Annotated in this window: 52 protein-coding genes (1 of these 52 running past the window's edge); 32 read left to right on the forward strand and 20 right to left on the reverse strand. The window is 42.2% G+C overall.

Annotated features, from left to right (window positions below; all coding sequences use genetic code 11):
- A protein-coding gene (locus GZH31_RS17620; protein WP_180311874.1) for a hypothetical protein crosses the window boundary here: on the forward strand, positions 1–1,088 show its 3' portion. The gene continues 649 nt to the left of window position 1, outside the view; 1,088 of the gene's 1,737 nt are visible here — the last part of the coding sequence; its start codon lies beyond the left edge, outside the window; its stop codon occupies positions 1,086–1,088.
- Between the two features lie 30 nt (positions 1,089–1,118).
- Here GZH31_RS17620 and GZH31_RS17625 read toward each other — a convergent pair whose 3' ends face one another.
- From GZH31_RS17625 to GZH31_RS17635, 3 genes are all read right to left on the reverse strand, one after another.
- Positions 1,119–1,640: an RNA methyltransferase gene (locus GZH31_RS17625; RefSeq protein WP_036971908.1), complete on the reverse strand. Its 522-nt coding sequence runs from the start codon at positions 1,638–1,640 to the stop codon at positions 1,119–1,121.
- Positions 1,640–2,137 (reverse strand): YcgN family cysteine cluster protein, encoded by a 498-nt coding sequence (locus GZH31_RS17630; RefSeq protein WP_065979069.1) that lies wholly within the window; start codon positions 2,135–2,137, stop codon positions 1,640–1,642. The genes GZH31_RS17625 and GZH31_RS17630 overlap by 1 nt, the downstream gene beginning before the upstream one ends.
- 78 nt (positions 2,138–2,215) lie before the next feature.
- The gene (locus GZH31_RS17635; RefSeq protein WP_180311875.1) at positions 2,216–4,039 is read right to left on the reverse strand and encodes a DUF885 family protein; all 1,824 of its coding nucleotides are present in this window, start codon (positions 4,037–4,039) and stop codon (positions 2,216–2,218) included.
- 147 nt (positions 4,040–4,186) lie between these two features.
- Between GZH31_RS17635 and GZH31_RS17640 the strand changes: the two genes are divergently transcribed.
- On the forward strand, positions 4,187–5,455 hold the full coding sequence (locus GZH31_RS17640; protein ID WP_065979067.1) for an amidohydrolase family protein: 1,269 nt from the start codon (positions 4,187–4,189) through the stop codon (positions 5,453–5,455).
- A gap of 191 nt (positions 5,456–5,646) precedes the next feature.
- Positions 5,647–8,058, forward strand: a complete 2,412-nt coding sequence (locus GZH31_RS17645; RefSeq protein WP_118844900.1) for a TonB-dependent siderophore receptor — start codon at positions 5,647–5,649, stop codon at positions 8,056–8,058.
- A 71-nt stretch (positions 8,059–8,129) separates the two neighbouring features.
- On the opposite strand, the gene adhP is transcribed toward GZH31_RS17645, so the two are convergent.
- A complete protein-coding gene (gene adhP / locus GZH31_RS17650) occupies positions 8,130–9,140 on the reverse strand; it encodes an alcohol dehydrogenase AdhP (RefSeq protein ID WP_036971919.1) in 1,011 nt (336 codons plus the stop codon).
- 250 nt (positions 9,141–9,390) lie between these two features.
- Between adhP and GZH31_RS17655 the strand changes: the two genes are divergently transcribed.
- Positions 9,391–9,945, forward strand: a complete 555-nt coding sequence (locus GZH31_RS17655; RefSeq protein ID WP_118845272.1) for a GbsR/MarR family transcriptional regulator — start codon at positions 9,391–9,393, stop codon at positions 9,943–9,945.
- Positions 9,946–10,220: 275 nt separating this feature from the next.
- Positions 10,221–10,640 carry a hypothetical protein gene (locus GZH31_RS17660; protein ID WP_257473726.1) on the forward strand — a complete coding sequence of 140 codons (420 nt, stop codon included), beginning with the start codon at positions 10,221–10,223 and terminating at the stop codon, positions 10,638–10,640.
- 64 nt (positions 10,641–10,704) lie between these two features.
- On the opposite strand, the gene GZH31_RS17665 is transcribed toward GZH31_RS17660, so the two are convergent.
- Positions 10,705–11,730 (reverse strand): lytic transglycosylase domain-containing protein, encoded by a 1,026-nt coding sequence (locus tag GZH31_RS17665; protein WP_118844898.1) that lies wholly within the window; start codon positions 11,728–11,730, stop codon positions 10,705–10,707.
- Entirely contained in the window at positions 11,723–12,004 is a 282-nt protein-coding gene (locus GZH31_RS17670) for a YcgL domain-containing protein (RefSeq protein ID WP_036971922.1), read from the reverse strand. The genes GZH31_RS17665 and GZH31_RS17670 overlap by 8 nt, the downstream gene beginning before the upstream one ends.
- 156 nt (positions 12,005–12,160) lie before the next feature.
- Between GZH31_RS17670 and minC the strand changes: the two genes are divergently transcribed.
- The 3 genes from minC to minE are packed head-to-tail and all read left to right on the forward strand — an operon-like array spanning position 12,161 to position 13,945.
- Positions 12,161–12,865, forward strand: a complete 705-nt coding sequence (minC, locus tag GZH31_RS17675) for a septum site-determining protein MinC (RefSeq protein ID WP_036971924.1) — start codon at positions 12,161–12,163, stop codon at positions 12,863–12,865.
- Between the two features lie 5 nt (positions 12,866–12,870).
- Positions 12,871–13,680 carry a septum site-determining protein MinD gene (minD, locus tag GZH31_RS17680; protein WP_036971926.1) on the forward strand — a complete coding sequence of 270 codons (810 nt, stop codon included), beginning with the start codon at positions 12,871–12,873 and terminating at the stop codon, positions 13,678–13,680.
- Position 13,681: 1 nt separating this feature from the next.
- A complete protein-coding gene (minE, locus tag GZH31_RS17685; protein ID WP_036971927.1) occupies positions 13,682–13,945 on the forward strand; it encodes a cell division topological specificity factor MinE in 264 nt (87 codons plus the stop codon).
- A 40-nt stretch (positions 13,946–13,985) separates the two neighbouring features.
- Here the strand turns inward: minE and GZH31_RS17690 are convergent, their stop codons facing one another.
- Together GZH31_RS17690 and GZH31_RS17695 are read right to left on the reverse strand one after the other, a co-directional pair.
- Positions 13,986–14,402, reverse strand: a complete 417-nt coding sequence (locus GZH31_RS17690) for a GNAT family N-acetyltransferase (protein ID WP_036971928.1) — start codon at positions 14,400–14,402, stop codon at positions 13,986–13,988.
- A 70-nt stretch (positions 14,403–14,472) separates the two neighbouring features.
- Complete coding sequence (locus GZH31_RS17695; protein WP_051501852.1) at positions 14,473–17,262, reverse strand: TonB-dependent receptor; 2,790 nt, start codon at positions 17,260–17,262, stop codon at positions 14,473–14,475.
- Positions 17,263–17,651: 389 nt separating this feature from the next.
- Between GZH31_RS17695 and GZH31_RS17700 the strand changes: the two genes are divergently transcribed.
- Together GZH31_RS17700 and GZH31_RS17705 are read left to right on the forward strand one after the other, a co-directional pair.
- A complete protein-coding gene (locus tag GZH31_RS17700; protein ID WP_074989079.1) occupies positions 17,652–18,374 on the forward strand; it encodes a copper homeostasis protein CutC in 723 nt (240 codons plus the stop codon).
- 2 nt (positions 18,375–18,376) lie between these two features.
- Positions 18,377–19,246: a BadF/BadG/BcrA/BcrD ATPase family protein gene (locus tag GZH31_RS17705; protein WP_036971929.1), complete on the forward strand. Its 870-nt coding sequence runs from the start codon at positions 18,377–18,379 to the stop codon at positions 19,244–19,246.
- Here GZH31_RS17705 and GZH31_RS17710 read toward each other — a convergent pair.
- Positions 19,243–19,968 (reverse strand): AraC family transcriptional regulator, encoded by a 726-nt coding sequence (locus GZH31_RS17710; RefSeq protein ID WP_036971930.1) that lies wholly within the window; start codon positions 19,966–19,968, stop codon positions 19,243–19,245. The two genes, GZH31_RS17705 and GZH31_RS17710, sit on opposite strands and share 4 nt — an antisense overlap.
- A 162-nt stretch (positions 19,969–20,130) precedes the next feature.
- On the opposite strand from GZH31_RS17710, the gene GZH31_RS17715 reads away from it, so the two are divergent.
- The 7 genes from GZH31_RS17715 to GZH31_RS17745 all read left to right on the forward strand — a co-directional run bounded on the left by GZH31_RS17715 (position 20,131) and on the right by GZH31_RS17745 (position 27,666).
- Positions 20,131–21,291: a Gfo/Idh/MocA family protein gene (locus GZH31_RS17715; RefSeq protein WP_036971931.1), complete on the forward strand. Its 1,161-nt coding sequence runs from the start codon at positions 20,131–20,133 to the stop codon at positions 21,289–21,291.
- Positions 21,292–21,297: 6 nt separating this feature from the next.
- Positions 21,298–22,350, forward strand: coding sequence for a sugar phosphate isomerase/epimerase (locus GZH31_RS17720; RefSeq protein ID WP_065979061.1), 1,053 nt, complete (start codon positions 21,298–21,300; stop codon positions 22,348–22,350).
- Positions 22,351–22,384: 34 nt separating this feature from the next.
- Positions 22,385–23,605: a sugar MFS transporter gene (locus GZH31_RS17725; protein ID WP_118844893.1), complete on the forward strand. Its 1,221-nt coding sequence runs from the start codon at positions 22,385–22,387 to the stop codon at positions 23,603–23,605.
- Between the two features lie 24 nt (positions 23,606–23,629).
- Positions 23,630–24,322 (forward strand): DUF1080 domain-containing protein, encoded by a 693-nt coding sequence (locus GZH31_RS17730; RefSeq protein WP_065979059.1) that lies wholly within the window; start codon positions 23,630–23,632, stop codon positions 24,320–24,322.
- Position 24,323: 1 nt separating this feature from the next.
- Positions 24,324–26,003, forward strand: a complete 1,680-nt coding sequence (locus tag GZH31_RS17735) for a GMC family oxidoreductase (RefSeq protein ID WP_036971935.1) — start codon at positions 24,324–24,326, stop codon at positions 26,001–26,003.
- 2 nt (positions 26,004–26,005) lie between these two features.
- Positions 26,006–26,761 carry a gluconate 2-dehydrogenase subunit 3 family protein gene (locus tag GZH31_RS17740; RefSeq protein WP_065979057.1) on the forward strand — a complete coding sequence of 252 codons (756 nt, stop codon included), beginning with the start codon at positions 26,006–26,008 and terminating at the stop codon, positions 26,759–26,761.
- A 74-nt stretch (positions 26,762–26,835) separates the two neighbouring features.
- Positions 26,836–27,666 carry a sugar phosphate isomerase/epimerase gene (locus GZH31_RS17745; protein ID WP_180311876.1) on the forward strand — a complete coding sequence of 277 codons (831 nt, stop codon included), beginning with the start codon at positions 26,836–26,838 and terminating at the stop codon, positions 27,664–27,666.
- An 887-nt stretch (positions 27,667–28,553) separates the two neighbouring features.
- On the opposite strand, the gene rnd is transcribed toward GZH31_RS17745, so the two are convergent.
- From rnd to GZH31_RS17760, 3 genes are all read right to left on the reverse strand, one after another.
- Positions 28,554–29,684: a ribonuclease D gene (gene rnd, locus GZH31_RS17750; RefSeq protein ID WP_065979054.1), complete on the reverse strand. Its 1,131-nt coding sequence runs from the start codon at positions 29,682–29,684 to the stop codon at positions 28,554–28,556.
- 56 nt (positions 29,685–29,740) lie between these two features.
- Positions 29,741–31,399 carry a long-chain-fatty-acid--CoA ligase FadD gene (fadD, locus tag GZH31_RS17755; protein ID WP_036971940.1) on the reverse strand — a complete coding sequence of 553 codons (1,659 nt, stop codon included), beginning with the start codon at positions 31,397–31,399 and terminating at the stop codon, positions 29,741–29,743.
- Between the two features lie 117 nt (positions 31,400–31,516).
- Complete coding sequence (locus GZH31_RS17760; protein ID WP_036971941.1) at positions 31,517–32,368, reverse strand: alpha/beta fold hydrolase; 852 nt, start codon at positions 32,366–32,368, stop codon at positions 31,517–31,519.
- Between the two features lie 110 nt (positions 32,369–32,478).
- On the opposite strand from GZH31_RS17760, the gene GZH31_RS17765 reads away from it, so the two are divergent.
- Positions 32,479–33,768: an alkaline phosphatase gene (locus GZH31_RS17765; protein ID WP_180311877.1), complete on the forward strand. Its 1,290-nt coding sequence runs from the start codon at positions 32,479–32,481 to the stop codon at positions 33,766–33,768.
- Between the two features lie 62 nt (positions 33,769–33,830).
- Here GZH31_RS17765 and GZH31_RS17770 read toward each other — a convergent pair whose 3' ends face one another.
- The 5 genes from GZH31_RS17770 to GZH31_RS17790 form a co-directional block, all read right to left on the reverse strand.
- Positions 33,831–34,154, reverse strand: coding sequence for a hypothetical protein (locus GZH31_RS17770; RefSeq protein ID WP_180311878.1), 324 nt, complete (start codon positions 34,152–34,154; stop codon positions 33,831–33,833).
- A gap of 338 nt (positions 34,155–34,492) precedes the next feature.
- The gene (tsaB, locus tag GZH31_RS17775) at positions 34,493–35,185 is read right to left on the reverse strand and encodes a tRNA (adenosine(37)-N6)-threonylcarbamoyltransferase complex dimerization subunit type 1 TsaB (protein WP_180311879.1); all 693 of its coding nucleotides are present in this window, start codon (positions 35,183–35,185) and stop codon (positions 34,493–34,495) included.
- Positions 35,186–35,195: 10 nt separating this feature from the next.
- Positions 35,196–37,112: an ATP-dependent DNA helicase gene (locus GZH31_RS17780; RefSeq protein ID WP_036971947.1), complete on the reverse strand. Its 1,917-nt coding sequence runs from the start codon at positions 37,110–37,112 to the stop codon at positions 35,196–35,198.
- 94 nt (positions 37,113–37,206) lie between these two features.
- Entirely contained in the window at positions 37,207–39,069 is a 1,863-nt protein-coding gene (locus GZH31_RS17785; protein ID WP_180311880.1) for a M28 family metallopeptidase, read from the reverse strand.
- 55 nt (positions 39,070–39,124) lie between these two features.
- On the reverse strand, positions 39,125–41,320 hold the full coding sequence (locus tag GZH31_RS17790) for a M4 family metallopeptidase (protein WP_180311881.1): 2,196 nt from the start codon (positions 41,318–41,320) through the stop codon (positions 39,125–39,127).
- Positions 41,321–41,712: 392 nt separating this feature from the next.
- On the opposite strand from GZH31_RS17790, the gene GZH31_RS17795 reads away from it, so the two are divergent.
- Both GZH31_RS17795 and GZH31_RS17800 read left to right on the forward strand, forming a co-directional pair.
- Positions 41,713–42,792 (forward strand): mechanosensitive ion channel family protein, encoded by a 1,080-nt coding sequence (locus GZH31_RS17795; RefSeq protein WP_083422899.1) that lies wholly within the window; start codon positions 41,713–41,715, stop codon positions 42,790–42,792.
- 226 nt (positions 42,793–43,018) lie between these two features.
- Positions 43,019–44,308, forward strand: coding sequence for a sodium:proton antiporter (locus GZH31_RS17800; protein WP_065979048.1), 1,290 nt, complete (start codon positions 43,019–43,021; stop codon positions 44,306–44,308).
- Positions 44,309–44,361: 53 nt separating this feature from the next.
- Here the strand turns inward: GZH31_RS17800 and GZH31_RS17805 are convergent, their stop codons facing one another.
- Together GZH31_RS17805 and GZH31_RS17810 are read right to left on the reverse strand one after the other, a co-directional pair.
- Positions 44,362–45,351: a sensor domain-containing diguanylate cyclase gene (locus GZH31_RS17805; protein ID WP_036971958.1), complete on the reverse strand. Its 990-nt coding sequence runs from the start codon at positions 45,349–45,351 to the stop codon at positions 44,362–44,364.
- A gap of 93 nt (positions 45,352–45,444) precedes the next feature.
- Positions 45,445–45,690 (reverse strand): hypothetical protein, encoded by a 246-nt coding sequence (locus tag GZH31_RS17810; RefSeq protein WP_180311882.1) that lies wholly within the window; start codon positions 45,688–45,690, stop codon positions 45,445–45,447.
- 344 nt (positions 45,691–46,034) lie between these two features.
- Between GZH31_RS17810 and hisG the strand changes: the two genes are divergently transcribed.
- The 12 genes from hisG (at position 46,035) to GZH31_RS17870 (ending at position 55,745) form a co-directional block, all read left to right on the forward strand.
- Entirely contained in the window at positions 46,035–46,934 is a 900-nt protein-coding gene (gene hisG / locus GZH31_RS17815) for an ATP phosphoribosyltransferase (RefSeq protein WP_036971963.1), read from the forward strand.
- A gap of 6 nt (positions 46,935–46,940) precedes the next feature.
- A complete protein-coding gene (gene hisD, locus GZH31_RS17820; protein WP_065979047.1) occupies positions 46,941–48,242 on the forward strand; it encodes a histidinol dehydrogenase in 1,302 nt (433 codons plus the stop codon).
- Positions 48,232–49,326, forward strand: coding sequence for a histidinol-phosphate transaminase (hisC, locus tag GZH31_RS17825; RefSeq protein ID WP_180311883.1), 1,095 nt, complete (start codon positions 48,232–48,234; stop codon positions 49,324–49,326). The genes hisD and hisC overlap by 11 nt, the downstream gene beginning before the upstream one ends.
- Positions 49,326–50,387 (forward strand): bifunctional histidinol-phosphatase/imidazoleglycerol-phosphate dehydratase HisB, encoded by a 1,062-nt coding sequence (gene hisB / locus GZH31_RS17830; RefSeq protein WP_036971969.1) that lies wholly within the window; start codon positions 49,326–49,328, stop codon positions 50,385–50,387. Before hisC ends, hisB begins: the two co-directional genes overlap by 1 nt.
- Entirely contained in the window at positions 50,384–50,974 is a 591-nt protein-coding gene (hisH, locus tag GZH31_RS17835) for an imidazole glycerol phosphate synthase subunit HisH (protein ID WP_036971972.1), read from the forward strand. Before hisB ends, hisH begins: the two co-directional genes overlap by 4 nt.
- 28 nt (positions 50,975–51,002) lie before the next feature.
- A complete protein-coding gene (locus tag GZH31_RS17840; RefSeq protein WP_036971973.1) occupies positions 51,003–51,737 on the forward strand; it encodes a 1-(5-phosphoribosyl)-5-[(5-phosphoribosylamino)methylideneamino] imidazole-4-carboxamide isomerase in 735 nt (244 codons plus the stop codon).
- Positions 51,719–52,498, forward strand: a complete 780-nt coding sequence (hisF, locus tag GZH31_RS17845) for an imidazole glycerol phosphate synthase subunit HisF (RefSeq protein WP_036971975.1) — start codon at positions 51,719–51,721, stop codon at positions 52,496–52,498. The genes GZH31_RS17840 and hisF overlap by 19 nt, the downstream gene beginning before the upstream one ends.
- Positions 52,489–53,103 carry a bifunctional phosphoribosyl-AMP cyclohydrolase/phosphoribosyl-ATP diphosphatase HisIE gene (gene hisIE / locus GZH31_RS17850; RefSeq protein WP_036971977.1) on the forward strand — a complete coding sequence of 205 codons (615 nt, stop codon included), beginning with the start codon at positions 52,489–52,491 and terminating at the stop codon, positions 53,101–53,103. Before hisF ends, hisIE begins: the two co-directional genes overlap by 10 nt.
- A gap of 133 nt (positions 53,104–53,236) precedes the next feature.
- Positions 53,237–53,974 carry a hypothetical protein gene (locus GZH31_RS17855; protein ID WP_180311884.1) on the forward strand — a complete coding sequence of 246 codons (738 nt, stop codon included), beginning with the start codon at positions 53,237–53,239 and terminating at the stop codon, positions 53,972–53,974.
- Positions 53,975–54,136: 162 nt separating this feature from the next.
- Positions 54,137–54,649, forward strand: a complete 513-nt coding sequence (locus GZH31_RS17860; RefSeq protein ID WP_036971979.1) for a hypothetical protein — start codon at positions 54,137–54,139, stop codon at positions 54,647–54,649.
- A 51-nt stretch (positions 54,650–54,700) separates the two neighbouring features.
- Entirely contained in the window at positions 54,701–54,886 is a 186-nt protein-coding gene (locus GZH31_RS17865) for a DUF1289 domain-containing protein (RefSeq protein ID WP_065979042.1), read from the forward strand.
- A gap of 64 nt (positions 54,887–54,950) precedes the next feature.
- On the forward strand, positions 54,951–55,745 hold the full coding sequence (locus GZH31_RS17870) for a glycosyltransferase family 25 protein (RefSeq protein ID WP_180311885.1): 795 nt from the start codon (positions 54,951–54,953) through the stop codon (positions 55,743–55,745).
- 4 nt (positions 55,746–55,749) lie between these two features.
- Here GZH31_RS17870 and GZH31_RS17875 read toward each other — a convergent pair whose 3' ends face one another.
- On the reverse strand, positions 55,750–57,531 hold the full coding sequence (locus tag GZH31_RS17875) for a M61 family metallopeptidase (RefSeq protein WP_065979040.1): 1,782 nt from the start codon (positions 57,529–57,531) through the stop codon (positions 55,750–55,752).
- Positions 57,532–57,671: the final 140 nt, after the last annotated feature.

The following is a 57,671-nucleotide window of genomic DNA, read 5'->3' on the forward strand; positions in this document are numbered from 1 at the left end:
CTAAAAAGCTGCCTGAGTTAATTAGCACTTTTTCACTTGATGGCAACTCAGTTGGCTATGTTGATCACCAACATATTGCCAATGCAATTACGGGTAAAGAAGACTCGCGTTTGCACCAAATGCTCACAGAACTACTCAACAAAGCCCAACAAGCCAATGCATTAGACGCAATTTCAACACCAGAATGTCAAGCTGATATCGCTTACATTGCTCAAAAATGGCCCGCAACCGTATCGGGTACCACAAAATCACGTATTACAGCTGATTATGCCGATTTCGATGTTAAAGCCGTATTACAAAGTACCGACCAAGACTTACTAAATACTCTGCAGGCCGTGCGTGGCTTTGTGCCAAAACACACCACACAGCTTGATGGTCAAATGCTCAGTGTTGCTTACGGGATTGATGTTGCAAAAGTACTGCCACTCGCCAATACATTGACTGGCGCATTGAAGTCAGCCGAATTTAACTGTGGCCCGATTGTCGCTCTACAAAATGAAATGCGTGATGTCAGCACTGCAGGGCTTGCTATGGTCTCGGGTTTTGCAAATGGCGTTCAAGGAATGAGTTTAAGCGTACAAGATGCCAAATTTACGCTTGATGACACTCAAGGCCCACAAGTTGAAAGCTTCGATGCTCTAGTGACTTTATCAGCCACTGATGCACACGGTTTATATTCAATTGCGCAGGGGTTTGTTCCACCACTTGCAAATATAAAACTGCCGGCCAATGGTGATGCGGTAGTCATTAATGAATATATCCCTTCGCCTGTCCCGCTTAATTTTGACATTAAAATGGCGATGAAAGGTAATCACATCGTGATTTTTACGGGTGATCAATCTGCACGTATTGCAAACGAATTAGACGCGCAAAGTGTCACAAAAAATGGGTTTGTGAATATGGCGTTTGATATCCAAAAAATCCTTTTACCGTTACTTGATACGATTGCTGCAACAGGTCAGTTCACCAATGAAGAAATGGCTGAACTTGAAGCCCTGCGTGACCAACCCGTAGGTGTCTATTTTGCCACAGACATTACTGACAACGGCATAGGACTTGAAAGTAACGTACAAATTACTAAAAAGTAATCGCTTAAACTGATAAATGAGAAGAGCGCATTAGCGCTCTTTTTGTTGCTGCCATTTTAAAGAGTTATTAGTATCGCGGCTGCTAAAAATAGTCGTGTCTGAGCTTTCAATGCCACCCAGTTTGGCTAACCTGTCATACAGCACAACATTACACGTAGCAGCTAAATTCATGCAGCCAATGGTAGGCACATAAACCACTTCATCACACCATGTCAGCACGTCTTTACTGACCGAACCATCTTCGGGGCCAAACACATAAAACGCATTTTCTGGGTGCTTAAATTCGGGTAATGGCGTGGCGCCTTCTACAAGCTCTATCACTACCGTTGTTGCGCCTTCTGGCTTCGCTTGCTCAAGGCTTTCAACTTGCGTCAGTGGGATATGCTCAAGCACATTTTTGGTATCAGTGTGGTACTTATTCGCACGCAGATAACGGCTGCCGGTAAAAAAAACCTGCTGGGCGTCGTAACATCCTGCGGCGCGTAATACACCGCCAACGTTGGTTGGGCTTTTGGGGTTTATAAGGCCAATCGATGCTTTTAGCGTAGTCATTAATCGATGTCCATGGTTGGCCATTCAGCAACATATAAATCAAAGTCGTCGAGGTCAACATGACAGTCTTTTATCGTTTTATCACGCACCGAAATACCTAATTGGTGCATCATTTCTTTGCTGCCACCATGGAGCAGTGGGTGCCAAGACGCAAGACCACGGCCTTCATGCAAACGACGGTAGCTGCAACTTTGAGGCATAAAGAAGATATCTTTTAGGTTTTCTTTGGTGAGCTTTACACATGAAGGCACGAGAGTTTGACGATTAGCATACTCACTACAGCCACAGCTATCGTTATCAAGGTATTGGCATACGATATTCGTGAAAATAAGCTCTTCACCTTCGCGAAGTTGATCTGTTGCGGCGAATTCATCTTCGTCTTCGCTGTCAATAAATGTGTTTAAACAACATTTACCACAGCCGTCACAAATGGCTTCCCATTCTTCTCGTGACATTTGCTCAAGCGAGCGCTTAAGCCAAAATTTATCTTCTAACATGGTATTACTCAAAGCCCCTAACAGCGCGCATTCTAGCTTAAAGCCAGCATGCGCGCAAAGTTTAGAGTGCTAGAGCTATTACTTTTGCTCGCTAACCCAACGCTTAATTTTCTCTTCAAGAATCGGCATCGGTAATGCACCATCGATCAGAATTTGCGTGTGGAACGCTTTAATATCGAACTTATCACCCAGTTCTTTCTTACAATAATCGCGTAGTTCTTGAATTTTAAACTGACCTAACTTGTAAGACAGTGCTTGGCCTGGCCATGCGATATAGCGCTCAACCTCAGCAATAATATCACTTTCAGCCATCGACGAATTCGCAAGCATGTAATCAATACCTTGCTGACGAGTCCAGCCTTTTGCGTGGAAACCCGTGTCGAGTACTAAGCGCATTGCTCGCAGTTGTTCGTCAGATAAACGGCCATACCACATGTAAGGGTCGGTAAATAAACCTAACTCTTTACCTAGGCTTTCTGCATAAAGTGCCCAGCCCTCAGCAAATACGGTGTACCCACCAAATTTACGAAACAGCGGTAAGCCTTCAATTTCTTGTTGCAGCGCAATTTGGAAATGATGTCCTGGTGCCGCTTCATGAATTGATAAGGTTTCAAGTAAAAACTTAGGCTGTGCTTTTAAGTTAAACGTATTGATGTAAAAAATACCCGGACGTGAGCCATCTGGTGCAGGTGATTGATACGATGCTCCCGCAGCAGATTCTGCGCGGAAATCTTCAACAGCTTTTACAACGTAAGGCGCTTTCGGCGCAATATCAAACATTTGCGGCAGTTTTGCGTCAATTTTTTCTTTCACTTCTTCATAAGCCGCAATCAGCGCTTCTGGGGTGTCGTAGTAAAATTCATCAGAGGTTCGAAGGTGTTCAAAAAACGCTTTTAAATCGCCTTCGAAACCCACAGTCTCTTTGACTTTTTTCATTTCAGATAAAATACGCGATACTTCGCTTAAGCCAATGTCATGAATTTCATCGGCGTTTAGGCTCAGCGTTGTATGCTGTTTAATTTGATACTCATACCATGCTTTACCATTTGGCAGCTCACTGTAACCAATGCTTTCGCGGGCATTTGGTATGTATTCGTTGGCTAAAAAGTCAGCCATTTTTTGATACGCAGGCACTAAACGCTCACTGATCATCGCGGTGTATGCACTTGTCAGCTCTGCTTTTTGTTCGTCGCTGAATGACTCAGGTAACTGAGCAATCGGCCCCCAGAATAATGACTCTTCTGGTTTTTCTACGATATGTGTTTGAAATTGAGGTAATAGTTTTTCAGCAAGCGGTTTAGGAAGTACCACCTTGTCTTTCATGCCTTGGCGCATTGATTGCTCAACGCTCTCTAACCAAGCGATAAAGCCATCTGCACGTTTTTCAAATGCTTTATAGTCTTCAACGGTATTAAAAGGCTGTGCGCTTTGCCCAGACCCTAACGCGGCAAAAGTGTTATGCGCGCCGCCCATTTGATTTATGGGCATTAAGTGACTTGGGAATTGTGACCCTTCAATAGCCAAATCCAAGTCTCGAGCGAGTATTTCATAGCTTAGTAAAGACTGGCCTGTTAATTGTGCCTTATCAATATTTGCCAGTTTGTTTTTATATTCTTTAATGAAGTTAAGCTGCTCATTGCGATTGGCTTCATTGATCGGAGCAATAAAATCGTCGTTAAACTCGTTTCGGCCAATATAAGTGCCACCAATCGGGTTAAATTGTAAACCGTCTTCAAAATAATTGGTCAGTAATGTATCCAGCTGTGCGCTGGCTGATTCTGTTTTTACAGATGGTTGTGCTGCTGTTGTAGGTGTTGTTTCGCTTTTTGGCGTTGATTCATTACAACCCATTAATGCGAGCATCACTGCTGAACTAAGTAGTGCTAATTTTATGTTTTTCATTCTTTCCCTGCCCTTAAATTAAGTACCCGTAAATTATGCGGGTTTAGCGCCCTGTTTAGCAAGTATCGCTGCAACTTATCGCACTTTATTTACACACACTAACGTGATTGGTAAAGTGAAACTTCGACTTACCAATATTGAATAAAAATGAAAAAAACAGTTCTCGCGATTAGCTTAGGTCTTGCCTGCTTAGCCTCTGTAGATACCTACGCCACAACCTACGTATCGGCAAAAGCCATGGTCGATGTAAATTCAGGAAAATTGATTAAATCACCACTAATCAGTATAGAAAATGGTCAGATAACGGCTGTACAGACGAATACACAGCCTAGCTTAAAAGATGGCGATAAGCATATTCAATTATTAGAACTCACACTTGTGCCTGGTTTAATGGACATGCATGTACATTTGACCAGCGACCCTACAGTGCCTCGTAGTGCACGAATTGGTCAATCAGTGCCGCGCAAAGCGATTAAAGCCGCCCATTTTGCCGAAAAAACACTGTATGCTGGTTTTACTTCATTACGTAACTTAGGCGCAGAAGGGTATAGCGTTATTGCGGTGCGCGACGGTATTAACGAAGGTGATATTGTCGGTCCACGTATTTGGGCTGCGGGCCCATCACTCGGGGTTACTGGCGGCCATTGTGATAACAACCGTTTACCACCTGAAATGAAATACACCGCAGAAGGTGTTGCAGATGGTCCTTGGTCTGCCCGAGCTAAGGTACGTGAAAACATTAAATACGGTGCGAATGCCATTAAATTTTGTGCCACAGGTGGTGTTTTCTCTAAAGGTACTAAAGTGGGTATTCAGCAATATACGCAAGATGAAATGAATGCAATTGTTGATGAAGCTCATTTGCGCGGTTTAACCGTAGCTGCCCATGCTCACGGCACCAGTGGTATTAAAGCTGCCATTGTAGCGGGTGTTGATAGTGTAGAACACGTAAGCTTTGTGGATGACGAAGCAATTAAGCTTGCAAAAAAACACGGTACGTGGTTCTCAATGGATATTTATAATACCGAATACACACTGACCTTTGGCGAGCAAAACGGTGTTGATGAAGAAAACCTAAATAAAGAGCGTCAAGTATCTAAAAAACAACGTGAGAGCTTTAGTCGCGCCGTTAAAGCGGGTGTGAACATGGTGTTCGGCACCGACGCTGCAATTTACCCACATGGCGATAACGCGAAGCAGTTTTCACGTATGGTTGAATTTGGTATGACACCATTACAAGCACTGCAATCAGCAACCATTAATAGTGCTAAGCTACTGAAAGTTGATGATAAACTTGGCCAAATTAAAAACGGCTTTTTAGCCGATATTATTGCCGTAAAAGGAAATCCTCTTGAAAACATTGCCGTACTTGAAAACGTGCAATTTGTTATGAAAGACGGCATTGTTTATAAGTAATCACCAATTTGCTGGTTTCATTTTATTGAAACCAGCACCTCTCCTTGTTACCAGTAAAAAGTTAACCAACCATTTATAAGATGTTATTTGATTGTACCTAAACTGATTATTTACCCATTTTAGATAAATAACACTTGAAATGAAAACCACTCGCATTATCATTACCGAAAATTTTTAACTTCTTTTCTATAATGACAACTTACAAATACTCTGTTTTAACCCTTGCTTGTATCAGCGCTTTTTCAGTTAACGCTAATGATTTAAACGATGTTGAACGGATTACCGTCTACGACAAACAAAATCGCGTGGTACTTGAGTCTGGTCTTGCGACAAAATCAAACATGACCTTAATGGAAACACCAGCCCCCGTGGTGGTGGTTGATCAAGCGCTTATAAATTCACAAGGCGCCACAAATTTACAAGATTTGGTACGTAACATCAGCGGTGTAACGCAGGCGGGTAATAATTATGGCATTGGTGATAACTTAGTGATCCGTGGTTTAGGCGCAAACTACACCTACGATGGCATGTACGGTGGTGCTGGCCTTGGTAACACCTTTAACCCTACCCGCTCAATGACTAACGTAGAATCGGTTGAAGTACTTAAAGGCCCTGCCACAGGCTTGTATGGAATGGGCAGTGCCGGTGGTGTTATCAACCTTATTGAAAAGAAACCACAATTCACTGAAAAACACACCGTTAGTGCAGAACTTGGCCAATGGGACAGCTATGCGTTGGGCTTTGATAGCACAGCTGCTTTAACGGATAATTTAGCGTACCGAGTGAATGCAAAAACAGCGCGCAGTGACGGCTATCGCGATTTAAAAGATGACCGGGACGAAATTTACGCGGCGTTGAAATATGTGCTTAGCGACAAACAAGACATAATGCTTTCAGGTGCTTATATCAAAGACGCCATTGCTGTTGACTCGATTGGCCACCCTATTCGTATTTTTAACAGTGACTCTGTGAATGGTAAAACGGCTGGCGAAGTCACCGCTGCTGATTTAGTTAACGATGCAACGGCAAAAGGACTGCAACTAACAGATCAGCAACGCCAGCAATTAGCAGATTCACTCGCAGCAAATGATGGCCTAACACCGTATACCTTCGGTCATAATGGCATTATTTCGCCGATGGCCAATGATAACGAAGGCGAAGAACTGCGTTTTAAGTTAACGCATAACTACTTTATTACTGATAATTTATTTTTAAATCAGCAATTACAATACCGAAATTATGAATCAAGTTTTGCGCGTCAAACTGGAGCGTATAACTATGTGTATTGGAATCGTAATGGTGTGATCAATGCCGACCCTCGCGCCCCGTTAGTTGTTGATGACGTGCTTTATCCCTTTGCTGCGCGTCGCCAAGAGTATCGCCAAGTGCAAGCAGACGAAAAATCATGGCAATACTTTGCAGATCTTCGTTATGACTTTAGTTTTGCGGGTATCGATAACGAATTACTCGTTAACGCCAACTACGAAGACCGTGATATTCGTTTTAAACAATACTCTATTTATGATGCCGATCAGGTCATTAAAAATAAACAAGGCGAGGTTATTTACCAAGGCCAACTCCCGTATATTTTTGATATTCGAACGCCAAATTGGGGCGCGGGAAGTTTTGCTGATTACGATCCTCTAAAGACCAGCGACTACAACAAAGAAGTGCAAGCGTGGGGAGTCGGTATTCAGCATGTTGCCTATATTCATGACACCTTTACAACGCGTGTGGGTGTCGCGTTTAATCGCATTAAACAAAGTTATCAGCATTTTGGCGTTGACCCTCGTTACCGTGCAAGCGCCGCAGAGCCAACACCAGAAGCAGATACTTCAGACAGCGGTATGACCTACAACCTAGGTGCGACATATAAACTAAACGACGATATTTCGTTCTTTGTAAATCACTCGAAAGGCCGCACAGCGTATAGCGTGTTAGGTAGTGTAACGGGTAACGAAGCTGACCGTGATGATGCCGAGTCTATCAGTAACGATATTGGCATGCGTGTAAAGGCCTTTGATGATCAACTATTGGCATCATTGGTCATTTTTGACAGTGCCCGTACCAACCTAGAGTATGCAAACCCAGATTATGAAGCCGGCGTGTCTGATGCTTCTATACCAAAGAGCTTTTATGATGGTGAAGAGCAAACAAAAGGTGTTGAGCTTGATTTAAATGCGGATTTAAATGAGCAATGGCAACTTAACATCAATGGTGTCTATCAGGATGCCCGTGATAAGCAAAACCCAAATTCATCAAGCTTTGATTCGCGTCAAAAAGGGGTACCTTATGTCACGGCAAGTAGTTGGTTAAGCTACGATGCTCAGTGGTTTAATTTAGCTCAGCCACTAACGATAAGTGCAGGAATTCAATATGTTGATGACCGCAGTACACATTCAACCTCGTTTGGTATTCCAGATGGTTACGTACCTAGCTACACAGTTTACGACGCCGCAATTCAATACCAAACAGATGAGTGGAAACTACAGTTAAACTTAAACAATTTGTTTAACAAAACGTATTACTCAAAAGCAATGTTCTTAGGCGGTATGCCAGGTGAAGAGCGCAATGCTAAATTAACGTTTAGCTATACGTTATAAGTAGTTACCGGTAAAATTAAACAAGCGCGACCCAACGTAGTCGCGCTTGTTTAATAACCGCTCACTCATTATTAAAACGTCATCACGATACGACCCGTAATATCGCCTTTTAGCATGTCGTCAAAAATCTCATTGATATCTTCAAGGCGTTTTTCTTCAATAATGGCTTTAACTTTGCCTTTTGCGGCAAAGTCGAGACACTCTTGTAAATCTTTACGCGTGCCCACTATTGAGCCAACTACCGATACACCGTTCAGTACCGTATCAAAAATAGGCAATGGCATGTCTTCTGGGGGTAAGCCTACAAGCACGCATTTACCGCCACGGCGCACGCTTTTATAAGCTTGCTCAAAACCTGGTTTTGATACCGCAGTACACACTACTCCATGCGCACCACCGACTTGCTCAAAGATAGTCTCGCTTGGTACTTGCTTCATAAAATCAATGGTAATGTCTGCACCGAGTTCTTTGGCAAGATTCAGTTTGCTTTCACCCGTATCAACTGCAATCACATTAAAGCCCATTGCTTTTGCATATTGCACGGCTAAATGACCTAAACCGCCCACACCAACAATGGCCACCCAGTCACCGGCTTTAGCACCTGTTACTTTCAGTGCTTTATAGGTTGTGACCCCTGCACAAAACAAAGGTGCTGCTTCTGAAAAACCTAATCCTTCAGGAATTTTAACCACATAATCGCCATGAGCTACACAGTACTCGGCGTAACCACCATCTACCGAATAACCTGTGTTGTGCTGCTCAAGGCATAAGGTTTCTTTGCCTTCTAAGCAAAACTCACAGTGGCCACAGGCACTGTAAAGCCAAGGCACCCCAACACGGTCACCCACGGCTAAATGTTTAATATTGTCACCCACTTTTTCGATAGTCCCGACCCCTTCGTGACCAGGCACCAATGGCATTTTAGGTTTTACAGGCCAATCCCCATGACATGCATGTAAATCAGTGTGGCACACACCACACGCGGCAATTTTGACAAGTACATCGTTGACACCAATGTCTGGACATGGGATATCTTCGATGCTTAATTTACCTTTGTACTCTTTATTTACTGCGGCTTTCATAACGTTCCTCCATGGTATTATTGGGTTTCAGCGTATACGATAAACAGATTAATTGTCACTGTTATTGATCCACATCAAGCCATACATTTTTACTGGAGTTATAAAAATAAATTAATACATTCAGCTAGATATACCTGCATTGGTGACAACTCAAACTTTAGTCGCAATACAATCAATAGTGGCTATTTCTTTTAGTTATACCCATGGCGTGCTAGCATTTAATTTCTGAAGTTTTTGAACAATGAAAATTATGAGCCTATCTGAAAAAAACGTAGCCTTTGTAATGCACTGTGGTGAAATGGGAAGCCGTTGGGGCTTTAATCGCACTATTGGCCAAATGTGTGGTTTATTAACCATTACAAAAGAGCCGATGACCGCCAACGAAATTGCCGATACGTTAAGTATCTCACGCGGAAACGTAAGCATGGGCATAAAAGAGCTTCAGTCTTGGCGCTTAATTAAAGTGCACCATATTCCGGGCGACCGTAAAGAATACTATGGCCCAGCTGGCAGTATTTGGGATATGGCAAACCGTGTATTTGAAGAGCGTAAAAAGCGCGAAATTGATCCAACTCTAAGTTTGCTGCGCGATAACCTACTCGAACAAGCCCACACCGACGATGAACGCTTTGCGCAACAGCAAATGCAAGAAATCCACGATTTACTCGAAACCGTTACTAAATGGTCAGCAGAGTTACAACGCTTAAGTCCAGAGCAACTACAAAGTCTCATGAAGCTTGGATCTGGTATTGGTAAAGTACTGGATTTTAAAGATAAGATTTTGAAGAAACCTGGAAAAGAGTAAAATTTGCCAGTTTGTAGGAGGCGTTTTAACGCCGATTAAGTCCGCGAATAGCTAGGAGCTAGGCAACCCTACGTGGCAGTAATAAGCTGTAAATTTTGGGCGCTTATTTTAATGCGATCATGATTGCGTGGTTAATAAAGAAAAAAGGTGAAATAAAACGAACACAATCAGAAAGTTAAAAAACTTTTCTGGAACATGTTCAGTTCCCAATTACTTTTTCAACAATAGACTAATTATTGTATTCTGTAAGTTCAGTATGTATAAATGGAATTAATATGAACAAGTATAAAGCGTCAATCCCTCCTCCTGACATAGGATCTGAGTATTTTGTTTCTTCAACTTGGACTAATTATGGCTTTTGGGTGATTTTAGCTACTTCTTGGCTTGCTCACAAAATTATGTATTACATTCCTGAGGAAGGAACAAAGCATAACGGTGACTTATTAGATGCACTCACCTATAATACTGTTGGTGTATTTTGTTTTTTTATTCTTAATATTGTTGTCCAAAATTTTCATGTTTTGGGAAAATACATTTCTATTTTTTGCTGTATATTAAATTTCTATCTTATCTCTGTAATTCTTTACATCAGTTTGAAAAGCCATTTTCCCATAGCATACTTAGGTTCTGTGATTTACTTTGGTTTCGCTGCATACCTATATGATAAAGACTATAAGCTAGGACTCAAATCCTAGCCCGGCCACTCTTTAAATTAACCACCAAGCTTTAAAATCAAACTTGGTGGTTAATTACAGTTAATTACTTAATCGCTGGGTAACCGATGCGATCTGATAAGTAACCCACACTGGTTGCAAAGTAATACGAGCGATTCCAATGCATGAGTGCTTTGTAGTTATCGTAGGCTAGATACATACGGCCGTTCACGTCATCCGGCATCACCATCGCGGCAGTAATGTCAACGTTTGGTAAGTCACTACCATCCATTTTACGAACACCTAATGCTTGCCAGTCAGCTAGACTGCGCTCTGACTCTTTCCAATATTCAAGCCATTGACTGCGCGTTTTAGTGCCACGTTTAAGAATATTTGCGTTATCAAAGTCTTCCGGTAATTTAACTTGGCGACCCCACGTTAAGTCATCGTTCCACCCTGCTTGCTTAAGGTAATTTGCAATAGAGGCGAAGGCATCTTCTTCGGTTGTCCAAATATCCTTGCGACCATCACCATTGTAATCAACCGCATAAGAATTAAATGAGGTTGGCATAAACTGCGTTTGCCCCATTGCACCTGCCCAAGAGCCTTTGAACTTATCAAGGGTAATATGCCCCTCTTTTAAGATATCAAGTGCAGCCCAAAGTTGGTTTTTGTACATGGTTTCGCGGCGGCCATCAAATGCAAGTGTCACGAGTGATGCAATCACGCTGTGTCCACCTTGAATTTTACCGAAATTACTTTCAAGGCCCCAAAGTGCAACAATAAAGCGTGCTTGGACGCCATATTCTTTCGCTACTTTTTCAAGAACGTCTTGGTTTTCTTTATACAATTTACGTGCGCGATCAATTTTCCATTGCGGCACACGTTTTGGTAGATAGGTTTCTAGTGTTTCTTTTACTTCTGGCTGATTTTTATCTGCCGAGATTACTTTTTCTTTGAATTTAGCCGTTGCAAAGGCTTGGTCAAGCAGTGCTTGGTCGTAACCTTTTTCAAGCGCTTCTTTTTTTAATGCGGCAACATATAAATCAAAATCGGCTTGTGTTTTTTGTTCTGCCAGTACAGATGTGCTCAACGAGGCACTTAATAAAATAACGGCAAGTTTTTTAATCACTATCAGCTCCCTTGTCTTTTTTAAATTCGGTTAGCAGGTTTTCTTCCGGCGGAGGTAGTTGTAAGTAGAAACCGTGCTCAATTAACGCTTGCTTAACCGCCTCTAAATCTGCAACACCTAACTTTTTACGGCTAGCAAGATTGATCATCATCACATAATGAGGCTGGCCAAATGTCGCTAATAAAGCGTCTGGGACTCGACTAAAATCCTCTCTTTTCTCTACAAAAAGGTAGGTATCCGCTTTTTTCTTACTTTTATACACCGCAGTTAGCATTATGACCCTATAATATCTTGCTTAACGAAGGCGCACACTATAACATGAGTCAAATAATAAGTTATAAAAATTAGGTTAGATTTTTACTGTATAAGCCTTGTTCAGCCTGCGTTTATCTGTAAATACGACTAACCAAGAAAATTCAATTGAGCGTGTATGTCGGAACAAATTTTTGAATTAAAAGGGAACCTCTTTACATTATCTGTTTTACATTTATTTTCAGCAGATACCTCTCTTTTAAGTAAGCAGTTAGATGAGAAAATCGCCCAAGCACCTAAGTTTTTTGCCGGTGCGCCTATCGTAATCAACTTAAGCGACGTACAAGATGAAGCGCTTGATTTCTCGTTTTTAAAGTCTATGTTAACAAGCTTATCGTTTAATCCTGTCGGTGTGTGTAATGGCACGCAAGAACAAAACGAAAACGCAAAAGCAGCGGGCTTATCGGTCTTGAACTATTCACAGGACGTTAAGGGAGCAACCGCTAAACAACAAACAAATACGTCTATCGTTGAAAAAACCGTTCACCTACCAGCACAAGTCATTCATGGCACGGTGCGCTCAGGGCAGCAAGTGTATGCAAAAGACCGCGACCTTATTGTTATTGGGGCTGTAAGCCACGGCGCTGAAGTCATAAGCGATGGTAATGTGCATATTTATGGCACATTGCGCGGCCGTGCAATTGCGGGGGCAAAAGGTTACAACGAGGCACAAATATTTTGCCAAAAATTAGAAGCAGAACTTGTTTCTATTAATGGCAGTTATTGGATCAGCGACTCCCTACAAGGTGAACACTGGGGTAATGCCGTACAAATCCAACAAAAAAATGATTCATTAGAAATTTCAGCTTTGGTTAAAGGATAAATCTCATGGCAAAAGTAATTGTCGTTACTTCTGGTAAAGGTGGTGTTGGTAAAACCACATCGAGTGCTGCAATTGGCACAGGTTTAGCACTTAAAGGCTTTAAAACCGTTATTATCGACTTTGATATTGGTTTGCGTAATCTAGACCTTATCATGGGTTGTGAACGCCGTGTTGTTTATGACTTTGTAAACGTTATTAATGGCGAGTCAAACCTAAATCAGGCTCTAATTAAAGATAAACGTGTTGATAAACTCTTTATCTTACCTGCTTCACAAACCCGTGATAAAGACGCCCTAACCCGTGAAGGTGTTGAACGCGTTCTAAACGAGCTGAAAAAAGATTTTGATTACATTGTCTGTGATTCACCTGCGGGTATCGAAGCGGGTGCCATGATGGCAATGTACTTTGCTGATGAAGCAATTGTTACTACCAACCCAGAGGTATCGTCGGTTCGAGATTCAGACCGTATCTTAGGTATCTTACACAGCAAGTCTAAGCGTGCTGAAGAAGGCCTTGAAAGCGTAAAAGAACACTTACTATTAACGCGTTACAACCCAGAGCGTGTTGAAAAAGGCGAGATGCTATCAGTTGAAGATGTACAAGAAATTCTTGCAATTAAACTATTAGGTGTTATTCCTGAATCACAAGCGGTATTAAGTGCATCGAACTCTGGTCAACCTGTGATCTTAGATTCTGAATCTGATGCGGGCCAAGCGTACACAGATGCAATTAATCGCCTGCTAGGTGAAACAGTTGATTTTCGCTTTTTAGATGTAGAGAAAAAAGGCTTGTTCAAACGGATTTTTGGAGGTTAATGTGTCTTTACTTGACTACTTCCGCTCAGAAAAGAAAAGCAGTGCGTCACTTGCAAAAGAGCGATTGCAGATCATTGTCGCACACGAACGTTCACAGCGTGGTACGCCTGATTACCTACCACAGCTAAAACAAGACATCCTTGATGTTATTCGTAAATACGTGAACGTAAGCACTGATGCAGTTCAGGTTCAATTTGACCAAAACGAAGATGATTTAGCGGTCCTTGAGCTTAACGTCACTTTACCTGACGAAGAAAAGAAATAGTCAAAATTGGGCGCCATGTTATAGATAACAGCGCCCTTTTTTATTTCTGCCACTGCATATGAAACTCGTAGTCGTCCTCGCCTATGGTTTTAAAACCTGCCCGTTGATAAAGCCCATATGCGGGATTTGCTTTAAGAACGGTTAAGTTAATTACATTCGCTTCATTTTTTAGCGCATGTAACACCTTTGTTCCTAACCCCTTCCCTTGCTCTGTTGGCTCTATTTGTAACTGCAGTAAGTTTATGTGATCTTGTTCTCTAGTAAACTTAGCAAGACCTACACATTGTGCCTCTGCAAAGACTAAATGACTGTGCTCAAAATGCTCTGCTACGCGTGCTTGATGTTGCTCAATAGATAAGAACAAACCTTGCTTTTCTAAATGCTCAACCATGGTATTTAAGCGTAAGGTGAGCAAGTAAGGCTTGTCTAGAACTGTCGCTTTTATAAATTTTATCACTGCATGTCCTTACAACAAAAAAGGTACCTTAAGTAAGGTACCTTTTTGGCGTTTAACAAACAACTTTCTGCTAGAAGTTATAGTTTGCACCCAGGTAAAAACGGCGACCTGAATATTGGTTATAGGTAAATCGATTACTTTGCTTCCAATAACCTTCTTCAATTTCTTCTGTTAGGTTTACCACCGACGCTGTAAATGACAACGCATCAGTCAGGTTGTAAGATGCATTCACATCTAACTGACCATAGTCTTTAGTGTATAAGTTGTAGCCCTGGTGAATACCGTTTGCACGATCATCTTTCCAGTTATACGAAGCTCGAACGCTAAAGTCGTCATTTTCAAAGTACACAGAAACATTGTATTGGTGCTTAGCTGTACCCGGAATTTCAGCCTCTGTTTTTTGCCCATCCGTCGATACTTCGCTAGTGCTAGTATCTGTGTAGGTATAGTTAGTTAAAATACCAAAGCCGTTATCAAACGAGTGTTGGAAGAACAGCTCTAAACCTTCAGATTTCGCATCCCCACCACCCACTTTGGTGTTCATTTCTACTTCGATCGGCCCATTACAGCAATCGTGTTCACGTTCTACAATTTCAACAGTCGAAATCGGTAAGTTAGAGATATCTTTAGAGAACAAAGTAGCACCAAGCGCCGAACCATCACCGTAATACCACTCAATTCCTAAGTCGAATTGATCAGAAAGCATTGGCTCAAGGCCGGTATTTACAGAGGTTCCTGTACCTCTACCAGTCCATGAATCTGGTGAGTTAATGTTAACGGGTGGTCCGTATGACTCCGCTTGACTTAAGTCAGAATAACTTACCCTTGCCATAGTACGTGCGGCCGCAAAACGAACGACGAGGTCTTCGGTTGCATCCCATGCTAAGTTAAAGCTAGGTAATACTTCACTGCCATCACTACTGCGCTCATTTGGATCTGTATCATCATCATCTTGGCCAATGACGTCGTCGTATGTAAGGGTACTAAGCTTAGTGTTTACATAGCGGACCCCTACATTACCTCGGAAGTTTTGCCACTCGAAATCAGCTTGAGAGTAAACAGACCATATTTTTTCTTCAAGTGCATAGGTGCCTGATAGACTTGGCATCACTGTTTGACTGAAATTTTGCTTTAGATAATCATCAAGCGCATTAAAATCAAACGCTAAAAAGTTGAATGCACCTGTATCACCAGCACTATTATCAACAACATGGTCACTTACAAGCGTCGCCGGATCTGGATGAAAATCTGGGTTATGAAACCACTCTGTTCCTGGTAAATAGCCACGGTAACCACCATTATCAGCTATGCCGTCATCCCAACGAAAGTCATTACGAATCCCTTTAATCTCGTGATCTCTGTATTTCGCACCCACATAGAAACGAGTGAAAAAGCTGCCATCAAGATCAAATTTTACATCGCTTTGAAGGTAATCTTCTGAATCTTCATTTTCTGATGAATATGAATCAAACCAATCATAGTATTGGTATGCTTCTTTATCGGTTGCCAAATCAGTGGATACCTCATAATGCGGCTTACCATTCTCAATTGACCATAACCAGCTATTTACAGAGCCTTGGCGCGCATCAATATTTGCGTACGTTTCTTTTGACGTTCCGCCTTCAGCTTCTGTGTGTCCAAGCTTAACTGTAACGCTGTAAGTATCACCATAATAAGTGCCTTCGAAATCGTAGGTGTTTGATTTTGACTCGCCAAAACGCTCACGCCCAGTTAATTGTGGCGACAACAAACCACGACGAACAGGCACCCCCCCGTTTACATCAGCATCACCCCAGTTATTATCATTGAGTAAGCCGTTGTCGCCATTGCCGTACGCGATAACTGTATCGCCATCAAGAACAATACCGTAATACGGATTATGGTTATCATTCCACTCCGCAAATGTAATGCTTTGCCCTGTTTGGTCATAGCCTAACTTGGCACCAAAATAGTTAAAGTTTAGATCAAGTCTGTCACTTGGAGCCCATTGTACTGCGACTTGATAACCATCCCGAGTGCGGTCTTGATTTGAGTTATTCACACTCATAGCACGAGGTGCCCAGACATTGTTGTACACTTCACCAGTTGCCTGGTCGACCAACGCAGGGCGTTCTGCACCCTCAACTGTATCTGAGTGAAAACGCCAGTGTGAGGCATTATTAGTAATTGTTGTCACGGTGCGGTCTTGACGTGTAAAGCCTGCTAATACACCTATGTTTTCGTCATCATTTTTCCATGAATACAGCACATTTACTTGCGGCTTAGTATCTTCGGACACATCATCATAAGTTAATTCAGCGCTTAATGCGCCCGAGTTTGCTTCCATTTCGAGTGGCTTACGTGTGTGTAAAATGACAGTACCACCTATGCCACCTTCATCGATTCGTGCCTCTGCACTTTTATATACTTCAACGCTTTTGATCATACTCGAAGGCAGTAATGTGTAATTAAAACTTCGCGTGGGCGTACCCGAGCCAGATGATGCAATGTAATTACCGTTTAATTGCGTGAGTGTCCAATCAGGTGAAGTACCACGAATACTCACTCGACTGCCTTCCCCGCCATCACGGTCAATCAGCACGCCCGATACACGCTGTAATGAGTCCGCGACGTTTTTGTCAGGAAACTTACCAATATCTTCGGCTGTAATTGCATCAACCGTGGCAGCTGATAAACGTTTAATTGCTAAATTTTCTGCCGTTGAAGATCGTATACCTCGCACTTCAATTACTTCAACATCCTCTTCAGCTTGCTCTGCTGCGTAAGTTGTATTAACCGCCGCGAGTAATGAAAGCAAAATTGCATTGCGTTTAAAATGCCGTCCTTGCCCTTTTCTTTTTATTGCTCTTTGCGTGCCCATGCCTTTCTCCAGTTGTGTGTTCTGCTTATGCTTGTAAGACTAAACTGCTTACAAAAGCACTTTATTGTTGTCGTTTTGAAACTGATTATTGGGAGTTAACAGCTTGTAAAACTCAAACTCAGAATAGGGTGAGTGATTAAAAAGTGATAATAAAAATTCGGTGACAGATATGACAAAATCGGCGTATGGAATATTTTATATTCTTTTTTTTATATTCTGCTTTATAGTAACCCCATAGTTTCTATAGTAATTCCATGAACAAAACCAACAAAAAAAACAAAATCAACTAATTGATTTTAAATAACAAAATATAAATACAAGCTAGTACTTACATGACATTATGTTTAGCAAATTTAACGACCCAAAATATATAAGACAAAAAAACAGCAATGAGTAATGGTAAAATTCTTGAAGTCTGCTTAAACGAAAGTCATTTAAAGCAGCTCGCAAACAATATCTCATCAGCGAGCCAATTAGGCGTGAAACGCTTTGAACTGTGCTGTAATTTGCATCTTGGCGGTTTAACTCCGAGTGTGTCAGCCATTGAATGTGCAGTGAAAAATTTAAAGAATAATGCAGAATTATTAGTGATGATACGTCCGTACAATGATCAATTCGAAGTCGATTCTCAGTGTCATAAAATAATGCGTGAACAGATCAAGTACGCAGCAGAATCCGGTGCACATGGTGTAGTATTTGGTGCAATTAAACATCAGCAAGTCGATGAAGACATAACCCATTCGTTGGTTAATACTGCAAAGTATTTTAATTTAACGGTTACTTTTCACCGTGCCTTCGACACGCTTGAATCACCAATAAAAGCCCTTGACTCACTCACTGCATTAAACGTCGATCGCATTTTAACGTCAGGCACACCATGGCAAAGTGGGCATAATGCAGTTGATGGACAAACTCAACTTAACACCTTACTCGTGCATGCTAAGCCAGAAATTGTAATTGGTGGCGGTATAACGTTAGATAGTGCGCCAACACTGTGGCAATTAATAAACCATCATTCAGCGAAGGCGTCTCTGCATGTTCACTCATGTGTGCATAATTCGATTGGTGATATCGACATAGATGCAATTTGTTCATTGCTCAAAAAGGATTAAATATGACTACAAAGCACCTGTATTATCTAGGTATCGACGGCGGTGGCAGTAAATGTAAAGTTCGCTTAGAAAACCAAGACGGTCATCTATTGAGTGAAGCAATTAGCGGCTCAGCCAATGTCGCTACCAGCGCTGTGCAAAGCCAAGCATCTCTATTGGATGCCACTAAACGTGCATTTGAATATGCTGGCTTACCTCTCACTGAGCTGAAAAAAACCTCTGCGCATGCAGGTCTTGCAGGGGCTAATATCGAGTCAGCAAGCAAAGCAATGGCGCAGTGGCAGCACCCTTTTTCTCAGTTTACTGTGTCAACCGATTTAGTGATTGCGTGTAAAGGCGCTCATCAGCATCATGATGGTGCGGTCATTATTCTTGGGACGGGTTTTTGCGCCGGTTTCCAACGTCATCAGCACATCACCGAGTTAGGCGGATATGGCTTATTGCTAAGCGATGGTGCAAGTGGGGGCTGGCTAGGCTTACAGCTATGCCGAAAAGCATTTGAAGTACTCGATGGTGTTACACAGCGCTCAAGTGTTATAAATACTCTGCTAAATGAGCTCGATTGCAAGTCGAGTCAAGCTTTAAGCCAACAGTTAATAACGGCCTCCCCTGGGGAACTCGCCAAGTTTGCGCCGCTCGTTTTCGCGCATCCTAACGATAGTTTCTGCCAACAATTACTCACCGAGGCAGGCTCTTTTATAGACCGCTATATCGCTTACTTTAAAGCTCAAAATATACACCGTGTTACCTTGGTAGGCGGTATTGCCTCAGCCATTACTCCTTGGTTAAGCCCGTCAAGTCAATCTCAGTTAACGTTAGCGCAAGCTAGTGCTGAAGAAGGCGCTATTTTATTGGCAAAACAGTCATGTTAGTCGCCTAATTGAGAACGCATTTGTGATGGTATTTCACCAAACAAACGCCGAAATTGTTTGCTGAAATAGCTTGGTTCAGAAAAACCGCATTGATACGCTACTTGTGATATTGGCATGCGTGTTTCAATTAATAATTTACGTGCGTTTTCGAGACGCACTTCGTTTATAAACTGATTTGGAGTCTTTGCTAAGTGCTTTTTAAATCGCCTTTCTAGAGCGCTAATCGATAAGTGTGCGAGTTCTGCCAGCTCATCAATACTAATTTGGCGATGATAATGTTCGCGAATATACTTAACAGGTTCTTCAATTGCTCGCACGTGTGAAAGGGCTTTAGATGTTTTTTGTAAATGGCGCGTCACACCATAGGTGCCAATCACATTACCATCGTGATCTTTGAGTGCGTGCTTAGATGTTGAAAACCAGCCAAGCTCACCTTGCAGGGTTTGGTTAAGCTCAAGACGGTCTGTCACGATAAAGCCTTCCATCACTCGCTTATCGTCATTCACATATTGAAACGCTAAGTGTTTAGGCGAAAAGTCAAAATCTGTTTTTAGTAAAATTTGCTCTAGAGTTTTATAACCCTGATGTTCAATAAAATGCTGATTACAATGTAATATTCTACTATCCGTATCTTTCACCCAAAAGAGGATATCGGGCAATAGATCAAATGCAGCAATGAGCTGATTGACTCCCGCTTTTTTTATTATTTCTTGAATATTCATAACTAAAACACCCCTAAAAAATGTCATTGCGATTATATTTTAAACGCCGATTTTGTTGCATTGTCAACCGAATTTTTATTATCGCTTATTGCCCAAGCTTACCTATTATCAATAACATGACATTAACAGTAGCAAACGCTACTTTGATTAGGAGCGCTTAAGATGAGCAAAGCTAAAATCCGCATGGCTATGATCGGCGGTGGCGAGGGTGCCTTTATAGGCGCAATTCATCGCATTGCAGCGCGATTAGATGGCATGATAGAGCTTGTGGCTGGTGCATTCAGCTCGGATGCCAACAAATGTAAAGCAACTGGCGAATTACTTGGTCTCGATAGCAGCCGTTGCTACGACAGTTACCTCACCCTATTTGCAGAAGAAGCAAAACTACCTGCTGAAGAGCGCGTTGATTTTGTGGCAATTGTAACGCCTAACCACTTGCACTTTCCGGTGGCAAAAATGGCTCTAGAGCACGGTTTTCATGTTTTATCAGACAAGCCTGCAACTCTTTCACTTGTCGAAGCACAGCAATTACAAGAAATCATTACCAAACAGGGGCTTTTGTATGGATTAACACACACCTACACCGGCTACCCGATGGTCAAAGAGGCTAAGCAGCGCATTAAAGCGGGTGAGCTTGGCTGTATTCGTAAAGTCATTGTTGAATACACCCAAGGCTGGCTTGCACAAAGTGAAGATGAAAGCTCTAAGCAAGCAAGCTGGCGTCTTGATACGAGTAAATCGGGAATAAGTTGCTGCATGGGCGACATTGGTGTGCATGCAGCAAATTTGGCTGAGTATGTATCGGGCCTCGAAATAACCCAACTGTGTGCCGATTTGAACCATGTAGTTGATGGCCGCAGCCTCGATGATGATGGCACGGTGCTACTGCGTTTTAACAACGGTAGCAAAGGCGTATTACTCGCAAGCCAAGTCGCTATTGGTGACGAAAACAACCTACGCCTGCGTATTTATGGTGATAAAGCCAGCCTTGAATGGTCGCAACTAGAGCCGAATAGCTTATGGCTGCGTGCGCATAACCAAGCAGCTATCTTGCTAAGAGCGGGTGTAGGCGTACTTCACACTGATACGCAAAATGCACTGCGCACACCGGCGGGTCATCCTGAAGGATACCTTGAAGCCTTTGCCAACATTTACAGTAATTTTGCAAAGCAAATTCACGCATTTAAACAAGGCGACAGCGCCACAAATCAAGAGTTTGATGTACCCGGTATCAAAGAGGCTGTACGCGGTATGGCATTTATTGAGCATGTTGTAGCCTCGTCAGAGCGCGATACTAAGTGGCACAGTTTACAGATTGGATAATACATAATGAAAAAAATCAAAGGGCCAGCGATCTTTCTGGCGCAATTTATTGGCAATGAAGCCCCTTTTAATAGCTTTCGTGGATTATGTAAATGGGCCAGTGGTTTAGGTTACAAGGCCATTCAAGTCCCTACCTCTAACCCCGCTATTTTCGATTTAGAAAAAGCCGCCGAAAGCCAGCAATACTGCGATGAAGTCACTGGTATTGCAGCCGAGTCAGGCCTTACAATTTCAGAGCTATCAACCCACTTGCAAGGTCAGCTGATTGCGGTACACCCTGCATACGATGAAATGTTTGATAATTTTGCTGCAGACCACGTAAAAGGCAACCCAGCGGCACGCACACAATGGGCAACGGAGCAGCTAATGTTTGCCGCAAAAGCGAGTAAACGCCTTGGTTTAACAACGCATGCGACTTTCTCGGGGTCTTTTTTATGGCATACCTTTTACCCGTGGCCACAACGTCCACAGGGACTTGTTGAACAAGGTTTTAACGAACTCGCTAAACGTTGGTTACCAATTTTAGATTGTTTTGATGAACACGGTGTTGATGTTTGCTATGAATTACATCCGGGCGAAGACTTGCACGACGGGGTAACATTTGAGCGCTTTTTAGCCGCCACAAATAATCACCCTCGTGTGAACATTCTATATGATCCGAGTCACTTCGTATTGCAACAATTAGACTACTTAGCATTTATCGATATTTATCATTCACGCATAAAAGCGTTTCATGTCAAGGACGCTGAGTTTATTGCAAATGGCCGCTCTGGGGTATACGGCGGCTTTCAAAACTGGCAAGACCGACCGGGCCGTTTTCGATCTTTAGGTGATGGGCAAGTCGATTTTAAGCAAATTTTCAGCAAATTAACCCAATATGGCTTCGATGGCTGGGCAGTGCTTGAATGGGAGTGTTGTTTAAAACACCCAGAAGATGGGGCACGAGAAGGCGCTGAGTTTATTAACGCACATTTAATAAACCCCACCGACAAAGCCTTTGACGATTTTGCCAGTGGCGCAACAAACACTGAGCGTAATAATCGAATTTTAGGTTTATAAAACCGACAACAATTGAACACACAGGACACACAATATGGACAACAATAATTATAATCGCATTGTCTTTCGGCTTTGCTGTATAGCACTGATTGTGACCTCGATGACCTTTGCCATTCGCGCTGGTATTTTGGGTCAACTTGGTGGTGACTTTGGTTTAACTGACACCGAACTCGGTTGGGTCAATGCAATGGCGTTTTTAGGTTTCCCCGTTGCGACCATGCTCGGTGGTATAATCTACAACGCTATTGGTGCTAAAAAGCTGGTCGCGTTGGCATTTATTTGTCACTTACTTGGCCTTGCCTTAACCATCACCGCAGATGGCTTTTGGGGCTTGCTGGTATCGACTTTTCTAATAGGCTTTGCAAACGGCTCTGTTGAAGCAGGTTGTAACCCGTTAATAGCTGAAATGTACCCTAAAAACGCCACCACTATGCTTAACCGCTTTCATGTTTGGTTCCCTGGCGGGATTGTAATTGGTGCATTAGCGTCTAATTTCATGTCGGCTGCCGGCCTTAACTGGCAGTGGCAAGTCGCTTTAATATTAGTTCCGACCATTATTTATGGTGCCATGCTAATTAAAGCAAAATTTCCGACCTTTGATACACGTATCCACTCGACCAGCAGCAACATTCGTCATTTATTTACCCCGCTGTATTTATTTCTTATAGCGTGCATGACACTGACCGCCACGACGGAGTTTGGTACTCAGCAATGGATTGAACGTATTTTAGGTTCATCGGGGGCATCACCCATGGTCATTTTAGCACTTATAACAGGGCTCATGGCGGTAGGTCGTTTTTTTGCAGGCCCTATTGTCCACAAGCTTAACCCTACAGGTGTATTACTTGGCTCTGCACTTTGTGCAAGCTTAGGTATCTTTATGATGAGCCAAGCACAAGGCACCATGATTTATTTAGCCGCTATTTTATTCGCCATGGGTGTAACTTACTTTTGGCCTACCATGCTTGGTTGTGTTGCCGAATACATTCCGAAATCGGGCGCGCTAGGTATGTCGTTAATGGGAGGCGCGGGCATGTTCGCAATGAGTATTTGGAATCCAGTCATAGGAAGTTGGATAGACAGTGCCCGTTTGTCTGCAAAAGCATCAGGTGCCAGCGCGGAACAAATCGAAATTTTAGCCGGACAGGCTGTATTACAAAACCTGTTGATATTCCCGATTATTTTAATCGTGGCATTCATAGGGTTGCATTTAGTTATTAATAACAACAAACGCGCTGAAAAGTGCGCATCTTAAGCAAGTAAATCGTCGAGGAACACCATGTTTAAATCTCTCAAAGCACTGACTTTAGTGCTCACAGTTAGTAGCTGTGCACTCGCTAATGCGACTGATAATCAGCTAACACAACAAGAAAAAAACGCCGGATGGCAGTTACTGTTTGATGGCAAAGACATGTCACAGTGGCGTAATTTTAAAAGTGACTCTTTAAATCCAGCTTGGGTTATTGAAGATGGCGCCATGACCTTAACAAAAGGAGGTGGCGACCTACTAACCAAGAAACAATATCAAAACTTTGAACTGCACATTGATTGGAAAATTTCAACCAAGGGCAACAGTGGTATTTTTGTGCTGGCCGATGAAACAGGACAAATGATTTATTCACACGCGCCAGAGATTCAAATTATTGATAACAAAGAGCACCCAGATAACAAAATTGACTCTCATTTAGCTGGCTCAATTTATGATTTATTCGCTGCCCCTGCTGCTGCACATAAACCCGCCAATAGTTGGAACCATGTGCGTATAAAAATGCAAGACAACCATCTACAAGTTTGGCAAAACGGCATTAGTACGACAAGCATCGTTATTGGTAGTACAACATGGAACACGCTTGTAAAAGGCAGTAAGTTTGCCAATTGGCAAAACTTTGCAACGGCTAAGCAAGGCCATATCGGGCTTCAAGATCACGGCGATAAAGTGTGGTTTAAAAATATAAAAATTAAGGAGCTTTAAGATGTCTGAATTTAAACATAAGGTATTGGTTGTTGGCTCTGGTGCAGGTGGTGCAATGGCTGCTTACACACTTACAAAACTAGGTCATAAAGTACTGCTGTTAGAAGCAGGTCGACATTATGATCCAAAAACCGAAAGCCCAATGTTTCGCCGCAATAGCGAGGCTCCATTAATGGGGGCAGGCAACAAAGATAAAAACTTTGGTTTCTACGATGCAACGGTCGATGGCGGTTGGCAAGTACCCGATGAGCCATACACCAGTGCAAAAGGCAGCGACTTTTATTGGTGGCGCGCTCGCATGTTAGGCGGCCGGACTAATCACTGGGGTCGCTACTCGCTGCGTTTTAGTGAGCACGACTTTAAAGGTAAAAGCCGTGATGGTCACGGTGCGGACTGGCCTTTCGAGTATGCCGACTTAGCACCTTGGTACGACAAAACTGAAGAGCTCGTTGGGGTGTGTGGCACTAACACTGGCCATGAAGATATGCCAGATTCATCGCCGGGTATTTTGCAGCCACCACCAAAACCCCGCGTACCAGAGTTATTAATTGCTGCTTCTGCAAAGAAATTGGGCATTCAAGCTGTGCCAATGCATCGTGCGGTTTTAACCCGTCCAAAAGACGACCGTTTAGCATGCTTCTATGCAACACCATGTGGCTCTGGTTGCTCAATTGGTGCCGCATTCCAAACAACAACATCGCTGTTACCTATGGCAAAAGCAACGGGTAATTTAAAAGTGATTACTGATGCAATGGTAAAATCGGTGGCTGTTAATGATCAAGGTAAAGTAACGGGTGTAACCTATGTTGATAAGAAAACGGTCACAGAGCACGCTCTTGAAGCTGATGTGGTAATTCTTGCGGCCAGTGCCTGCGAATCAGCGCGTATTTTATTAAACTCTAAACACAAAACACACCCTAAAGGTCTTGCTAATTCGAGTGGTCAGGTTGGTCGTAACCTAATGGATTCAACAGGTGCATGGCTAGGAGCACAGATTCCAGCACTAAAAGGCCGCCCGCGTTATAACGAAGATGGTCATACCGCAAACCACTTATTCATTCCTTGGTGGGGTCATCAAGCTCAAGCTAACAATGAGTTAGATTTCCCACGTGGTTATCACTTTGAAATTGGTGGCGGCTTCAGACAACCTGGTTCAGGTGTGTCTGGCGATAAACAAGGATATGGCCCCGCCTTAAAACAACAAATTCGCGATGCGTACGGCTCTTATGTAGGATTTGCGCTACGCGGTGAAATGTTACCAAATAAAGATACTTACATGGAAATTGACGAAAACGTTAAAGATAAATGGGGTATTCCGGTTTCGAAATTCCACTTTAAGTGGTCTGATCGTGAATTAAAGCAAATTGAGCATGGCTTAAAAACGGCCAAACAAATCCTTGAAAACATGGGCGCAGAGGTTGGTGAACTCCCGCCTGCCGAAAAAGCTATTTCAAAAGGTGGCGAGATTATCCATGAGGTAGGTACCACACGCATGGGCAGCTCAAAGAAAGACTCTGTGACTAATCAATGGGGTCAAACGTGGGATTGTAATAACTTGTTCGTCATGGATGCAGGGGTGTTTGCCTCAAACCCACATAAAAACTGTACGCTAACCATCATGACGCTGGCAATGCGTAATTCAACTTGGCTTGCTCAACAAATTGATAACGGGGTACTTTAATTATGCATCATCGTAACGAACACGAAACCTATAACTATGTTTCAGGAATGAGTCGACGAGACTCTTTAAAGTGGCTAGGCTTATTAGCCGCAGGCTCAGCGGTCGGGCTAACCGCAGGGTGTACAAAAGCACTTGAAATCGGTGCAGCATCCTCAACTGAGGGGCATTGGCCGGACTTAGATATTAAACCTATTACCGCAAAAGGTTATGGCCAAGATCCCAATTTAGTGATCCCACCACAATCACCATGGCCATTGACATTAACGGCGGACGAAATAACCTTAGTGGCGTTATTATCCGATTACATTGTGCCGCGCGAAGGCACTATTCCATCGGCAAGTGAGTTGCACGTACCGGCGGTTATCAATGAATGGGTTAGCGCACCTTATGAAGGACAACAACGTGACCGCATTAAAATTTTAAATTCACTTGCGTGGATAAACGACGAATCTAAGTTGCGCTTTAAGAAGCCATTTACCGGATTAAGTGAGCAACAGCATCGCGCAATTTTAGATGATATTGCTTATTTTAATGAACAAACACCTGCCCAATTTCAACGTATTGGTAAAGCATTTTTACGCTTTAAAGAGTTGGTGTTAGCCGCTTTCTTCTGCACGCCTGAGGGCTGTAAAGACATTGGCTACTTAGGAAATGTGCCTATTGCAGGCGATTATCCGGGACCGTCTGACGAGGCAAAAGCGCATTTAGATCAGGTTTTAGTAGACCTAGGCTTGAGCGAATACGCCTATACCGATTAGCTTCCCCCCTTGTGTTGTTTTATAACACACTGCAATGCAGGGGGTTAAATCCCCTGCTTTTTTAGGATTTAAATATGTTTAACTCTCGTTATTTATTATTTTTAATTTGCTTTGTATTTAGCAGTCAGTTATTGGCGACTATTCCAGTCAGTGTGCAATTATGGTCGGTTAAGGACTCCCTTAAAAAAGATTTCCATAATACTTTAAAATCACTCTCTGAAATGGGCTTTGATGGCGTTGAGTTTGCCGCAGACTTTGGCCCTTACAGTGATAACCCTGCCGCCCTCAAAGCAAAACTAACTGAATTGGGCTTACTTGCCAGTAGCGCTCACGTTGGCTTTGAAGCACTCAATGAAAGCAATATTGATAGCACACTCCTTTTTTACAAAACACTTGGGGTAACAACACTGTATGTCCCTTGGGATGAGCGAGCATGGCACCCAGAAGGCGTTAAATCATTGGTTAAAGAGCTGACTAAAGTCAGTAATTATGCAAGCCGCTATAATATGAAGATCGGTTTTCACAATCATAATAAAGAGTTTAATGCATTTAATAACGCAACATTTTGGGATTATATCGCTAGCAACACCCCCAATAGCATGCCATTACAACTAGACATTGGCTGGGTTAATTACGCGGGTAAAGACCCTCTTTATTTCATAAAAAAATACCCCAAGCGAACGCTCTCAACACACATAAAAGTTCGTACTAAGAATGGCAGCATACTCAGCCCCATTATTGGTGAAAACAGCATAGATTGGCCAGAAATCATCGACACTTTAGAAACAGATGGTAATACCCAATGGTTAGTGCTTGAGCAAGAGGAATACCCTGAGGGGTTAACGCCACTGCAAAGTGTGGCAAAATCGAAAAAGAACTTAGATAAAATTTTAGTGGGGATGTAAATCCCTGCTAATGACGTTATATAGAAAAATAACGAGCGTTATTCAGCATATAATCGGTAAAATTCTCGTTAATTTCTTCACCCAATAAATTTAAACCGCATTATGTTACATACTGATTCAAAAAAGGAACTTCATATTAAATAATACAATATAATCAAAAAAGGGACAAAATACCCTCTTTTAGGCTGGTTGTCATATATTACAAGGATCGTAATATAAAGAAAAACATCTCAAGGATAGAGCATGAAAGTCCTAACGCTGAAGAAAAATTCAGAGAAAAGCGTGTTATTAATACTCGCTTTTATACTATTTACCCTGTTGATTCTTTTAGAATATTTACCTGAAAAGTATCTCATTTATCAATTAACGTTGCTAACAACCGTTTGCATATCTGCAATAATTATCGTCTTAGTTATTAGCTCCAAAAGTGAATTAACAATATGCCATCATGGCGTATTTTATCGTTCTATGTTCGGCAACTTTCACATTGAAGCCAGTCGGGTCAAATTGCTCCGTCACTATTCAAAATGTGGTTTTCACTGTGTCATTATGTTTGGTGATAGGTTCTTTCTTTTTGCCCCCTTCTACACGTTAACGTCACGGCAAACACAAGGACTAAAACGCTATAATTCCAATTTATTAGATTGGTTACACGAAAAAAGTAAACACAGAAAACTGCTCTAACCGCTTAAGCAAAGGAAAGATGCTTTAATTAAAACATGTTGTGAAAACGCACCATGCTTATATTTATTAAATCATAGTATTTAGAGGATGTATTTAAGACATTGAATTTTAATGCACTTTATAGAAGCAGCCACCAGGTGGTTTGACTATTTAGTGAAAAATATAGTCAAACCACAGTCAGGCTCTGTTTAAAGAGTGGGCTCTTAGTTATCCCATTCTTTAAGGGTGTCTTTAACCAATTCGTAACGCCACGAGTTTAATAAATCGGGTTTTGAACTGGCTTTACGCTCTTGTGCATCGAGCTTCCAGTTCCAACTTATTAATTGGTTAATTTGCTTTTTAGACGCTAAAACATCTTCTGGAATACCCTGCTCTTTTGCTACTTTAGTGATCTTTTGCTTAATATCTTTCGCCGCCTTTTTATAAGCTGGAAAATCAATAAGACGCTTTAATTGCTGCGGATGCTCACTAACGTCAATCGCTTTTCCTCGCTCGATGCACTGTAATATTTCAACCCCCGAACGATTTACTTCCATCGGCTCAATACCCGGTACACGGCGTAAAGAGTTTAAGCTTGCGGGTTTACGTTTGGCAATTTCAACCATATTGTGCTCTTTCACTACAAAGTTAAGCGCGAGGTTTTTTCGCTCAGCTTTTTCACGGCGCCATGCAGCAAGCTCTCGTAATACAGCTAAGTCATGAGGACGTAATTGCCATGCATTTTTAATATCTTTATAAAGCTGATCATAAGGCGTTTGATAAGCCCGTTTTTGCGCAACCAACTCACTTTCACTAATGACGATATCAAAAAAGCCAGCTTCATCAATTTGCTTTTTAATTATTTCGAAACAAGGTAATAAATGAAAAGTATCGGCTGCTGCGTAATCTAGCTGTTTTTTGGTTAATGGGCGTTGTAGCCAGTTTGTTCTTGATTCGCTTTTATCTATTTCGATATCAAGTAATTCTTTGACCATGTGGGCGAACCCCATGCAGTTGCCATGCCCTAAAATTTGCAGTGCAAACTGGGTATCAAACAAGGGGGTTGGAACAAAACCCGCGTACTTTTGAAACACCTCAATATCTTCTGACGGAGAGTGCAATACCTTTAAAACATCTGGGTTTTTAAGCACTTGCCAAAAATCATAAAGCGACAACTCTGCCAATGGATCGATTAGCGCTAAGTGCTCACCATCAAAAACTTGAATAAGTGCGACCTCTGGGTACAAGGTGCGACGGCGCATAAATTCGGTATCAATAGCAAGCACAGACTTGCCTGTAATTTGTTCTACAAAATCATTTAATTGGTTTTGCGTTTCGATCACTTGGTATTGCACTTATACCCCTTTAAATATCAATTACCATAAAAAAAGCCGGCTAATGCCGGCTCTTATTATTTTTCGTCCTTTAAGGCTCTTCTCAGAATCTTACCAACGTTTGTTTTTGGTAATTCATCCCTAAACTCAACCAGTTTAGGCACCTTATAGTTCGTTAAATTATCACGACAGTGTTTTATTATATCTTTTTCAGTTAAAGATTGATCTTTTTTCACGACAAAAACTTTAACTTGTTCACCACTTACTTCATGCGGGATACCGATTGCTGCGACTTCAAGCACACCTTCGTGCATTGCAACCACTTCTTCAATCTCATTTGGGAATACATTAAAGCCCGACACAATGATCATGTCTTTCTTACGATCCACAATATAGAAGAAACCTTCATCATCGTATGTCGCAATATCACCTGTTGCAAACCAGCCATCTTTTAAGCACTCAGCTGTGGCATCTGGGCGATTATAATAACCGAGCATAACTTGTGGGCCTTTAACCCATAGTTCGCCGGGTTCACCTTTTGCTGCTTCTTCACCGTTTTCAAGCATTAGCTTAATATCAGTGCTTGGCGCAGGTAAACCAATTGAGCCATTGTAGCTGTCTAGATCGTATGGACTCACTGTAACAAGTGGCGCACACTCAGTTAGGCCATAGCCTTCCATCAATTTAGTTTTTGTGACAGCTTGCCATTTTTCTGCAACAGGACGTTGCACCGCCATACCACCGCCTAATGACATTTTTAAACTTGAGAAATCAAGTTCAGCAAATCCCGGAGTATTCAATAAACCATTAAACAACGTATTTACACCCGTCACGGCTGTAAATTTATGTTGCGCTAACTCTTTGACGAAACCAGGCATATCACGTGGGTTTGTGATCAGCACGTTTAAGCCACCATATTTCATGAAGGTTAAACAGTTAGCTGTCAGTGCAAAGATGTGATAAAGCGGCAGTGCTGTAATAACCACTTCTTTACCGCGCTCTAAAACATTATCTAAACAACCTGATACTTGTTCAAGGTTACCAACCATATTACCGTGCGATAACATAGCCCCTTTTGACACACCGGTTGTTCCACCTGTGTATTGTAAGAATGCTAAGTCGTTAAGATCGACATCTGGCTTTTTATAGGTTGCTTCATCACCCGCAAGCGCATCAGAAAATTTGATTACATTTGGGAGTGAGTAACTTGGCACCATTTTTTTGATATATTTAACAACAAAGTTAACGATATGCTTTTTGAGGCCGCCAACCATGTCGCCCACTTGTGTGACCACAATGTGTTTGACGTTCGTTTTTGGTAATGCTTTTTCGAGGGTGTCAGCAAAATTAGCAAGAATAAATATTGCAGATGACTCAGAGTCATTTAACTGATGCTCTAATTCACGAACCGTGTAAAGTGGATTGACATTAACCACTACACAACCAGCGCGAAGAATACCTAAAATTGTTACCGGCGTTTGCAGTAAGTTAGGCATCATTACCGCTACTTTATCGCCTTTTTTTAGACCAAGATCATTTTGAATATACGACGCAACACGTTTTGTTGCACTGTCGATTTCGCTGTAGGTCAACACTTTACCCATGTTAGTAAAGGCTGGAAGGTCACTATAGTCAGCAAAACTTTTTTCAAACAAGTCGAGTAACGAGTGATAATGCTCAGGGTCGATTGTTTCAGGCATACCTTCTGGGTAGCGCTTAAGCCAGATTTTTTCCACTCTTAGCTCCTGTTTATAATTATATTTTTTAATAACCTTAATCTAACTAAGGCCGTTTCACAATGGAGTAAATACTCTAATGGTGCAGATAATCCCATATTTGGTGCAATTATACAATTAACTTGCTTTATCGTGCCTAATAAATGCATGAATGTGTTCTAAGGTTAATGCAGGACTTTGCATATGGCAATGGTGACCGCCTGGTATCTGATGAATTTTTAACTCCTTGTAATATTTACCATAAGCATCTAAGTTTTGTTTTACGAACTCAAATCCTTTATCGCCCATTATAAGCTGGCATGGGGCCTTAATGAGTTTAATTGTTGCTTCACATTGTGCCTCATTAAAACGAAACCCTGAATGATTTTTAAGCTTAGGATCGGTTCTCAAGTACCACTTACCACCCTTTTCATAACAATTACGCTCCATGAGGAGCGCAGCGTGCGGGTACGCTAAATCACCACTGGCGAGTCTTGCACTAATAATGTGCGCCTTTGACTCAAATGCGCGTGGCTGTTTAGAGTTTACACGTGCCCGGTTCAAAATTGCTTTTCGAAGTTGACTCGCTGTATCTGAACTGGGTGTAGTCACACAGCCTATCCCTTCTATAAAATTGACCGAGGCCACTTTTTCTGGAAAGCAACTTGCGAAAACGCCTGCAACCATCGCTCCCATCGAATGACCAACTAAGTGAACACGATCCACATTGAGTGTCGCAAGTAACATATAGATATCATCAATGTAATCTATAAAGTAGTAATGTGCATCTTTATTACGCCAATCTGATAAGCCGTGCCCCGGAAAATCAACGCAATACCATGTGTGGTTTAAGGTCGCATTATGTAGCATAGGTAGGTAACTATTTGCGTTATCTAGCCATCCGTGTAAAGCAATCACAACCTCTTCACCATGACCAAAGGTTAGGCCATGCAAGGTTTTATCGCCAGTTTGATAAGAAAAAGGCTGCACACTTGCTCCTATTTTTTAAACGTTTCAACTTAAAGGCGTTTATTTATCGTCTGGCTAGTATACAATAATCTCGGCAGTATAAATAAGGGCACAATAATAAGGTTACATCAATGAAATTTAAATTAAGTCTTTTAGCATTATTATGCTCAGCAAGTTCAGTAATGGCTGAATCTGCACCAAAAAATATCATTTATATGATTGGTGATGGAATGGGCCCTGCATATACCACCGCTTATCGTTACTTTAAAGATGATCCAAACACCAAAGTTGTAGACCCAACTGTATTCGATACTATTTTACGTGGTATGGCGCACACTTACCCTGATGACCATACTTATGTAACAGACAGTGCAGCGGGCGCAACAGCGTTAAGCAGTGGACGAAAAAGTTATAATGGCGCTATCGCCGTTGATACTGACAAAAAGCCAGTCAAAACAATGCTCGAAATAGCTAAAGAGCGTGGCATGACAACGGCTCTTGTGGCAACGTCACAAATTAATCATGCAACACCTGCGAGTTTTGCAGCGCACAATGAATCTCGTCGTAACTATGACGAAATTGCTAACGACTATATTGATAATAAAATCGCCGGTAAATTACCCGTCGATCTTATGTTAGGTGGCGGTACGAAATACTATGTACGTGATGATCGCAATCTTGTAGAAGAGTTTAAATCGGCTGGTTATCAGTACAGTGATGACTTTGCAGCCCTTAATGAGATAAAGCAAATACCTGCTCTGGGTTTATTTGCCGAAGTCGGTTTACCGTTTGCGCTGGACGAAAACCCAACACGTTTAACACAAATGACATCTAAAGCGCTTGATTTACTTGATGGTCAAAATGATAAAGGGTTCTTTGTCATGATCGAAGGCAGTCAAATTGATTGGTGTGGTCATGCGAACGATATCGCGTGTGCAATGGGTGAAATGGACGACTTTGCAAAGTCTATTGAACAGGCAAAAGCGTATGTTGATAAAAACCCAGACACGTTACTTGTCATCACAGCTGATCACTCAACAGGTGGTTTAACTCTGGGTGCTCACGGTCAATATAAGTGGGAAACAGAAGTCGTTAAAGGTGTTAAAGCAACGGCGGGTACCATTACTGATGAGTTACAAAAAGCTGACGACTTAAAGTCAGTATGGCAACGTTATACTAATATTGAATTTACCGAAGAAAATAGTATCAAACTTGAGCAAGCTAAAAAAATGGGTGATAAAGCGTTACTCCTTGCTGTAAAAGATATTATTAACCACGCTAGTTTTACTGGCTGGACAACGGGTGGTCATACGGCTATTGACGTACAAGTTTTTGCTTACGGTCAGCGCGCAAAAGACTTTTACGGTTCGCAAAACAACACAGACATTGCTGATAAATTGATTGATTTTATTAAACAGTAATCGTTTTAAACAAAAAAAGCCTAAACAAGTGTTTAGGCTTTTTTATGTTTATCGTTTTCACATTAAGCGTACACATCTACACCTATCAGGCTTTGCACCTCAGCACGTCGCTCTAAATTAGCAAACTCGGTATACGTCGAAATAGCACGGCTAATTTTCGGGTTATTTGGCTTATCGTAAATGGTTTGCTGATAGTTTTGTGACTCTGTTTTAAATTCGGCTGCGAGCGCAACACCTTGAGGGCTCGTTTTAACGTATTCCGTTGACGATTTTTGCTCAGCCGATTGGTCTGATATCGCCTTAGGCGCATCAGTTACGGTATTTTTACGGCTATACTGACCCGGTATATCGCCAGTGAAAAAGCCTGAGCCAATCGCTAACGTCAAGGTCTTAATCCCAATTTAAAGATGCTTAAATTATGTGTCATAAATGCCAACGCTGCAAGTTTAGGGTGTGGTTATTACCCATAAATAGGCTATAACGCAGTATACATACCAAACATACGCTGCCCTTCGGGTTCTTCCTAGGGGCGATTAACTCTTGGTTGCCTACATAATATAGATGAGAGGCTGAGCAGCACATGGCAGGTTTGCTCGATTATTACTCAGATCAATTATTACTTAGCTCGGTTATTACTCAGCGCACTAGGTAACAAACCTCGCACCGCGATTAAATCCCTTCTAGCGTGAACACATTTTAATTATGAAAGGTCAACATGTTCTCGTTATTCACGCCCGGGAAGCTTTTTCCACGTTACGGTATCTCGCACATATTTAGGTTGAGCATTTGCAGCACTTACCGTATCACCTTTTTCAAAGGCACTGGCAACCGATGCTAACATGTACTGAGCATCAGGCAATAAAATGTCTGGACTTACGCTTATATTTGCCATATCACTGACAAGTTCTGGGTACGTTTTCCAGCCTGTACCTACCGCCGTTGCTGAGTTATCTGGCAGGGTAAGTAGTTCTGGTTTAATCACTTGTTCTTCATTCACAAGTGTCATTAAACCGTGCTCATTTGCTTGATATTGAGCAAAGTATATTTCCCCCATACGTGCATCAATTGCTGAGAGCACATCTGAAACATGATGTTGTTCATGTGCTTGCTGAGCCATCATTTGCAGCGTTGATACACCCACAAGCGGTAATTTGGCCGCATAGGCCAAACCTTGCGCGATGGCTACGCTGATACGTACCCCCGTAAAACTGCCGGGACCTTGACCAAAACCAATCACGTCTAACTGCGTTAATTTACACTGCGCTTTGGTTAATAATCCATCAATTAAAGGCAAGATTTTTTGACTGTGCTGTTGCGGGCACTCTTCAAAATGATGAAATGTTTGCCCTTGATAATGAAGCACAATTGATAAGGCTTCTGTTGATGCATCGAGGGCAAGAATATTTTGTTTAATCATCTACGTTACTCTAATTGATCTGTTCTAAAAAGGCGTTTGCCATTGCTAAATCACGCGTACGTCGCATAGGTGGCAAACTTTTTAAAAATACTTGGCCGTATTGGCGTGTCACTAATCGATTATCACAAATAACCAATACACCTTTATCTTTGTTATCACGAATAAGGCGCCCTACTCCTTGCTTCAGGGCAATTACCGCTTGAGGTAATTGAATATGCGCAAAAGGGTCTTTACCTTGCAGTTGGCAATCTTGCATGCGCGCTTGAAGCAGGGGGTCGTCTGGTGCAGCAAACGGCAATTTATCAATAATAACACAACTTAATGTACTGCCTCTAACATCCACCCCTTCCCAAAAAGAGGCAGTGCCAAGTAAAACAGCATTACCGTGGCGAGTGAATTTTTCAAGAATAATGCGTTTTGACATTTGCCCTTGCATGTACACCGGGTAATCTAATTGTGTGGTTAACCCTTCCGCCACCAAATGCATCATACGGTAACTTGTAAACAGTACAAAGCAACGCCCTTTGGCTGATTTAATAAGCTCAAGCGTTAACTTAATAATGGCATGTGGCATGTTGTTAGCGTGCGACTCAGGTAAATAGCGAGGTAAACACAGCAAGGCCTGTTGTTCATAGTCAAATGGGCTTTCAACTATCATGCTTTGCGCGGGTTTTAAACCAAGGCTGGCGTTAAAGTGGCCAAGATCATTATCTACCGACAACGTGGCTGAGGTAAAAACAAATCCAGCCCCAGTGTCTTTCATCATCTGTGCAAATTTTGCCGACACGTTCAGCGGCGTAATGTTCACCGTTAAATAGCGACGCGTGGTTTCGTACCAATAGCTATAACCTGTTTGTGCTGTATCGAATACGCGTTCAAGCTGCCCTTTAAAGGCCAACGTGCGTTCAAAGGGGTGCTCTATTTTTTCACTGCGATCTAAGCATAGTTTTAGTACTTGATATAAAAAGTCGAGATCGCTTATCACCCGATGCAGTGCCGCGCAGATATCTTTATCGGCCAGCTTTTCTCGCCAATCTCCGCGACTGCCATCAATACCAAACTGCAAGCGTAAGTCAGCCACACTGGTTTCTAGTTTATTGAGCGTTTTACCCAACTGCAACATATCAGGGATATCGGCACGGTAAATTGCCCGCAGATCATTAATTAAATCCACCAGCTTTTTTGTACTGACACTTTCACCAAAGTAATCACTGGCAATCTCACTTAATTGGTGTGCTTCATCAAAAATATAGGCATCGGCTGTTGGCATTAATTCAGCAAAACCGGTGTCTTTTACCGCCATATCAGCGAAGAATAAGTGGTGATTAATCACCACAACATCCGCTTCCATCGCATTTAATCGTGCTTTACGTATATAACAATCTTGAAAGTCAGGGCACTCTTTCCCTAAGCAATTATCGGCCGTTGAACTGACATAGGGCAGCACTTTTGCATCTTCTTCAATACCAATACAATCGGCTAAATCGCCAGAACGTGTTTCGCTGGCAAATTTTGCGACCATTGCTAATTGATGCATGACATCCGGGTCATCTGTTGGCACGTGCGCTACATGCTGACTTAACCGATATGTACATAAATAGTTTGCACGGCCTTTTAACAAGGCCACTTTTTTTGTCGCGCTTAATGCTTTTACTAAGTTTGGCAAATCACGATGAAACAACTGCTCTTGCAGGGCTTTTGACCCAGTAGAAATAATTGTCTTACCTTTTGATTTTAATGCAGGAGCCAAGTAAGCATAAGTTTTACCCGTCCCCGTTCCTGCCTCAACCACTAATTGATGACGTTTTTGCAAGGCGTCATCAACCGCAACAGCCATATCAATTTGTGGCTGTCGAGGTGTGTATCCATCAAGAGAAAGCGCAAGAGGGCCAGTGGCACTGAAAAGTTGTTTGATAAACTTCGCCAATAGATTAAAAGTGATGGCCAGATTTTACGTAACTGACTTGCCAAGGGCAAGACTAAATGAGGAAGGCGGGCTTCCTCATTAGCAAAAAGGACGATTACTGTGCTTGAATCGTTAACGTTATTCCCGACGCAGCACGGTATCCCTGTATATCTATGTACCAAGTACCACTTTGCGGGTTATCAATTTGGCATGTTTCTTCGTTGCCATTTTTATAGGGGCGACACTGATAATTTGAAGCTGTGGAAGCTGAGCCATAATTCACATACAAGTCGGCATCACCGCTGCCACCTGAAGTTGCCACGGTTAAACGACTCAAACCAGCCGGTATTTGCTGTGTAAAGCGTTGCCAACTTCCAGCACCGACACTAATATTACTTTCTGTACGGTCGATACTACTGCCACTCCCCGTCTCGTTGAAACGACCCGTTAGGGAGACACCTGAAATTTCATTCCAAGCTTCAACCATCACATGATAAGTGCCTGCTTTAATGCTCGATATTAAACAACGCTCGTTACTTGATGATGTTGTACTCTTACAGTCAAAATCTTGCAATGTTGGTTTGCTGCCAAATTTTATATATAAGTCGGCATCCCCCGTGCCACCTTGAGTAACAAACTCAAGATTACTGCTCATTGCGGGTACTTCAAGGGTAAAAAATAACTGTTCTTTGGCTGCCCCTGCAATGTTCGTTGTGGCAATGCCATTTTCAAGTTCATTACTTGGCTCTTGAACAACATCTCCGGCATTTTTAGCTATCTCAGCCAAATAACTCACGGCAAGTTTTGCAAATTTACTGGCATGTTGTGGGTCAAACTGTAAATCGTTGGAGGTATGAATCAGCGGGTTAATATCACTCATACGCGATTCAAAAGGCATTGAAGCAGCAAAACCTTGTTGATACCACGACGCATGATCTGAACAACCATAACCACATTGGTCAAACCCGTAACTAACGTTTGGTTGATACGCATCTAAAAGCTGTGATAAATACTGGTTTTGTGCTGCGTTTGTATAGTCTGTCATCATAACAATGTCGGTGCTACTGCCATGATTACCGGTCATGTCAAATTGCACCATGCCTACCACATTTTTCCCTTGTGCTTTGTAATTGGCAGCTATTTCTTTTGAGCCTCTAAGCCCAACTTCTTCAGCAGCAAAGCCCATAATTTGAATGGTTCGTTGTGGCTGATAGTTATTCTCGACTATCGCTTTAAGCGCTTGGGTGAGCACGGCAATACCCGATGCATTATCATCTGCGCCAGGAGCCCTACCATTACTTGGGTTTGACTGATTAATTGAATCTAAATGGCCACCGATGATTACTATTTCGTTCGCTTTTTCTGCACCGGGTATCGTTACAATCACCGACGATTGTGAAAAACTATGGCTAAAATAATCAACACTGATATCGCTACGACTACTGGCTATTTGTTGCCAATGCCCTTTTAACCACTGGGCAGCATCAACACCACTTTGTGCCGAGTAGTATCGATTATGAAAGTTCATCATGCTGTTAACGGTATCAGTGAGCTCACTGCTGTTAATAGATGAAAGTAGCGCGTTGACTGTAGCGGCATTATCAAGACTATAATTAACTAAACTTGAGCTCGCAGCTAACTGCGAAACACCCTTTAACTGTTGAGTGTAAAGCTCGGCGTCTGCTAATGAATCATGAGCAACAAAACCACCACATCGATGGTAATTATCATGCATGAACTCACTTAACCCAGCGATCTCTTGCTTATTCAAGCGCATAAAATTTACTTGGTTTAGCGTTGATGGTTGCATGGCAAAATTGTTATCTTGCTTACGTTGACTCATTGTCTCTTTTTTAAAGTGCTCTGCTGCAAGCGCATCAATAGTCACCCAAATAGTTTCGTTTGACCCGGCATGACTTAGTTGGCTAACGGAGAGTGTGGCAATGCCAATTAAGCACCGCGTAAGGAGGGTTGTCATAATCAATCCTTTTTATCTGTGAGAAAAAAGGGAGCCGAAGCTCCCGAAGAATAGGCTAGTTAGCCGAAATGGTCAGTGTTACACCGCTTGCAGCACGGTAGCCGCGAAGGTCGATATACCATGTACCCGCTTGTGGATTTGTGAATGTACACGTTTCGCTATTACCGTTTTTATAAGGGCGGCAATCATAGCTTGACGTAGTAGATTGAGAACCAAAGTTAACATACAAATCCGCATCACCTGATCCACCAGAAATAGTCACATCAAGCGATGAGTATCCCGCATCGAGGTCTTGCGTGAAACGAGTCCACCCACCTGAGGCAACACTCACGTTAGATTCAGTACGGTTAATTGGTGTGGCACCTCCCCCGGTGCTCGTATTAAAACTCCCTGTTAGTGATACACCTGAAATTTGATTCCATGCTTCCACCATCACAAAGTAAGTACCCGCTTGCACATTACTGATTGCACAGCTTTCCGTACTCGTAGATGACGTACTTTTGCAATCGAAGTTGCTAAGTGTTGGTTTTGAACCATACATCACATACAGATCGGCATCGCCGCTGCCACCTGTAGTATTAAACTGCAAGTTAGTTGCATCGTCAGGCACTTCAAGGGTAAAGAACAGCTGCTCTTTTGCTGCACCACTTATGCCTGTGCGAGCAACCCCATTTGTTAGTTCTTCATCGCCTGTAGGTGGTTCTGTTGTGCCACCACAGCTGCTACCTGCACTGAGGTTTGACGTTACACCCACAGCCGCAAGTGCAGCTTGAACATCAGCGGGTTCATAGCTTAAGTCACAGGCAGCATCCATAACACCGTTACCCGCAAGATCCCAGTTTGTGCTAGCAGTCCAATAAAGTTGGTTCGCACGAGCCATAACCACAAAGGCTTTTTGCGTATCCCAACCTGGTGTTGTTGCAAGGTTGTAGAATGCCTTATTGAATACACCTGAGCTGTAGTGAACATCCATACCCGAGTAATAGTCATTCTGATGATCAATCGAGCTGCCATCTTGCGTTGGATTATTCATATAGCGCAACGCACCATTGCCTTTAAAGATCTCTTGACCAACTAACCAGTCGTTTGAGCCTTTCATATAAAATTCGGCGGCTTCACCTGCCATATCAGAGAAAGCTTCATTCAAACCACCTGATTTACCAGAATACACCAGACCAGAGTTTTGCTCGGTAAAGCCATGACTTACTTCATGCGCTGAAACATCAAGACTGACTAAAGGATAAAACGTGTTTTGACCATCGCCAAAGGTCATAGCACTTCCATCCCAAAACGCGTTTTCGTAGTTATTTCCGTAGTGAACACGCATTTTTAATTGGAAGGTTAAGGGGGCTGTGCCGACCCAATCGTTATACATATTAAAAATAACATTGCCAAAGTAATGAGCGTCGTTTAATGGCGAATACGCACCATTGATTTCTTTAAATGTATTTTCTGGACAAGTAAACGAATACGCCGTTGAGCCACTGGTACTACCATTAAGATTAATGGTTTTTACATTGGCATTATCCATCGTACAAGTGCTGCCCGACTGAGCCACATCTAGACTGTCAAAGTCAGTGCCATAAATATACTTACCCGTTTTTAAATTTCCGCCTGGGCCTGCTGCACTGGCATGTTGAAGGTTATCAAAGCTAAATAAAACTTCACCGCTGTTTGCATCAATAATTTGGTACGGACGAGATGGGTTATCGCCATACGTGACATAAGACACTTCATACACCAGATGTGCCACACTATTTTCATCTAACCAAATAGCTAAACGAGACTGTTCATTATGCTTTTTTAAGCCAACCGATTTAATTGCTGCCGGTGAATTTGCAAGCCCTTTAGCAACGGCTTTTTTCTTGCTAAGTACAGGAGATACTGAACTAATATCTTCTGCAATATCATACACCGCCGCACCATGTGCGCGTTTTAACTGGCCATTACTATCAAATGTAAGGCTAACCGTGTCGCCGATGACAGGTAGACCTTGATACATTTGCTGATAACGGCGGGTTGTATGGCCGTTATTTGTTTTGATTTCTTTTAATACAACTAAATCATTCCCTGCACCTAGACCAACTAACTGATTAGGGCTTGCCATCAATACCGATGCAGCATTAGTTTGCAAAGCTTGGTTAATCCCCATTTGTTGATTTAAGTATTGCTTATTCGCAGCTACTGCACTTGTTGCTTGAGTCAAAGCAAAAGCAGCAAGAGTTGCTAGTGTGATTTTAGATAAATTCACGTTTACGCTCCGTTAGATTGTTATGTATTTAATGTTTTTTTAGTAACCGGACTTCACATGTTCCCGATTAGTGACCAGCCTAGATGGGTAAACGCAAAAATGAAAATGAAACAAAAAATTTACAAATAAAGTATTAGCTCTAAAAATAAAGTTCATAAATTACAATGTATTGGAAATTTAAAGGTAACTAAAATGTTAACAATTAACGGCATACTGTAAATTATTTTATACATTTTTATAACATTAATTATACATTTGTACCTTTTATTTTTTCACCAACTGATTACTCGTATGCTCTGTTGATAAAAACCATATCAGCAGGTTTTTCCTCCTCAATAGCTAGGTACATATATTGCAGGTGACAGCAAGAACTTCAGGCGTAAGGATTGAAGATGTTTTCTGAATTGGCACTAAATGTGTGGGTAAACGAGCCATGGCTACTCGTAATTGGTGGCACATTTACAGCTGCTATTATATTGTTTTTAATAAAGTTTATAATTATTTACTGTTTAAAAACGTGGACCCAGCGCACAGACTTTGTGTTTGACTCTTTGCTCGTCGACTCAATTTCCACGCCACTTACTTTATGCACAATGATGGTGCTTGTGATCATTTTTGGTCATTTATTAAACATGACTGATTTTCTAACTGACTACCCGCTTCCTATCGCAGCGACTGCGAAATCAATATTAATTTTTGCTTTAGTGCTATTTTTAGATCACTTCTTATTCGGTACAGTTGACTATTACAGTTCGCGCTCGTTAGTGGTGTCTAACAGCCGCAGCATTATTAAAGGAGTGATCCGCTGTGTCATTGTCAGTGTTGGACTACTGGTTTTATTAGGCACATTAGGTATTTCAATCACGCCTATTATCGCGTCGCTAGGGATCACTTCCCTCGCCGTTGCTCTTGCCTTACAGCCGACATTAGAAAATTTTTTCTCTGGGGTTCAACTGGTTATCGATAAACCTATTAGAGTCGGCGACTTTATCGAGCTTGAGAGTGGTGACCAAGGGTTTGTTGAAAAAATAGGCTGGCGATCAACGTGGGTGAAAATGTTGCCCAATAACATGATAGTGATCCCCAATAGTCAGTTGTCTAAATCGCGAATCATCAATTATTTTTACCCTGAAAAAGAGCTCAGTGTGCCAGTGGAAGTGGGGGTACATTATGGTTCCGATCTTGAAAAGGTCGAGCAAATAACACTTGATGTAGCAAGGCAAGTTCTAAAAAGCCATGAATGGGGAATTGATGACTATGACACGTTTGTCGTGTTTCACACCTTTGATCAATCAAGTATTAATTTTACTGTGATGCTAAGAGTGAAAGAGTACTTTAATCGTTTTTGGGTGAAATCGGCTTTTATCAAAGCATTACATAAACGCTACGCTCAAGAAGGTATTGTGATTCCTTACCCTATTCGTGCTATAAACACGACACAAGAGTCTGCGTCGTTTAAAGACTCACATTGACCTAGCTAAATTTATGATAATTGCACTTTCCAACAGGTTGGGTTTGTCTCTTTTGAGACAATTTTAACAGCAATTATACAAATGCAATCAGTACCTTGAATTTTTACTCTAAAATTTAATGAAAATAGCATAAACACTGTGACATACGTATGATACAGGCGTACCATATGCGCCCAGAAAGTGACTGCTTTCTGTGTCTTGTTTATAAAATATTTAAGGTCAAACAATGAATGCTTGGTACCTCATTTGTTTTCTTTCAGCATTAGCTATTTTTATTGCTTTTGCTAACCAGTTCATCCTCAAAATGCAAACAACAATTGCTATAACAACAGGCTCTGTTGTTATTTCTTTACTCCTTATTCTCGCCGTTAAAATGCTCGGTGATTCCACAGCCCTCGAAATGACTCAGGTGGTTTCAAGTATTAACTTTAATCAGTTATTGTTAAAGGGCATGCTAGGGTTTTTGCTGTTTGCGGGTGCGCTTGAAATTAATTTAGCAGCGCTGCGTAAACAGCGGTGGGAAATAACCGCATTAGTGCTATTTTCAACCATTACTTCAACCGTGATTGTAGGGTACTTGAGCTATTATTTATTTGCTTTTGTGGGCTGGCCTGTCCCTTTCATTTACTGTTTGTTATTTGGAGCATTAATTAGCCCTACTGACCCTATTGCCGTGTTAGCCATTATTAAACAAATGCGAGCCCCAGAAGGTATTTCTGTGCAAGTGGAAGGTGAGTCTTTGTTTAATGATGGTATTGGTTTGGTGATCTTTACCACTATTTTCTCGGTGGCTTTTTATGGTACAGAGGCAACGTTTACTGACGTAGCAGAGTTATTTTTAGTCGATGCAATCGGCGGCATTGTGTTTGGTTTAGTAATCGCATTAGTCGGGCACTTTTTAATCATTAATAGCCGCGATGTTAATATTCGCTTATTACTAACACTCACCATTCCTACTGCGGGCTTTGCAGCTGCTAACATTTGGGAAATATCAGGTGCTCTGGCAATGGTCACAAGTGGTATTTTGTTGGGTAATATTACCCGCTCAAAAGCGACTGAACGAACCGGTCCTGAAGATACTCGCTATGTAAAAGACTTTTGGCATGCAACCGACAGTTTCTTAAATGCGTTACTATTTTTGATTATCGGTATGCTAATTGTCACTATGCCTATCACCATTCAAGAAATTGGTCTTGGCTTACTCATGGTACCTGTTGTATTACTTGCGCGTTTTATCAGCGTGGGGACGCCATTTATGTTCTTCAAGAAGTATAGGCAATACGACAAACATTCTGTGAAGATTCTAACATGGGGTGGCCTAAGAGGCGGGTTAGCACTGGCAATGGCTGCGGCAATACCTCGCGACCAAGTAATGATTGCGGGCTCAGACCTTCATGATTTAATTGTCATTGTGACTTACGTCGTCGTCATTTTTTCTATTATTGTGCAAGGCTTAACTATTTCACCACTTATTCAAAGCAGTATTCAATCTGCCAAACACGTAACTGAGAAATAGTATCGCTGCATGTGCGTTATACCAATTGAGTTAATTGTTGAACCTAATAAAAGTTAAACATTTGACTCGGTTGGTATTAATAGGTTCTTTTTTATCACTTTTGTTTTGTACATTCGGCTATCTGCTAGCGCCAATAGGTGTGACAGTGAGCATGGTTTTTGCCCTGAAAAATTGGCAATCCCATGCGAAAAACTAAGGTTAAATTTATGCTTAAATTGGCCTGACAATTCACTAAATGACTCAGCTAATCGCTGCATAATGACTTCGCATTCTTGGGTACTCAAATCAGTAAACAAAATAACAAATTCATCGCCACTCAATCGGGCAAACAAATCTGCTTTTCTGCAACACGATGCTAGAACATTGGCGAAGCCTTTCAATACCTCATCGCCAGTAGCATGACCAAACGTATCGTTAATCGGTTTAAAATTATCGAGATCAATAAAGACCAACTTCGCTTTTAAATTTTGTCTGATACATAAATCTAAATAACGCTCAGCCGTACTGCTGAAACTTCGTCGATTAGGCAATAATGTTAACTCATCAGTTGTTGCCAATTGCATCACTGCGAGCTCCCGTTCAATAATGGCGGTAAAGTCTTTTAACACATTCGCTTGTTCTTGGGTGAACGACCGAGGCTGATGGTCAATTATGCATAAAGTGCCAATACGATTGCCTGACTGCAATGTAATAGGGCTGCCGGCATAAAAACGAATGTTGGGCTCACCTGTTACCAAGGGATTATCAGCAAACCTAGGGTCTAGCAAAGCATCACAGACTACCAATGGACCATTATCTAAAATCGCATGGGCACAAAAAGAGATATCACGCGGTGTTTGTTTTACGCTGACCCCAATGCATGACTTGAACCACTGCCGGTGTTCATCAACAAGACTGATTAAACAAATAGGGACCGAAAAGAACTGCTGAACAAGGCGCGTTATTCTATCCAGCGCTGGATCATTTGGGGTATCTAAAATTTCGAGTGCACGAAGCTCTTCAAGGCGCGCTTTTTCACTAAATGGTACTGCTGGCTTATCCATAATATCGCCTTGAATCTGAAAATTAATTTTACTCTATAAACCTAGCACAAAGTGCTAGAAAACGAGATAAAAATAATTTTATTTTCTTAAGCATTAAGCCCATGTATCGAGGTGCTTATTGCCGTCTTCATCTTCTTCGATAATATCTTTATCCTTTTTATCAGCACTTTTATTAGCACTTTCGGCTGCTTTTTTACGCCGTTCAATTTCGCGTTTTTGCCGCTTTTCGATTTCAATTCTCTGCACGTTCGCATCTTTTACACCCGCAATGTGGAATGCACCTTTACTCTCAAGTTGTAAACGCGTGATGCGTCCTAAAAAGGGGATCATGATATCCATTTGTACCTCCTACCCAACCACTTATTATCGACCGTTATAGCATATTCTTTAATTGCAAAAAAAAGTGCTTGCCAAAAATATTAAAAACATGCTTATCTATATACGTAAATTATTTAAACAGATTAACGCACTGGTTTACACAAACGAGTGCAACACAGGAAAGATTATGCGCTTCAACTTGACAACTATCCATCATCACCATCATTCACCGGAATAGCCTGTCAGGTTTTTCGCTGAGAGGTTATTCCTAAAAGGAACCTCTGGCGAGTAATCAACCACATTATTTATTTTCGCCCTGAGGTTTCCTCGGGGTTTTTAGTTTTTGAATTAAAGGAAAATGAATAATGAGTAATAACAACCGTTTACGTATCGCCATCCAGAAAGGCGGCCGACTATCAAAAGACTGCCAAGAGCTTTTAAAACAGCTAGGCGTTAAATTGAATCTTCGTGAACAACGCCTAATAGCACACTCTACTAACATGCCCATTGATGTACTTCGTGTACGTGATGACGATATTCCAGGCCTAGTTATGGACGGTGTGTGTGACTTAGGTATCGTTGGCGAAAACGTACTTGTTGAAGTACAAGCCGAGCGCGAGCGCCAAGGCGCTGCATTTGAAGTAAACAAACTGTCAAAACTTGATTTCGGCTATTGCCGCTTAGCACTGGCTTGGCCACAAGAGCTTGGTGTGCAAAAGAAGAGCTGGTTTGAAGGCAAGCGCATTGCCACTACCTACCCTGAAATTCTAGGTCAATATCTAAAACGTGAAGGCATCAACGCAAGCACAGTTATGCTAACAGGCTCTGTAGAAGTGGCTCCGCGTGCAGGCCTTGCCGATGCTATCTGTGATTTAGTGTCTACCGGTGCAACACTTGAAGCCAACGGCTTAATGCAAGGCGATACTATCCTCGAATCAAATGCCTGTTTAATCCAAAACAAAGACCTGACAGATCAAAGCAAACTTGATTTAATCAACACCCTAATGCCGCGTTTACGGGGTGTACGCCAAGCTAAAGAAAGTAAGTACATCATGCTACACGCGCCAAAAGCAAAACTCGATGAAGTGTGTGATTTACTGCCTGGCACAGGTCAACCAACATTACTTGCTTTAGCCGGTAGTGATGATTATGTGGCACTGCACATGGTGAGCAGCGAAACCTTATTCTGGGAAACGATGGAAGAGTTGAAAGCACTCGGTGCAAACTCGATCCTCGTTATGCCAATTGAAAAAATGATGGAGTAAGTATCCATGTTTCGCTGGAATGAGGAAAACCAACTCGCACAGCAAGCGGTACTTACCCGCCCTGCTGTCACGGCAAGCAAAGAGATCGAATCAATATGCATCGATATCTTAGCGGCAGTCAAAGAGCAAGGCGACGCTGCGCTTTTAAACATGGCAAAACAATTTGATAAGCGAGAAACACCGCGTTTATTAGTGCCCGTTGAAGAAATTGATCAAGCAGAACAGTTTTTATCGAGCGAATTAAAAGCCGCGATTGAAACAGCTTACGCTAATGTAAAACGCTTTCACCAAGCACAATTACCAAAAGACATTAAACTAACAACTCAACCAGGGGTGTTATGTGAGCTTAAATACCAAGCGATTGAAGCAGTGGGTATATACGTACCCGGTGGCAGTGCGCCATTACCTTCGTCGGTTATTATGCAAGGTGTCCTTGCACAATTAAGCGGTGCAAAAACGGTTGTGCTTGCAACACCTGTTAAGGGCGATGAAAGCATTAACCCTGCAATTCTCTATGCAGCTAAGCTATGCGGTATTAAAACAATTGTTGAAAGTGGCGGCGCAGGGGCAATTGCAGCGATGGCTTACGGCACTGAGTCTGTACCGAAGGTCAATAAAGTATTTGGCCCAGGCAACAGTTTTGTGACAATGGCAAAACAGCTTGTCGCCCAGACGATTCCGGGCATGGCAATTGATATGCCTGCAGGTCCTTCTGAGGTACTGGTGATTGCTGATGAACGTGCAAATCCTGAATTTATTGCTGCCGATTTATTATCGCAGGCAGAACACGGTGCTGATTCACAAGTAATCTTACTGTGTAATAGTGAGCGCATTATTGAACTTACGCAGCAAGCATTAACAACGCAGCTTGCAAAATTAAGCCGCAAAGAAACCGCTGAACAAGCCCTTGCAAATTCAAGCTTGATTTTAGTCGACTCTATTGAGCAGGCATTTGAAGTATCAGCACAATATGGTCCTGAACACCTAATTTTACAACTTGCTGATGCTCAGCCTTATTTAGGCTTAGTTAAAAATGCTGGCTCTGTCTTTGTGGGCGACTATACGCCGGAATCTGCAGGCGATTATGCGTCAGGTACTAACCACGTACTACCAACGTATGGTTACAGTGCCACCTATTCGAGCTTAAACTTACTGGACTTTTTTAGAACTTACACAGTACAAACCATTAGCAAAAATGGGTTACGTGAATTATCTAAAGCAATTTTACCTTTGGCCGCAGCAGAAGGGCTTGATGCTCACGCTAATGCTGTTTCAATTCGTCTTGAGGCACTAAATAATGAGCGATAACTCAACACTTACCACACTGTTGCCAGACAACATTGCAGCCCTAACAGCTTATAGCTCAGCAAAGAGCGAGAAACTGACTGGAACAACGTGGCTAAATGCCAACGAAAGTCCCTACTCTCGCACGCCTACTGTGAGTTTGGCCGATTTAAATCGCTACCCCGATCCACAGCCAACACAGGTTATTAACCGTTACGCATGTTATGCCAACTTAGAGCCAGAGCAAGTGCTGATGACACGCGGTGCCGATGAAGGCATTGAGCTATTGGTGCGTACATTTTGCCGCCCAGCAAAAGACAGTATCGCGCTATTTTTACCAACTTATGGTATGTACAAAGTCACTGCCGACACTCACAACGTGAGCATTAACGGTCTCACCCAAGAGTTACTGTTAAAAGGCACGGTGGATGAAATTGTTGCTGCGATAGCTGACTCGAAATTAGTTTTCATTTGTAATCCTAATAATCCAACAGGCAGCATGACGAGCCTAGACAAGATCAGAAAGATTACCCAACAACTTGCGGGTAAAGCCATCGTCGTGGTAGATGAAGCTTATATAGAGTTTTGTCCAGAACACACTGCAGCAAGCTTAATTAATGAATTTAATAATCTTGTGGTGCTAAGAACCTTATCTAAAGCGTTTGCATTAGCAGGTTTGCGTACAGGCTTCACACTTGCAAACAGTGATTTACTGGCACCGATCCGTAAAGTAATTGCGCCTTATCCAGTATCAACTGTAGTCGCACGCATTGCGGCTGATGCACTCAGTAGCGATAACATCGCCTCAATGCGTCGCCAAGTTACTATATTAAATTGTTTAAAAGCCAAACTGAAAGACTGGCTTGAACAATCATCGGCCGTGGTTAAGGTGCTTAGTGGTGAAGGTAACTTTGTAACCTTAAAGCTAAAAGATAGACAGTCATTTAATATTGCATTGGCACAAGGTCTTGTGATGCGCGCATTCACTCTTTATGGTGAAAATGATTGGCTGCGCATTTCAATCGGTAATGAACAAGAATTAGAACAAGTAAAAATTTGGCTAGATGGTTTATCACTTGCCAGTAACACAGTAGAACAGGAAGTATAATGAGTAACCCGTATTTATTTATTGACCGCGATGGCACCATTATCGAAGAGCCAATCACCGATAAACAGGTAGATAGCCTCGAGAAATTAGTATTTTTACCCAATGTGATCCCTGCTCTACTGCAACTTCAAGCAGCGGGATACCGCTTAGTTATGGTATCGAACCAAGATGGACTAGGTACAGATAGCTTCCCAACGGCTGATTTTGACATTGCGCAAGACAAAATGATGAATATCCTCAACAGCCAAGGTATTCAATTTGACGAAGTACTGATTTGCCCCCACTTTGATGCAGACAATTGCAACTGCCGTAAACCTAAAACAGGGTTGCTGACTGAACTTATGCGCTCAGGCAAAGTAGATTTAGCCCGTTCATTTGTCATCGGTGACCGCCAAACAGATATAGGTCTTGCTGCTAACTTATGCTGCGAAGGCATTTTATACACCGGCAGTTGGGATGCCATTGTCACTCAGCTAACAACACAAAACCGTGAAGGTCGCATAACCCGCAACACCAAAGAAACGCAAATCGATGTGCAGGTTAATTTAGACCAGACCAAAAATGGCGACATTAGTACTGGCCTTGGCTTTTTTGATCACATGCTTGACCAAATTCGCACCCACGCCAATATCGGACTTAATGTTCAAGCCACGGGCGACTTACACATTGATGAACACCACCTCGTTGAAGACATTGGTATTGCCTTAGGGCTTGCACTTAAACAAGCGCTGGGTACAAAAACGCAAATTGGCCGTTATGGATTTGCGCTACCGATGGATGAATGTAAAGCCGAGGCGCAAATAGATTTATCGGGCCGTGCATCGTTTGTGTTAAATGCCGATTTTAGCCGTGAAAAAGTCGGCGACTTAGATGTGCAAATGGTTGAGCATTTCTTTAAAAGTTTAAGTGACAACGCCGCAATGAGCCTGATTTTGTCAGTCAGCGAGGGTAACTGTCATCACCAAGTAGAAGGCTTATTTAAAGCCTTTGCCAGAGCGCTGCGCGCTGCTATCGCAAAAGATGCCACGCAACAAACTGCCAGCTCAAAGGGGTGTTTATGATTGCCATAATTAATACGGGTTGTGCCAATATCAACTCGGTGCGTTTTGCGTTTGAGCGACTCGGTCAAAATCCAGAAGTGATCACTTCGCCTGAGCAACTAAAAGGCTTTGAACGTGCTATTTTACCCGGTGTAGGCCATGCTTCTGTGGCAATGAAGCGCCTAAAAGACGGTGGCTGGCAACAAGCCATTGATGAATATCAGCGTCCGCTTATGGGCATTTGTTTAGGCATGCAATTACTTTGCGAAAGCACCGAAGAAGGCAATGTTGATTGCCTAGGTAAAATCCCGGGTATTGTTAAGCAACTTGATGTAGGTACATTGACATCACCGCATATGGGCTGGAACGACCTAACAGTATTAAAAGAGCATGCGCTCACTAAAGGTTTAACAGCGCAAGATCATGTTTACTTTGTGCATAGCTTTGCTCACACCGTCAACGATGCCACGCTTGTCAGTGGTGAATACGGAAACACTTTCTCTGCGATTGTTGCAAAAGATAACTATGCAGGCATGCAATTTCACCCAGAGCGCAGTGCCAAAGTCGGCACCCGATTATTACAAAACTTTTTAGATTGGCAGCTGTAAGCGCAGCACAAAAATAAGAGACCAAAACGTGATTATTCCAGCACTTGATGTATTACAAAACCAAATTGTGCGCTTATACCAAGGTAAGTATGATACAGCACAATTTTACCCTTACGAACTAGGCGCACGCTTACAAGCGTACGCAAACAGCGGTGCAGGTAAGCTGCACCTTGTTGATTTAGAAGGCGCACGCGACCCGAGCAAAAAGCAATGGCAACATATTCAAACCGCGACCAAAGCATTAAACGTCCCTTATCAGGTTGGCGGCGGTATTCGCTCTGAACACGATGTGGCCGACTGGCTAGAAGCCGGAGCTAACCAAGTTGTGATTGGTTCAATGGCCGTTGAAAAGCGCGAGCAAGTCCAAGCATGGATTGAAAAGTTTGGGGCCGAACATTTCGTGATTGCCCTTGATGTAAATAAAACCGAAAACGGCTGGGCTCCTGCCACTCACGGTTGGTTAAGTGAATCTGAGTTTGGATTATTTGAACTTGTTGATTTTTACGTAGCATTGGGCGTCATTGACTTTCTGTGCACTGATATCAGTAAAGACGGCACCATGACAGGCCCTTCATTTGCACTGTATGAAGATTTAATAAACCACAACAGCCAAATAAAAGTACAAGCATCTGGCGGCGTAAGCTCGCTTGACGATATCGCCAAGCTTAAAAAACTCGGTGTGGGTGGGGTTATCTTAGGTAAGTCATTGCTTGATGGTGCCTTTAATGTTGAGGAGGCGTTAGCATGTTATCAAAACGCATAATTCCTTGCTTAGATGTCAAAGACGGCCAAGTCGTAAAAGGCGTTAAGTTTAAAGGCCACGAAGTGGTTGGTGATATTTTAACACTTGCAAAAGCATACAGCGATGCCGGTGCTGATGAACTGGTGTTTTATGAGATTAGCGCCAGTGTCGAAAAACGCCTACTTGATGTAAATTGGGTTGAGAGTATTGCCCGCCATATTGATATTCCATTTTGTGTGGCTGGTGGCATTAAATCAGTTGCCGATGCAGCGCGTGTGCTAGAGCGCGGCGCAGATAAAATCAGTATCAACAGCCCTGCCATTGCACGCCCTGAACTTATCAAAGAATTACACGATGAGTTTGGTAAACAATGTGTGGTTGTCGGCATTGATAGCTTTTACGATGAAACCACTGGCGAATATTTAGTGTACCAATTAACGGGTGACCCTAATGCATCAAGCCGTACACGATACAAAACCGAAGAATGGGTCAAGCGTGTGCAAGACCTAGGCGCAGGTGAAATCGTGTTAAACTGCATGAACCAAGATGGTGTGCGTAAAGGTTACGACAATGTTCAGCTTTCTAAAATGCGCGCATTATGCGACATTCCGCTAATTGCATCAGGTGGTGCCGGCACAATGCAAGACTTTGTTGATGTATTTCAGCAAAGCCACGTTGACGGTGCACTTGCTGCCAGCGTATTTCATAAGAACGTCATTAACATTGGCGAACTAAAACAATTTTTAATCGATAATAATATAGCGGCACGACTATGCAATTAACCAAAGATAACCTTACTCAAGTCGATTTTGCCAAAAGCGAATTGATCCCAGCCATTGTGCAAGACGCACGCTCTGGGATTATTTTGATGCAAGGTTTTATGAATGCGGATGCCTTAGCCGCCACCTTCGACAAGCAAAAAGTGACCTTTTACTCACGTTCAAAGCAGCGCTTGTGGACCAAAGGCGAAACATCAGAAAACTACCTTGAAGTCGTCTCTGTTCACACCGATTGTGATTACGATTCCATTTTAGTACTCGCAAACCCATTAGGCCCAACCTGTCATTTAGGCACGCAAAGCTGCTTTGGTGATGACGCTAAACCCAGCCTAGCTTTTTTAGCTGAACTTGAACAAGTGATTGTTTCACGCAAAGACGATGACCCAAGTAAAAGCTACACAGCGTCTTTATTTTCAAAAGACTTAAGCCGTAGTTGCCAAAAAGTCGGTGAAGAAGGTGTTGAAGTAGCACTGGCAGCCATGAAGCATGACAACGATGAATTAACCAATGAATCGGCAGACTTACTGTATCACTTAACCGTGTTATTACAGCGTCAAGGCCTTTCACTGGCTGATGTCGTGAGCTGTTTACAAGGCCGCCATAAGTAACATTAAAAGCTTAAGATGCCGCTAAAAAAGGCGCATCTTAAGCTATTACATAAAAAATTTTAAACCCATTTAAACCTTTCTCCTCCACGTTTACGACTAAGCTAACAACACCATACATATAAAAGGGAAAGTCATGTTGAGCACAGTTAAAACGTTATCACTCATTGCCGTAGGTTTGTTATCAGCGCAAACATTCGCGTGGGGCGATATGCCACTACAAAACACTAAAAACCTGACACTAAGCGCAAAATCACTAAGCGCTCTAAAAGTAGAAGCCGGTTCAGGTTTTTTACACATAACAGGCAGTGACACTGATGAAGTAACCGTAAAAGCCGAAATTTACCAAGATCAGCCTCACGATGAATACTGCTTAGGACTTGAGGCTAAAGGCAGTAATGCAGAGCTTTCTGCTGGCCAATGTGACTACCACACGAATAAACAAACACGCATTGATTTAACCGTCAGTATTCCACGTTCATTTAATGTCAACGTGCACGACGGCTCTGGCGAAATTATTATTCGCAAAGCTGCTAACACCGTGATCAACGATGGTTCAGGTTCCATTGAGGCAATCGACATTCAAGGCACACTTGAAATCAATGATGGCTCTGGCAGCATTAACGTAAGAAACGTCAGTCGTGATATTAAAATTCACGATGGTTCTGGCAACATTGATGTCGCACACACCCAAGGTAATATAAATGTTCACGACGGCTCTGGTGGCATCGACTTAAACGATATCGCAGGTGATGTGGTTATTTCAGACGGTTCTGGCAGCATTCGTGTTGATAAAGCAGCTAACTTTGAACTACTTAGCGATGGCTCAGGTTCAGTTAACGTAACGAATATTTCAGGTAAAACAACGTTATAAATACGCGTATGTATAATAATGTTATTCAATTGCCCTTTATTTTATGGGGCAATTTGTCATCACAAAAACCCCCGCCAATAAATCTTTATTAGCATTTTTACAAGGGCTTAGGTATCCTTTAGGAAACGTTAAAGGAACTGCTATTTAAAAGGATAGCCTGATATGAAAAAGCCACTCGCCGCCTTACTTTTTGGCCTTGTTTTAACAGGTTGTACTGGCCTTACGACCGAGCAACAAGCCGCCATAGATAATTTGACCCCTTGCGAGAAGATTAATGCACTTTTAGGCGCATACGACAATCGCTTTGAAGGCTTAAAACGCAGCCGTGTGAACACAAAATACATGGAAACATGGACAGCAAAATACAACCTAATTTCCGACAACTGCCAAATTACAGCGCTTGATAATGACAATGTCACGTATCGTTGTGTAGGTAACTATGCGCAACAACAGCAAGCGGTTGCAGATCATACTCGGGCAGTCAATTTTACCCAAGCCTGTTTAGCAGATAAAAACTGGCATCAAACCCAAAAAGAGTCTGCAGAATCACTGCGTACAACGTTTGTGCTTGATGAAAATACCCCTGTTATTTCTATTCATTCGGGTAAAACATTATCGCGAAAACAGCCTTGGTCAACCACTCTTGAAATTGGTAAGCCTGTTGCAGGTAAATAACCTATCGAATGCATTAAGGTCACATTGTTGTGGCCTTAACATTTAGCTCGCATGACAGACTCTAAAAAGCCAAAATCCACATATAAAACTGACTGCATTGGGCAATGCCATCGACTTAATGGCTACTGCACTGGGTGTGGCCGAACGAATGATGAAATTTTTGATTGGATCATTTTATCTGAAAAAGAAAAGTGTGCGATTTTAAATACCCCTCGTCCTGACATAAAAACGAAATAATGCTGACACCCCAGCGTCATTAAAGCTTGTTAGCCTGATTAAAACGACTCATCAGGTAAGCATAATGCCCCCTATTTTTGTAATTAACTTAGCAAGCTCAATAGAGCGTCTAAACCGCGTAAGCGATGAGCTTAATGCACAGAACTTAGCATTTGAGCGCATTGATGCTGTCGATGGTAAAACATTAACAGACGCAGATATCGCCAAGCATTACAATGCACGTTTAAACCTTAAAAAGTACCACAAACCTTTAAGTCGAGGTGAAATAGGCTGTTACCTGAGTCATCGAAAAGCATGGCAAACAATCGTCGATAGGCAACTCGACTACGCCATTATTTTAGAAGATGATTTTGTGCTCGACCGCTCAATTCACAGTGCTATCGAGAACATCAATCACTTAAAACAGCCATGGCAACTCATTAAATTGGCCGCGTATAAAAATCGCAATCGTGACATTGCATACGCAAAACCGCTTGCAGATGGTCAGCACTTAGCAATTCATAAAAAACTCATGTCTGGCTGCTGCGCAACGGCTATTAGCTTAGCGGGGGCTAAAGCACTGCTTAAGGCCACAGACACATTTGCGCGCCCTGTAGACTGCGATTTGCAACACGTGTGGGAAACCGGCGTTTATGGCTTTTCACTCCTGCCTTACCCTGTTACACAGCCTGACAGTGCGCAAAGCGATATTCGTGATAGGTCTTGTCAGGTTAAAAAGTCATTTTGGCGACGTAAAAAGCAACAGCTCCACAGTGCGATTTTAAACGCAAAATACACCAAACAGTTTGTAAAAGCCCAACAAACGCCCGACAAAAAGAAAGGAGCCGTAGCTCCTCTCTTACCAATCAAAAATCATTAAATGTTTACTTAGCTTGGTTTGGGTGGTCAACACCCATCCATGCTTTAAACAACGCCATTTGAGCAGGTGTAGCATCTTTTAATGCTGTTACTTTTTTCTCTTTATCAAAGTCTTCGCCAAGTGTGAGCGTTGTGCTTTGCAGCGCATCACGGCGGATAAAGTCAACAGTCACTGTGTCGCCCGCTTTAAACGTTTCTAAGCTTGCTTTTAAGTCTTTGCCAACATGCTTTTTGTTGAAGGCAACGATTTTATCGTCTGTTGTTAAACCTGCTTGCCATGCTGCACCACCACGACGAACATGTGTAAGTGTTAGTAACTCACCGCTATTTTTAGCGAATGAATCAATACTCGGTACTGATTTTGCGCCTTCTGGGCGAGTCAAACCTAAGCCAACTTTTGCTAGTAAGGCATCAAAATCAATGGCTGCTGGCTCATCCACATTAGCTTGCCACCATGCGCTGTAATCACGACCCGTTAGCTCTTTTAAAATGGCTTTGACATCATCAGGTGTAAAACCATCTGGCAAACGATGCTTATTGTAAAGCGCACGGTGCACATCACGATAACTGATTTTGCCATCACTTTTCTCTAGCAAGTCGATATCAAGTGCCATTGAAATTAACGAGCCTTCAAGGTAGATATTAGTGCTGTAGTTGCGAGCATGGTCACCACCTTGATTGATCCACTTATCAAAGCTGGTTTCAGCGGCGCTTTGTACTTCACGACCTGGGGTTTGCAAGTGGCGGTTAATAGTTTTAGTTAGGGTATCAAAAAACTCATCCGTTTTTGCAATACCAGAACGCACTAACAAATGATCTTCAAAGTAACTTGTAGAACCCTCTGCAATCCACAGTGTTTTCGCGTAGTTAATATTTGTGTAATCGTAAGGAGCAATGCCTTTCGGACGATACGCCTTTACATTCCATGTATGAATAAACTCATGGGCAGCAGTACTAATGAACGCTAAGTAGTCTTTACGAGAGCCAAAACGGTCACGTGGGCGCTGAATAATTGTTGAATTTAAATGCTCTGTAGCTCCTCCTGCACCAGACGTTGCATGTACCATAAATACATAACGCTCATACGGATAGCTATCCCAAATTACATTACCTGTAGCCACTAGTTTTTTAAGGTCCGTTAGCATTTGCTCAACGTCGTAGTTACCGTCGCCCCAAATAACCAGCTCGTAGTCTCGGCCATCCACCGTGAATTTATGTAACTCGTTAATGCCTGTTTCAATTGGCGAGTCGACCAAAATATCGTAATCAGCCGCTTTAAAACTGTGTTTTGAACCTGCATTTTCCATACCCGAAACAGAGCGCCATGCTTTAGGCACATCAAGCTTTACCGTCACAGGGTCTTGGCGAAATGATTCACTGAACATGAAAAAGCCCGATGCATCAATAAACGCATGGCTGTCATCGATGTGACGCGCGCGTTTACCTAGTTCATTGGCATAGACTTGATAATCAATATTTACGTGTGTTGGCTCATTTAAATGAACACGCCATGTGCTGTGGTCAATTTTTTCCCATTTTAACGGCTTACCATCATCATCTTTCGCATCGAAAAAACGTACCCCATTCGCAAGGTTTAAAATTTCGTAGCGTCCAGTACGCCATGCCGGAAGTTTTACGTCTAAATGCGCTTGGGCTGTCTCAGGAAACTCCACACTAACATTACCTAAGTGATGTTCAGGTTCAGTGATCGCCAGTGAATAGTTTACATCTGCAAACACACTGCTAGAGCATGCGGCCAAAATTGACATAGCCAAAAACTTTTTCATAACAACTCTTTTTTATTACTATCGATAATTGCGAATTAGCCTATCAACTGAGATATAAAATGTGAATTAAAAACCGATAAACTGCCGTAGCAATAAGCCTGATAGACAAAATAGTTAAGTTTTTGACTTATCACCTACAT

The organism is Pseudoalteromonas sp. JSTW (assembly GCF_013423925.1).
Lineage (GTDB): Bacteria > Pseudomonadota > Gammaproteobacteria > Enterobacterales > Alteromonadaceae > Pseudoalteromonas > Pseudoalteromonas lipolytica.

Coding starts and splice junctions, on each gene's coding strand:
- GZH31_RS17630 (WP_065979069.1), bottom strand. CDS start 2,137: ATGTTAGAAGATAAATTTTGGCTTAAGCGCTCGCTTGAGCAAATGTCA.
- GZH31_RS17625 (WP_036971908.1), bottom strand. CDS start 1,640: ATGACTACGCTAAAAGCATCGATTGGCCTTATAAACCCCAAAAGCCCA.
- hisH (WP_036971972.1), top strand. CDS start 50,384: ATGATTGCCATAATTAATACGGGTTGTGCCAATATCAACTCGGTGCGT.
- GZH31_RS17700 (WP_074989079.1), top strand. CDS start 17,652: ATGAGTAATGGTAAAATTCTTGAAGTCTGCTTAAACGAAAGTCATTTA.
- GZH31_RS17865 (WP_065979042.1), top strand. CDS start 54,701: ATGACAGACTCTAAAAAGCCAAAATCCACATATAAAACTGACTGCATT.
- GZH31_RS17860 (WP_036971979.1), top strand. CDS start 54,137: ATGAAAAAGCCACTCGCCGCCTTACTTTTTGGCCTTGTTTTAACAGGT.
- GZH31_RS17640 (WP_065979067.1), top strand. CDS start 4,187: ATGAAAAAAACAGTTCTCGCGATTAGCTTAGGTCTTGCCTGCTTAGCC.
- GZH31_RS17875 (WP_065979040.1), bottom strand. CDS start 57,531: ATGAAAAAGTTTTTGGCTATGTCAATTTTGGCCGCATGCTCTAGCAGT.
- hisG (WP_036971963.1), top strand. CDS start 46,035: ATGAGTAATAACAACCGTTTACGTATCGCCATCCAGAAAGGCGGCCGA.
- tsaB (WP_180311879.1), bottom strand. CDS start 35,185: ATGATTAAACAAAATATTCTTGCCCTCGATGCATCAACAGAAGCCTTA.
- minC (WP_036971924.1), top strand. CDS start 12,161: ATGTCGGAACAAATTTTTGAATTAAAAGGGAACCTCTTTACATTATCT.
- GZH31_RS17795 (WP_083422899.1), top strand. CDS start 41,713: ATGTTTTCTGAATTGGCACTAAATGTGTGGGTAAACGAGCCATGGCTA.
- GZH31_RS17855 (WP_180311884.1), top strand. CDS start 53,237: ATGTTGAGCACAGTTAAAACGTTATCACTCATTGCCGTAGGTTTGTTA.
- minD (WP_036971926.1), top strand. CDS start 12,871: ATGGCAAAAGTAATTGTCGTTACTTCTGGTAAAGGTGGTGTTGGTAAA.
- adhP (WP_036971919.1), bottom strand. CDS start 9,140: ATGAAAGCCGCAGTAAATAAAGAGTACAAAGGTAAATTAAGCATCGAA.
- GZH31_RS17740 (WP_065979057.1), top strand. CDS start 26,006: ATGCATCATCGTAACGAACACGAAACCTATAACTATGTTTCAGGAATG.
- GZH31_RS17645 (WP_118844900.1), top strand. CDS start 5,647: ATGACAACTTACAAATACTCTGTTTTAACCCTTGCTTGTATCAGCGCT.
- GZH31_RS17765 (WP_180311877.1), top strand. CDS start 32,479: ATGAAATTTAAATTAAGTCTTTTAGCATTATTATGCTCAGCAAGTTCA.
- hisC (WP_180311883.1), top strand. CDS start 48,232: ATGAGCGATAACTCAACACTTACCACACTGTTGCCAGACAACATTGCA.
- GZH31_RS17695 (WP_051501852.1), bottom strand. CDS start 17,262: ATGGGCACGCAAAGAGCAATAAAAAGAAAAGGGCAAGGACGGCATTTT.
- hisF (WP_036971975.1), top strand. CDS start 51,719: ATGTTATCAAAACGCATAATTCCTTGCTTAGATGTCAAAGACGGCCAA.
- GZH31_RS17870 (WP_180311885.1), top strand. CDS start 54,951: ATGCCCCCTATTTTTGTAATTAACTTAGCAAGCTCAATAGAGCGTCTA.
- hisIE (WP_036971977.1), top strand. CDS start 52,489: ATGCAATTAACCAAAGATAACCTTACTCAAGTCGATTTTGCCAAAAGC.
- GZH31_RS17655 (WP_118845272.1), top strand. CDS start 9,391: ATGAGCCTATCTGAAAAAAACGTAGCCTTTGTAATGCACTGTGGTGAA.
- hisB (WP_036971969.1), top strand. CDS start 49,326: ATGAGTAACCCGTATTTATTTATTGACCGCGATGGCACCATTATCGAA.
- GZH31_RS17720 (WP_065979061.1), top strand. CDS start 21,298: ATGAAAAAAATCAAAGGGCCAGCGATCTTTCTGGCGCAATTTATTGGC.
- GZH31_RS17735 (WP_036971935.1), top strand. CDS start 24,324: ATGTCTGAATTTAAACATAAGGTATTGGTTGTTGGCTCTGGTGCAGGT.
- GZH31_RS17705 (WP_036971929.1), top strand. CDS start 18,377: ATGACTACAAAGCACCTGTATTATCTAGGTATCGACGGCGGTGGCAGT.
- GZH31_RS17730 (WP_065979059.1), top strand. CDS start 23,630: ATGTTTAAATCTCTCAAAGCACTGACTTTAGTGCTCACAGTTAGTAGC.
- GZH31_RS17660 (WP_257473726.1), top strand. CDS start 10,221: ATGAACAAGTATAAAGCGTCAATCCCTCCTCCTGACATAGGATCTGAG.
- GZH31_RS17725 (WP_118844893.1), top strand. CDS start 22,385: ATGGACAACAATAATTATAATCGCATTGTCTTTCGGCTTTGCTGTATA.
- GZH31_RS17785 (WP_180311880.1), bottom strand. CDS start 39,069: ATGACAACCCTCCTTACGCGGTGCTTAATTGGCATTGCCACACTCTCC.
- GZH31_RS17635 (WP_180311875.1), bottom strand. CDS start 4,039: ATGAAAAACATAAAATTAGCACTACTTAGTTCAGCAGTGATGCTCGCA.
- hisD (WP_065979047.1), top strand. CDS start 46,941: ATGTTTCGCTGGAATGAGGAAAACCAACTCGCACAGCAAGCGGTACTT.
- GZH31_RS17715 (WP_036971931.1), top strand. CDS start 20,131: ATGAGCAAAGCTAAAATCCGCATGGCTATGATCGGCGGTGGCGAGGGT.
- GZH31_RS17670 (WP_036971922.1), bottom strand. CDS start 12,004: ATGCTAACTGCGGTGTATAAAAGTAAGAAAAAAGCGGATACCTACCTT.
- GZH31_RS17810 (WP_180311882.1), bottom strand. CDS start 45,690: ATGGATATCATGATCCCCTTTTTAGGACGCATCACGCGTTTACAACTT.
- GZH31_RS17745 (WP_180311876.1), top strand. CDS start 26,836: ATGTTTAACTCTCGTTATTTATTATTTTTAATTTGCTTTGTATTTAGC.
- GZH31_RS17805 (WP_036971958.1), bottom strand. CDS start 45,351: ATGGATAAGCCAGCAGTACCATTTAGTGAAAAAGCGCGCCTTGAAGAG.
- GZH31_RS17710 (WP_036971930.1), bottom strand. CDS start 19,968: ATGAATATTCAAGAAATAATAAAAAAAGCGGGAGTCAATCAGCTCATT.
- GZH31_RS17800 (WP_065979048.1), top strand. CDS start 43,019: ATGAATGCTTGGTACCTCATTTGTTTTCTTTCAGCATTAGCTATTTTT.